General features: G+C 60.2%; 43 protein-coding genes and 2 riboswitches (1 of these 45 cut by a window edge). Of the genes, 22 read left to right on the top strand and 21 right to left on the bottom strand.

Translation table 11 applies throughout. From position 1 onward, the window contains the following. The first annotated feature begins 218 nt into the window (after positions 1–218). Entirely contained in the window at positions 219–590 is a 372-nt protein-coding gene (locus tag ACI514_RS08330) for a DUF6124 family protein (protein ID WP_016987152.1), read from the top strand. A 121-nt stretch (positions 591–711) separates the two neighbouring features. Next, the gene (locus tag ACI514_RS08325; protein ID WP_405123510.1) at positions 712–1,071 is read left to right on the top strand and encodes a DUF6124 family protein; all 360 of its coding nucleotides are present in this window, start codon (positions 712–714) and stop codon (positions 1,069–1,071) included. 47 nt (positions 1,072–1,118) lie between these two features. On the opposite strand, the gene ACI514_RS08320 is transcribed toward ACI514_RS08325, so the two are convergent. Further along, positions 1,119–1,655, bottom strand: a complete 537-nt coding sequence (locus ACI514_RS08320; protein ID WP_016987150.1) for a hypothetical protein — start codon at positions 1,653–1,655, stop codon at positions 1,119–1,121. 136 nt (positions 1,656–1,791) lie between these two features. Between ACI514_RS08320 and ACI514_RS08315 the strand changes: the two genes are divergently transcribed. After that, the gene (locus ACI514_RS08315) at positions 1,792–2,106 is read left to right on the top strand and encodes a phage tail assembly protein (protein ID WP_405123509.1); all 315 of its coding nucleotides are present in this window, start codon (positions 1,792–1,794) and stop codon (positions 2,104–2,106) included. A 59-nt stretch (positions 2,107–2,165) separates the two neighbouring features. Here ACI514_RS08315 and ACI514_RS08310 read toward each other — a convergent pair whose 3' ends face one another. Further along, a complete protein-coding gene (locus tag ACI514_RS08310; protein ID WP_405123508.1) occupies positions 2,166–2,426 on the bottom strand; it encodes a hypothetical protein in 261 nt (86 codons plus the stop codon). Between the two features lie 18 nt (positions 2,427–2,444). Here ACI514_RS08310 and ACI514_RS08305 point away from each other — a divergent pair, with 18 nt between their 5' ends. The 5 genes from ACI514_RS08305 (at position 2,445) to ACI514_RS08285 (ending at position 7,797) form a co-directional block, all read left to right on the top strand. After that, entirely contained in the window at positions 2,445–5,018 is a 2,574-nt protein-coding gene (locus tag ACI514_RS08305; RefSeq protein ID WP_405123507.1) for a phage tail tape measure protein, read from the top strand. Next, positions 5,018–5,896, top strand: a complete 879-nt coding sequence (locus ACI514_RS08300; protein WP_405123506.1) for a phage tail protein — start codon at positions 5,018–5,020, stop codon at positions 5,894–5,896. The genes ACI514_RS08305 and ACI514_RS08300 overlap by 1 nt, the downstream gene beginning before the upstream one ends. Beyond that, positions 5,896–6,102: a tail protein X gene (locus ACI514_RS08295; RefSeq protein WP_150707287.1), complete on the top strand. Its 207-nt coding sequence runs from the start codon at positions 5,896–5,898 to the stop codon at positions 6,100–6,102. The genes ACI514_RS08300 and ACI514_RS08295 overlap by 1 nt, the downstream gene beginning before the upstream one ends. Then, on the top strand, positions 6,090–7,127 hold the full coding sequence (locus tag ACI514_RS08290) for a phage late control D family protein (protein ID WP_405123505.1): 1,038 nt from the start codon (positions 6,090–6,092) through the stop codon (positions 7,125–7,127). The genes ACI514_RS08295 and ACI514_RS08290 overlap by 13 nt, the downstream gene beginning before the upstream one ends. A 136-nt stretch (positions 7,128–7,263) precedes the next feature. Continuing rightward, a complete protein-coding gene (locus ACI514_RS08285) occupies positions 7,264–7,797 on the top strand; it encodes a phage baseplate assembly protein V (RefSeq protein WP_405123504.1) in 534 nt (177 codons plus the stop codon). On the opposite strand, the gene ACI514_RS08280 is transcribed toward ACI514_RS08285, so the two are convergent. Then, a complete protein-coding gene (locus ACI514_RS08280) occupies positions 7,794–8,321 on the bottom strand; it encodes a hypothetical protein (protein WP_405123503.1) in 528 nt (175 codons plus the stop codon). The two genes, ACI514_RS08285 and ACI514_RS08280, sit on opposite strands and share 4 nt — an antisense overlap. After that, positions 8,314–8,664 carry a hypothetical protein gene (locus ACI514_RS08275; RefSeq protein ID WP_405123502.1) on the bottom strand — a complete coding sequence of 117 codons (351 nt, stop codon included), beginning with the start codon at positions 8,662–8,664 and terminating at the stop codon, positions 8,314–8,316. The genes ACI514_RS08280 and ACI514_RS08275 overlap by 8 nt, the downstream gene beginning before the upstream one ends. Positions 8,665–8,759: 95 nt before the next feature. On the opposite strand from ACI514_RS08275, the gene ACI514_RS08270 reads away from it, so the two are divergent. The 6 genes from ACI514_RS08270 to ACI514_RS08245 all read left to right on the top strand — a co-directional run bounded on the left by ACI514_RS08270 (position 8,760) and on the right by ACI514_RS08245 (position 12,759). Next, on the top strand, positions 8,760–9,137 hold the full coding sequence (locus ACI514_RS08270; protein ID WP_038369267.1) for a GPW/gp25 family protein: 378 nt from the start codon (positions 8,760–8,762) through the stop codon (positions 9,135–9,137). Continuing rightward, on the top strand, positions 9,121–10,242 hold the full coding sequence (locus ACI514_RS08265; protein ID WP_405123501.1) for a baseplate J/gp47 family protein: 1,122 nt from the start codon (positions 9,121–9,123) through the stop codon (positions 10,240–10,242). Before ACI514_RS08270 ends, ACI514_RS08265 begins: the two co-directional genes overlap by 17 nt. Beyond that, positions 10,235–10,789 (top strand): phage tail protein I, encoded by a 555-nt coding sequence (locus tag ACI514_RS08260; RefSeq protein ID WP_405123500.1) that lies wholly within the window; start codon positions 10,235–10,237, stop codon positions 10,787–10,789. The genes ACI514_RS08265 and ACI514_RS08260 overlap by 8 nt, the downstream gene beginning before the upstream one ends. Next, positions 10,789–11,643: a glycine-rich domain-containing protein gene (locus tag ACI514_RS08255; RefSeq protein ID WP_405123499.1), complete on the top strand. Its 855-nt coding sequence runs from the start codon at positions 10,789–10,791 to the stop codon at positions 11,641–11,643. Before ACI514_RS08260 ends, ACI514_RS08255 begins: the two co-directional genes overlap by 1 nt. A 103-nt stretch (positions 11,644–11,746) precedes the next feature. Further along, positions 11,747–11,947, top strand: coding sequence for a Com family DNA-binding transcriptional regulator (locus ACI514_RS08250; protein ID WP_405123498.1), 201 nt, complete (start codon positions 11,747–11,749; stop codon positions 11,945–11,947). Further along, complete coding sequence (locus ACI514_RS08245; protein ID WP_405123497.1) at positions 11,908–12,759, top strand: DNA cytosine methyltransferase; 852 nt, start codon at positions 11,908–11,910, stop codon at positions 12,757–12,759. Before ACI514_RS08250 ends, ACI514_RS08245 begins: the two co-directional genes overlap by 40 nt. Before the next feature lie 294 nt (positions 12,760–13,053). On the opposite strand, the gene ACI514_RS08240 is transcribed toward ACI514_RS08245, so the two are convergent. The 5 genes from ACI514_RS08240 to ACI514_RS08220 are packed head-to-tail and all read right to left on the bottom strand — an operon-like array spanning position 13,054 to position 16,498. Then, on the bottom strand, positions 13,054–13,443 hold the full coding sequence (locus ACI514_RS08240; RefSeq protein ID WP_160058248.1) for a RidA family protein: 390 nt from the start codon (positions 13,441–13,443) through the stop codon (positions 13,054–13,056). 31 nt (positions 13,444–13,474) lie between these two features. Continuing rightward, entirely contained in the window at positions 13,475–14,266 is a 792-nt protein-coding gene (locus tag ACI514_RS08235) for an amino acid ABC transporter ATP-binding protein (RefSeq protein ID WP_160058250.1), read from the bottom strand. Then, positions 14,263–14,925: an amino acid ABC transporter permease gene (locus ACI514_RS08230; protein ID WP_095047813.1), complete on the bottom strand. Its 663-nt coding sequence runs from the start codon at positions 14,923–14,925 to the stop codon at positions 14,263–14,265. Before ACI514_RS08230 ends, ACI514_RS08235 begins: the two co-directional genes overlap by 4 nt. 9 nt (positions 14,926–14,934) lie before the next feature. Beyond that, positions 14,935–15,597, bottom strand: coding sequence for an amino acid ABC transporter permease (locus tag ACI514_RS08225; protein ID WP_003225455.1), 663 nt, complete (start codon positions 15,595–15,597; stop codon positions 14,935–14,937). A 52-nt stretch (positions 15,598–15,649) separates the two neighbouring features. After that, positions 15,650–16,498 (bottom strand): transporter substrate-binding domain-containing protein, encoded by an 849-nt coding sequence (locus ACI514_RS08220; protein ID WP_160058252.1) that lies wholly within the window; start codon positions 16,496–16,498, stop codon positions 15,650–15,652. A gap of 337 nt (positions 16,499–16,835) precedes the next feature. On the opposite strand from ACI514_RS08220, the gene ACI514_RS08215 reads away from it, so the two are divergent. Beyond that, positions 16,836–17,273: a co-chaperone YbbN gene (locus ACI514_RS08215; protein ID WP_160058254.1), complete on the top strand. Its 438-nt coding sequence runs from the start codon at positions 16,836–16,838 to the stop codon at positions 17,271–17,273. A gap of 245 nt (positions 17,274–17,518) precedes the next feature. Here the strand turns inward: ACI514_RS08215 and ACI514_RS08210 are convergent, their stop codons facing one another. The 6 genes from ACI514_RS08210 to cobW all read right to left on the bottom strand — a co-directional run bounded on the left by ACI514_RS08210 (position 17,519) and on the right by cobW (position 28,077). Beyond that, positions 17,519–19,078 carry a TerC family protein gene (locus tag ACI514_RS08210; RefSeq protein WP_160058256.1) on the bottom strand — a complete coding sequence of 520 codons (1,560 nt, stop codon included), beginning with the start codon at positions 19,076–19,078 and terminating at the stop codon, positions 17,519–17,521. 346 nt (positions 19,079–19,424) lie between these two features. Then, positions 19,425–21,071: a phospholipase D-like domain-containing protein gene (locus tag ACI514_RS08205; protein ID WP_405123496.1), complete on the bottom strand. Its 1,647-nt coding sequence runs from the start codon at positions 21,069–21,071 to the stop codon at positions 19,425–19,427. A 175-nt stretch (positions 21,072–21,246) separates the two neighbouring features. Continuing rightward, positions 21,247–21,909, bottom strand: coding sequence for a VWA domain-containing protein (locus ACI514_RS08200; RefSeq protein ID WP_238785324.1), 663 nt, complete (start codon positions 21,907–21,909; stop codon positions 21,247–21,249). A 2-nt stretch (positions 21,910–21,911) separates the two neighbouring features. Then, a complete protein-coding gene (locus ACI514_RS08195; protein WP_160058259.1) occupies positions 21,912–22,913 on the bottom strand; it encodes an ATP-binding protein in 1,002 nt (333 codons plus the stop codon). Between the two features lie 238 nt (positions 22,914–23,151). Continuing rightward, positions 23,152–27,000, bottom strand: a complete 3,849-nt coding sequence (cobN, locus tag ACI514_RS08190) for a cobaltochelatase subunit CobN (protein ID WP_405123495.1) — start codon at positions 26,998–27,000, stop codon at positions 23,152–23,154. 3 nt (positions 27,001–27,003) lie between these two features. Continuing rightward, positions 27,004–28,077: a cobalamin biosynthesis protein CobW gene (cobW, locus tag ACI514_RS08185; RefSeq protein WP_034154301.1), complete on the bottom strand. Its 1,074-nt coding sequence runs from the start codon at positions 28,075–28,077 to the stop codon at positions 27,004–27,006. Positions 28,078–28,175: 98 nt separating this feature from the next. Further along, positions 28,176–28,388, bottom strand: a riboswitch (cobalamin riboswitch). 1,005 nt (positions 28,389–29,393) lie between these two features. Beyond that, positions 29,394–29,616: riboswitch (cobalamin riboswitch) on the top strand. A 123-nt stretch (positions 29,617–29,739) separates the two neighbouring features. Here cobW and ACI514_RS08180 point away from each other — a divergent pair. From ACI514_RS08180 to cobM, 4 genes are all read left to right on the top strand, one after another. After that, positions 29,740–29,937, top strand: a complete 198-nt coding sequence (locus ACI514_RS08180) for a CbtB domain-containing protein (RefSeq protein ID WP_160058263.1) — start codon at positions 29,740–29,742, stop codon at positions 29,935–29,937. Positions 29,938–29,948: 11 nt separating this feature from the next. Beyond that, positions 29,949–30,650 carry a CbtA family protein gene (locus ACI514_RS08175; RefSeq protein ID WP_405123494.1) on the top strand — a complete coding sequence of 234 codons (702 nt, stop codon included), beginning with the start codon at positions 29,949–29,951 and terminating at the stop codon, positions 30,648–30,650. Beyond that, the gene (locus ACI514_RS08170; protein WP_405123493.1) at positions 30,647–31,060 is read left to right on the top strand and encodes a cobalamin biosynthesis protein; all 414 of its coding nucleotides are present in this window, start codon (positions 30,647–30,649) and stop codon (positions 31,058–31,060) included. Before ACI514_RS08175 ends, ACI514_RS08170 begins: the two co-directional genes overlap by 4 nt. Positions 31,061–31,141: 81 nt before the next feature. Continuing rightward, positions 31,142–31,888: a precorrin-4 C(11)-methyltransferase gene (gene cobM / locus ACI514_RS08165; RefSeq protein ID WP_405123492.1), complete on the top strand. Its 747-nt coding sequence runs from the start codon at positions 31,142–31,144 to the stop codon at positions 31,886–31,888. Positions 31,889–32,051: 163 nt separating this feature from the next. Here cobM and nfuA read toward each other — a convergent pair whose 3' ends face one another. The 3 genes from nfuA to ACI514_RS08150 all read right to left on the bottom strand — a co-directional run bounded on the left by nfuA (position 32,052) and on the right by ACI514_RS08150 (position 36,208). Then, on the bottom strand, positions 32,052–32,636 hold the full coding sequence (gene nfuA, locus ACI514_RS08160) for a Fe-S biogenesis protein NfuA (protein ID WP_007912592.1): 585 nt from the start codon (positions 32,634–32,636) through the stop codon (positions 32,052–32,054). A 57-nt stretch (positions 32,637–32,693) separates the two neighbouring features. Continuing rightward, a complete protein-coding gene (locus tag ACI514_RS08155) occupies positions 32,694–33,716 on the bottom strand; it encodes an acyltransferase family protein (protein WP_405123491.1) in 1,023 nt (340 codons plus the stop codon). Between the two features lie 185 nt (positions 33,717–33,901). Next, positions 33,902–36,208, bottom strand: coding sequence for a fatty acid cis/trans isomerase (locus tag ACI514_RS08150; protein ID WP_405123490.1), 2,307 nt, complete (start codon positions 36,206–36,208; stop codon positions 33,902–33,904). Between the two features lie 154 nt (positions 36,209–36,362). Here ACI514_RS08150 and metH point away from each other — a divergent pair, with 154 nt between their 5' ends. Beyond that, entirely contained in the window at positions 36,363–40,073 is a 3,711-nt protein-coding gene (gene metH, locus ACI514_RS08145) for a methionine synthase (protein ID WP_405123489.1), read from the top strand. A gap of 53 nt (positions 40,074–40,126) precedes the next feature. On the opposite strand, the gene ACI514_RS08140 is transcribed toward metH, so the two are convergent. Together ACI514_RS08140 and ACI514_RS08135 are read right to left on the bottom strand one after the other, a co-directional pair. Beyond that, complete coding sequence (locus ACI514_RS08140) at positions 40,127–47,512, bottom strand: NEL-type E3 ubiquitin ligase domain-containing protein (protein ID WP_405123488.1); 7,386 nt, start codon at positions 47,510–47,512, stop codon at positions 40,127–40,129. Positions 47,513–47,657: 145 nt separating this feature from the next. Then, positions 47,658–54,896 (bottom strand): NEL-type E3 ubiquitin ligase domain-containing protein, encoded by a 7,239-nt coding sequence (locus tag ACI514_RS08135; RefSeq protein WP_405123487.1) that lies wholly within the window; start codon positions 54,894–54,896, stop codon positions 47,658–47,660. Positions 54,897–55,064: 168 nt separating this feature from the next. On the opposite strand from ACI514_RS08135, the gene ACI514_RS08130 reads away from it, so the two are divergent. Next, positions 55,065–55,283 carry a DUF2970 domain-containing protein gene (locus tag ACI514_RS08130; protein ID WP_016983294.1) on the top strand — a complete coding sequence of 73 codons (219 nt, stop codon included), beginning with the start codon at positions 55,065–55,067 and terminating at the stop codon, positions 55,281–55,283. A gap of 5 nt (positions 55,284–55,288) precedes the next feature. Here the strand turns inward: ACI514_RS08130 and ACI514_RS08125 are convergent, their stop codons facing one another. Next, positions 55,289–56,362, bottom strand: coding sequence for an ABC transporter substrate-binding protein (locus ACI514_RS08125; protein WP_405123486.1), 1,074 nt, complete (start codon positions 56,360–56,362; stop codon positions 55,289–55,291). Between the two features lie 524 nt (positions 56,363–56,886). Here ACI514_RS08125 and ACI514_RS08120 point away from each other — a divergent pair. After that, positions 56,887–57,671 carry the 5' end (the start) of a nitrite/sulfite reductase gene (locus ACI514_RS08120; RefSeq protein WP_034152311.1) on the top strand. It continues 874 nt past the right edge of the window, so only the first 785 of its 1,659 coding nucleotides appear in the window; its start codon is at positions 56,887–56,889; its stop codon lies off the right edge, out of view.

The raw sequence follows: 57,671 nt of genomic DNA, 5'->3' as shown, positions 1-57,671 counted from the left end.
GTCGGGTTTGGTAGCCCGTATTCAAAATTACAGCCGCATTCCGTCGCCTTAATTGCAGCCTCTTTCAGGCTCTACATTATGGTGTCCATGCGTGGGGCTCATTCGTGAGCGCCGGGGTTTGCTGTTTTTGACCGGTCTACCAACCTGCGTATGGCCACCACCCTTCGTTTGGTAGCGAGAGTGATGGCTCCTTAAATATCAAAAAACAGGTGTCATCTATGTTCAAAGTTACGCCAAACCCACCGGAAACCGATTCCGGCCCAATCCCGTACGACCCAGCGCTCGAACCGCAGAAGATAAAAGAGGCGACTAACCGCGCCATCAACTTCTATCTCAACCCCGATGCGCTAAAGACCTCAATTCCTACGCGCAAGACCGGCAGAATCTTCCTCATCGACCCCACCGTGGATGAAGAAACGCTGCTCGTCGAAGCCAGTGAAACGTTAGCGGCGGCCAGTGACATGGCCCGTGATATCGGCGGCGCCGTCGACACCCCTCAGCGCCGATCGATGCTGATCCTGCAACAGGTGATCATGCTCAGTGAGCTCATCGTCAACCGGGTACTGGATGCCCGACGCTTACCGAGCTAGTGGCAAGTCAGCCGGTCAGGGAACGTTCCCCTGACCGGTACGCAAGCCATCAACGATCCAGATGAACAGGCGTCACGCCTGTTCTCAAACCTCAAGCAGCGTTTACACGGAGTTAAAGCTGATGTCCAAGACACCACCCAAGCCGCCCGTCACAGACCCGGCGTCGCCTTATGAATCATTCAATTCCAAAAAGCTAAACGAAGCGGCCGAGCGTGCGCTTGACCATTACCTCGTGCCCGCGCAAATCATGGCCACGCCCTACATCCCCAACAACCTGTTCATGGTCAACCCGCAATCTGATACCGAGTCCTTACTGGTCAATGCCTGCGAATCCCTGGCCTCGGCCACGGTCATGCTCGGGAATTTTGCGGGGACGCTGGAGGGGTCGAACCGCAATGCGCTGTTGGGCATTGCGCAGGTCATTATGTTGGGGGAGCTGGCCGTGAACCAAGCGTTGGATAACGTGGTGCCATCGCAATAGCCACACGCACGCCGTGCAGGGTGGGAGGCCTGCACGGCCACCTTAAGTCAGTGAGCGAGTGTGGCGGTGTCCATGCTGCTCAAAAACTCACGAATGTTGTTTTGCACGGCACGATTGATCGATTCCTTGATTCTCACCAGCCCAGAAAAGGCATAACCCGGCGGGACTTCACCTATCGCCGCGATGTCTTTTTGGTAGAGCACCTTGCCCGTCTTGCGGCTGACCAATTGGTAGCGCGCCATCGACGTGGTGGTCATGGTCACGCCACCCGCGGGCACATCCAGCTCCATGATCTTCACCAGCAAGTTCACCTTGTTGCTGGAATCATCATCAAACAACGTGGCGCGGTTCAGACCTTCTTGCAGTGCGCTTTGCCACAGTTGCGGTACCGCTTCACCATCCGACGGTAGATCACCGGTCTTTTCCGCAGGGCTCGCGTAGGACACCGACGTCGCCCGCAAATCCGCATCCAGCTTGTGCGCACTCGCTTGCACGCCGTCGACGGCAAAATTCAGCGGCGGCGCCGAGACACAGCCGGTCAAAACCAATAGCAGACTTGCAGCAACAAAGGCCTTACGAATCATGCTGAGCATCCATCTCAAAGGGAGTGTGGTGTGGCGAAGTGCCGTAATCCTCTCGTTAAACCTGATTAAAAGCCAGTGCCTGCCTGCGTCGCCATGATTGGGGCTCTAAGCAACCAGCCTTTCAGGAGCAACAACCATGGACGACGCCCACACCTTCACCCTCAAATTCCCCTTCACCAGCGCCAGCGGCGACCGGCTGGCAACGCTGCCCATCAAGCGCCTCAAGCGCAAAGACATCAGCGCCGCGCAAGCGGTGACCAAAGACGAAGGCGCCATGGAGGACCAACTGGTCTCCAAGCTGCTGGGCATTACGCTGGAAGACCTGGGCGAGTTCGACATCGCCGACTCAACCCTCGCCACTGAGGTGTTGCGGGAAATGGCAGCCGGCCGAAACCTTGCTCCAGTCCTGGGACGAGGCGCTGCTGTTAGTCCTGAGATTGCCGCCGTCTGAGATCGAACGGCTCGACATGGTTGATTACTGGCGATGGGTCGACGTCTGTCAGCGCGAAATCAACCGCCGGCTCGAACTCGCCGAGCCATCGCGTAGCTGATCAGCGTCACCGCGCCCACCGCCAGCCCCGCCAGCAAGGCACCGCCCGCCGCAACAGGGGCGGCCGCCAGGGCCAGCAACGGCAACCCCACACAGAACGCCGCGATCGCCGCCCACCACGGCAAATGCATCAGGCACAGCCACGCCAGCCAGATCACACCGGCGCCGATGGCCAGTGCATAGAGGGTTTTAGCGGTGCGCAGTGCGATTTTTTCAAACATGCCGGAAGCGTAGCAACGATGGCCAACGAAGTCCTCATCGGTTTAAAAATTGGTGCCGTCGTTTCCGGCAGCCTCAACGCAGCGTTTGGTTCGGCCAAGTCCACCGTGCGCCAATTGGGCCGTGCCGTCGACGGGCTCGCGCTCAAGCAACAGCACATCGGCCATGAGCTGTCGGCGTCATTGGCCCGTGGCGGCACGGGCATCGAGCGCTTACGTCGCCAATACGACGCGGTCGGCCACACCCTCGACCAGCTCAACGCCAAGCAATTACGCCTCACGGCCAGCATGGCGCGCGGCAAGGCCCTCCGCACCGAACGCGGTGAGTTACGCGGTCAGGCCATGGAGGTCGTCGGCACCGGTGCGGCATTGGGTGCGCCGATCGTTCAATCGATGAAAACCGCCATCAACTTTCAAGACCAGACCCGCGATCTCGCCATCGGCGCCGGCTTCAACCCGGCGCAAGAACAGCGCCTCAGCATGGCCATGCGCGGCGCCGCGATCACCTGGAACCAGACCCAAACCGACGTCGCCCAAGGCACCGCCGTGTTGATCGCCGGCGGCATCGACAACATAAAAGAGCTGACGGCCTACGCCCCGGTCATGGCCAAAACCGCGACCGCCACCCGCGCCAGCATGGACCACCTCGGCGCGGTGGCCATTGCCCTCAGTGACAACCTCAACATCGGCGCCGCCGGCTTTGAACGTTCGATGAACATGCTGGCCTTTGCCGGCAAAAGCGGCCAGTTTGAGCTGGCCGACATGGCCAAGTGGCTGCCGCAATTAACGCCCCAATTCGCCGCCCTCGGCATCACCGGCGAGCGCGCCGTGGCGGAAATCGGCGCGTCGCTGCAGATCGCCCGTCGCGGTGCCGGCAGCAATGACGAGGCCGCCAACAACTTCAAAAACTTCCTCTCCAAACTCACCGCGCCAGACACCCTCAAGGCGTTCGAAAAGGCCGGCATCGACCTAAAGGGCAGCCTCAAAAATCTGGTCGGCCAAGGGCTGTCACCGGCCCAGGCCATGCTCAGTGTCCTGACCCAACACTTGGGCCACAAAGCGCCAGCCGCCGCCGCGCAATACGGCAAGGCGCTGGACATCAAGGACCAGCACGAACAGCAAATCGCCCTGGCTCGGCTGGACGAGGCCTACAAGCTCGGCGAGCTATTCGCCGACCAGCAGGTGTTGTCCTTCATCCGGCCGGCGCTGGCCAACCAGAAAGACTTGGCCGGCATCCAGCAAGGCAGCCAAAACGCCGCGGATCAGGGCGCGCTCGATGACGACTGGATCAAGCGGATGGGCAGCACCAAAGAGCAATTGAAGTCGCTGCGCATCAATCTGGCGGACATCGGCATTTCCGTCGGCAACGCGTTGTTGCCCGCGATCATCGAGGTCACCCGCGCCGTCGTGCCGTTGATGCGTTCGTTCTCGGTCTGGGCGGGAGAGAACCCGGCGCTGATCAAAGGCGTGGTCGGGTTGGTCGGTGGTCTGTTGCTCGGCAAATTGGCGTTCATCGGTCTGGCCTACGGCGTCAATTTGATCATGGCGCCGTTTGTGGCGATGGCCACCACCGTCACGGCGCTGTCGGCGAAATTCACCTTGCTGCGCAGTGCGTGGCAGATGGGCAAATTCACGCCGCTGATCAGCGTATTAAAACGAGTCGGCGCGGGCCTGCTCACGGTGGCGAAATACAGCGGGTTGTTCGTGCGCGGCATGCTCTTCGCGCTGGTCAGCCCACTCAAGTTGGCCGCTAAAGGCGGGTTGTTATTGGGCAAGGTTCTGGGCGGCACGTTGTTGTTCGGGCTAAAGCTGGCAGGCCAAGCCATCCTCTGGCTGGGCAGAGCGTTGATGCTCAACCCGATCGGCCTGCTGATCACCGGCATCGCGCTGGCCGCCTATTTGATCTATCGCCATTGGCAGCCGATCAAAACCTTCTTCACCGGCCTGTGGGCTGAAGTGAAGGCCGGTTTCAGCGGTGGCCTGTCGGGCATCCTCGGGGTACTGGTCAACTTCTCTCCATTGGGTTGGCTGTACCGCGCATTCGCCGGCGTGATGCGATATCTGGGCGTCGAACTGCCCGGCAAATTCACCGAGTTCGGCAGCTTGCTTATCAGCGGTTTGGTCAACGGCATCCGTAACAGCGCCGGCCAGCTGAAAGACAGCGTCATTGGCATTGGCTCAGCCGTCAAAGACTGGTTCACCGACACCCTCGGCATCGAGTCGCCCAGTCGCGTGTTTATCGGCTACGGCGCTAACATCAGCCAAGGCGCCGCCTTGGGCATCAGCAGCCAAGCGGCGTTGGTGCGACAGGCCGCACTGGGCATGGCCGCACAAAGCCGCGTCGACATGGCGCCCCCCAATCTGATGCAAGTCACCCAGGCCAGCAGAATGGGAACCGGCACATCGGCATCCGCCGCCACGCCCACCATGACCTTTCATTTCTCGCCGCAGATCAACGTGCCCGCCGGCGCCGGCATGGACGTTATTCACCAAGGGCTGCAGGCCAGTTACACCGAATGGATGCGCATGATGGAACGCTACCTGCACGACACCCACCGCCGTAGCTACGGCCCCTCAGCGCAGGGCGGTGTCTGATGTTCGCCATCTTGGGCAACATTGAGTTCACCGTCGCCGGCGGCATCAGTGCCCTCGAGCACAGCGGCACCGCTGACTGGGCCGAGCACCCACGCATTCAGGGCAAGCCCCTATTGGAGTGGGTCGGCGAAGGGCTCGACGAATGCCACCTCAGCATCGAATTGCACCCGCTGCTGGGCGACCCGGAACAACGCTTGCGCGCACTGCGCGTGGCCAAAAGTCAGCATCAACCACTGGCCTTTGTCATGGGCAACGGCGACTACCTTGGGCCTTACGTCATCACCCACCTGAGCAACACCGTTCGCCGTGCCACCGCCATCGGCCAATTGATGGCCGCCACCGTGCAACTCAGCCTGCGCGAATACACCGGCGCCTTCGTCCGCAAACCCCATCACCCCGGATTGCTCGATCCCACCGTCGGCGACCCGGCAACGGCCCTCGGCTCACCGGGCGTCATTTCCCGCCAAGCGTTGACGCCCAGCACCGCCCAACGCGTCCTCAGCCACGCCCGAACCGCCGGCAACGTCTTGCGCGCGGGCAAGCAACTTTACGACGCCGCGCAAAGCGGCAACCCCTCGATCATCCTCGGCCAGGTCCCGCACCTGCTCGGCGTCACGGCCCGCGCCCTCGAACCGCTGCAAGGCTTCGTCACCGTCGCCGGCCTGCTGCGTGACGGCGCCGACTTGTCCCGCCTGGGCGAGGACGTCTTGGCCGGCGTCATCGGCGCCCGCGCCAGCCTCAACCCCGTTGATCTGGCCAACATCATCGATCGCCTCAGCGCCTCACACGCCACCCTCGACCAGGCCATCACCGTACTCGACAGCGCCAACGAGCGGCTGGCCGGGCTGGCGGCCGACGTCCTCACCCGGAGAATCTGATGTTCATTCCGCACCACACCACCGAAGGCGAACGCTGGGACCAATTGGCCTGGCGCTATTACGGCGACGCCCATCGCTACGGCCCCATCGCCGACGCCAACCCCAACGTGCCCCTCAATGCCACGCTGCCCTCGGGGCTGACCTTGGCCATTCCGCTACTCGCCGCACGGCCCACCGCACAGGACGTTGCGCCATGGATGCGCTAACCCAGCAACACGCCCCGCAGGCCCGCTTTGTACTCACCTACCAACAGCACAACATCACCCGCGACGTCAGCCAGCACCTGCTGTCACTGACCTACACCGACCACCTGACCGGCCAGGCGGACAGCCTCGAAGTCGAACTCGAAGACACCCAAGGCCACTGGCGCAGCACCTGGTACCCCGGCCACGGCGACACCCTGACCGTCGCCATCGGCTGGGAAGGCACCCCCATGCGCACCCTCGGCCGCCTCGAAATCGACGAAGTCGAACTCAACGGCCCACCCTCGACCATCACCATCCACGCCCTGGCCACCGGCATCAACAGCCCACTGCGCACCCTCGAACACCGCGCCTACGAAGACCTCACCCTGGCCGCCATCGCCCAACAAATCGCCACCCGCCAAGGCCTCACATTAGTCGGCCACATCGAACCCATCCCACTCGACCGCCTGACCCAACAAGACACCGACCTGACCTTCCTGCGCGACCTCGCCAACACCTACGACTACGCCTTCAAAATCACCGGCCAGCAACTCGTCTTTCACGCCATCCAACACATGGCCAACGCCCAGCCCGTCGCCACCCACCACCTCACAGACCTGGCCAACATCCACCTGCGCGACCAAATCAAAACCCTGCCCAAAGCCATCCAGATCCAACACAAAGACCCCGCCAAAAAACAACTCATCACCTACACCCTCATCAACCAACAAACCGTCGCCGTCCCCAGCAGCCACAGCCAAACCACCACCAGCGCCGACACCCAAAAAAACCGCCAACGCACCACCTCCACCGCACAAACCCACGCCAAGGCCAAAGCCCAACTCGCCCAAGCCAACCGCCAACGCACCACCGGCCAATGGACCACAACAGGCCAACCCCACCTCACCAGCGGCAACACCATCACCCTCAACGCCACCGGCCAACTCAACGGCCACTACCTCATCACCTCATCCACCCACCGCATCACCCGCCAAGGCGGCTACACCACCACCCAACACGTCTCAAAAATCCAACCCAACCCCTGACACAACACAGCCCTGTAGGCGCTGCGTCCCTGCGATCAATTGATCTTCGCTTCACGCAAAACCCCGTGGGAGCGAGCTTGCTCGCGAAGAGGCCAGCCCAGACACCCAACCACTCACCAGACCAAACCGAGCCCCCATGCCCACCCAACTCGAATACGGCGAAGTCACCGCCCTGGACCACAAAACCTGCCGCCTACGCGTCCGCCTAGACGACCGCGACGGCCTCCAGACCCACTGGCTCAACATCCCCCAACGCAACACCCAAGGCACCCAACGCCGCCCACTCATGCCCGAAATCGGCGAACAGGTGGCGGTGCTGCTGGATGCGGACGGCGTGGGAGGCGTTTATCTGGGCGGGATCTATTCAACGGCGGAGCCACCACCGGTGGTGGATGAGGACACGGAGTATGTGCGGTATAGCGATGGGACGGTGGTGGCGTACGACCGGGCGGCCGGGGTGATGACGCTGGATTGTGTGAGCACTTTGAATTTGAGATGCGGAGGGGAAATCACAATTGAGGCGGATGAACCGATAGTGGTGAAAACGCCGTCGGCGATACTCGACATTCAGCAGGTCAAGCTTAATGGCGACCTGCTGGTGAAGGGGAATGTCTACGCGACAGGCACCGTAATGGATGTAGGAGGAAACTCAAATCACCATAACCACTAGAACTTTTTCGCTGGGGGAGACTTCTTCTTTTTGTAGTTTTTTGTCAGGGCCATGGAGAGTGCGGTGCCACTGCCAATCCGTTTGAAGTACTTGATGTCACTTTCCATTGTCGCTTCCAAGCTCTTCCATGTGCCAACAGGACCGAGTGCTGAAAGATCGAAATCGTGTTCGACAAGCGCTTGGAGCATTTCCGGGTAACGTTTGTAGTAGAAATCCCAAGCGGTTAAAAACTTCACTCGCACGAGCGGAGACTTGTGAGAGCGCATTTGAAAGTGGACATCCTTCAAAAAACGCACCTGCCAAGGCACACGAGGCGCGTAGTCAACACCGGGCAGCTTGAGGTCGAATGGATAGATACCAGTCGAGAGTTTGTTCAGGCTTTCTAAGTCGCGATTCAGATAAACGAATTCGTACTCATCACTAAAAGGAGCTGTACGAAAAAAACGATTGTATTTGACGCATTCGGTGCTCATGAAAAGTCCCAGGGACGGAATTCCTTTTTCCGAGTTGTAGGCATCAATCAAAGCACCACCGTAAAAGCACTCTACATTTTCGATGTTTGTAATGAGTGAACTCACCTTCCACCAAGACCGCACGGAAATAAATGTCCTGACCCGTCAAGCGGTCATGAAGGTCTTCAGCAAACTCCGTCAGTAGCCATACGCAATCCGCACGCTTGTCATCAGTGTCTGCGTCACTGGTGTTGTAGACCAAAATGGTGTCGGAAAAGACGATCGTGTTGAAATTAGTCTGATGATGAGCATTGAGCGTATTAAGTATTGAGTAGACCCTCGCGACCTTCCGAGGCTCTAAACGAGTCATTTCTGAGAAACCTAGAATGTCTATGTAGAGGAGAAACTGGCTCATTCCGTGACCCTTTTTTAATGGTTTTATTTTAGATACTGCCTCTCTTTAAATTCGATTAAAAGCCCGGCCGGTTAAGTTCGCCGCACCATGGGCCCATGACAACGCCCATCCCCCACACCAGCATCACCGCCGCCCACTGGCAACCCGCACTCGGTACCACCGGCGAGATCGTCGAGGGCCTGCGCGACATCGACCAATCCCTGCGCATCATCCTCACCACCCCAAAAGCCAGCGACCCACACCGCCCGGAATTCGGCAGCAACCTGCACCTGTACCTCGACTGGCCCACCCACCGCGTCACCCCGCACCTGGTGCGCGAAGCCATCGAAGCCATCCGCCGCTGGGAACCGCGCGTGGCCGTCGACCAAGTCCACATCCAGATCAACACCCAACACATCATCGTCCGCGTGCAATGGCGCGTCACCGGCCAGCGCCCCCAGCGCACCGAGGTCCCCTATGCGCGAACTCCCTAAACCCGAATTCATCAAAATCGACCCCGCCGCACTAGAAGCCGAGCTCATCGCCCGCTACGAACAAAAATCCGGCAAAACCCTGTACCCAGCCCAGATCGAACGCCTCTACATCGACCAGATCGCCTACGCCGTCTCCCGGTTGCAGATGAGCATCCAGCACGCCGGCGAACAACTCCTGGTGCGCTTCGCCCGCGGCCCCATCCTCGACTACCTCGGCGAGTTGGTCGCCACTCCGCGCCTGCTGGCAAAAGCCGCCCGGTGCACTTTGCGCTTTAACCTGCCGGCAAAACCAGCCCAGCCGGTGTTGATTCCGATCGGCACACGGGTCAGTACCCAAGATGCCAAACTGACCTTCATCACCGATCGCGACGTGACCATCCCCGCTGACCAAACACATGTGACCGTCACGGCAACGTGCGCGACCGTCGGCGAGCAAGGCAATGGCTGGACCATCGGCCAGATCAACGTGCTGGGCAACTCGCCAGTCGCCGCGTTGACCGTCAGCAACACCACAACAACCGCTGACGGTGCCGCACACGAAAATGACGAGCGCTACCGCGAACGAATCATCTTGGCCCCGGAAGCCTTCAGCAATGCAGGCAGCCGCGCGGCGTACCGCTACCACACACTGGCCGTGCATCAATCCATCATCGACGTCGCCGTTCACGGCCCAGACGAAGGTCAACCGGACGGTCATGTCGCGCTGTATCCCTTGACCCTCGACGGCCTGCCAACAGACTCACTGCTTCAAGACATCACGCGCCAGGTCAGCGGCGAAAAGCTGCGTCCTCTGTGCGACACCGTCAATGCACTGGCCCCTGTCGAAGTCAGCTTCCAAATCAAAGCAAACCTGACGTTCTACACAGCCGTCGACCGCAGCGCGACAATGGCTGCGGCCCAAGCGGCTGCCAACGCTTACGCGCAAGAATGCAGCGCCACACTCGGTCACGATCTGGTCCCAGAGCAACTGACCGCCGCGCTACAAGTCCCCGGCGTTTACCGTGCAGACCTGACAGTGCCGCAGAAAATTCGCGAGTTAAGCGGCAACGAATGGGCCCACTGCACCTCAATCGAATTGACCGATGCCGGGGTGGCCCATGGCTGACCCAATGCTGCCCCCCGCATTGGCCGGCGATGAACGTTTCACACTGCTGTGCGAACTGCTCGACCAGTCATTGGCCAAGCTCGACATCAACACCATGCTGGTCTACCTGATCGACTGGGTGCAGCCCAAATTGCTGCCGCACCTAGCCGACCAATTCTCATTGCTCGACGAAGCCGCCTGGCAACTCGCCGAGTCCGAACAAGCTAAACGCAACCTCATCAAAAACGCCATCGAACTGCACCGATTCAAGGGCACTCCTTGGGCGATTCGAGAAGTCATCCGCCTACTGGGTTTTGGTGAGGTCAGTCTTCAAGAGGGGCCTGCAACACAGCCCGATATTGAACAGAGCAAAAAGCCGATCTGGCCGCTGTACCGAGTCATCCTCAAACGCCCACTCACCAACGACCAAGCGGTGCTCCTGCGCCGCGTCCTCCTATCCGTCGCACCGGCACGTTGTCGCCTGGTCTCGCTCGACTATCAGACCGTCGCCATCCGCTACAACGCAGTCGCTCGTTACGATGGCCAATACAACCACGGAAGCAGCTAATGGCCGACCTACCCGAAGCCAACCAATGGACGCCCGGCGTCTACCAGATCGAAACCTCCGACCCCGTCGTCGGCGGCCCGGACGGCGTCACCAACCTCCCAATAAAACAACTGACCAACCGCACGCTATGGCTCAAAGGAAAAATCGAATCACTGAAAACCATGACCGACAAAGTGATCCAGGCCACCGAGCGAGCCGCCGGCATTGCGCGCATCGCCTCACAAAACGCCGTCAAAGCCGGAACAGAGACCAATACAACCGTGACGCCCAAAACGCTTGCCAGCCTTTACCCGTTCCGTGGGCGCGCCGTTTTTTTCACCCCCGGCACCCACGTCTGGGACGTGCCTTCGGGCGTCACTCAAGCATGGGTCGTCGTCATTGGCGGTGGCGGCGGTGGCGCTCGGTCCAAAACATTACCCGGGCCCTCAGGCGGGTCGGGCGCTGGCGTCGCTAAAAAACTCGTCGACTTACGCGGCATTGCCTCGGTAAACATCACTGTAGGCGCGGGCGGTAAGGGGGCGTCCGATATCGACACCATAGGAGGAGACGGCGGCACGACGCTTTTCGGAACGTTTGTCTACGCGACCGCCGGAAGGGGCGGAATGCTCGATGGTCACGCGCCACATGGGGGCACCGGTTACGGGGGAAATGAAAACGATTGCATCGGCGTCGCGGGTCACCCTGTCGGCAACGCTTCAAACACCGGTTTTCTAGGAGGTGCCGGCGGGGGCGGCGAGTCAGGAGCCTCTTCGGACGATACCCGCAAACCCGTTACGCCCGGACACGGAGGTGGCGGCCGCACCTCCAGCGCAGCACCGGATGGCGCTGACGGACGGGTAACCATTCAATGGTGACAGTCACGCGCGGGCGAACAACCGCTGAACGGTTTCTTATGCACCGATCACGCGCCCCCGACACACCCTACAACGGCTGGCCCACAGCCAAAGGGACATAAACATGCAAGACATCCGCTGTGGCCAATGCCACCGCAAACTCGCCGCCGCGCGAGGCTTCACCGACCTACAAATCAAGTGCCCGCGCTGCCGGACACTCAACCACCTGAAGGCCCCGAGCCTCCTATCCGAATGCCCTGAGCATCTGCCCACACGAGTGCAGACATGCCCCAGCCCACCATTGGAAGCCTGTTCGCAGGCATAGGAGGATTTGATGCAGGATTCGAAAACGCAGGCTACCGCACCGCCTGGCAAGTGGAACTCAACCCCACCAACCGGGCTGTCCTTGCCGACCGATTTCCACACGCCACCCAACACGAAGACGTCCGCCACTGCGGCGCCCACAACCTCCAAACCGTCGACGTCATCACCGCAGGCTTTCCCTGCCAAGACATCAGCATCGCCGGCAGCCGCCCCGGCAACCAAACCACCCGAGGCCTACGCGGCGAACGCAGCGGCCTGTTTTGGCAAGTCATACGCATCCTCCAAGAGACACAACCTCGCTGGGTGGTGCTTGAGAATGTCGTTAACCTGCTCGCTATCAACGATAGCCAAGACTTTGAAACAGTCATCCGGGCCCTTGCGGACAGCGGGTATGTGGGATTCTGGCGAGTGCTTAATGCTCAATATTTCGGAGTCCCCCAACAACGTCGTCGAATATTCCTGGTCGCAGGTCATCAACGAATGCCCCCCATCGAGCTGCTGGCTGACGCCGCGCCAGTGGACGCAATACCTCCAGCGTCTCAATCGCAGCAATGGCCACGCCCCGCGGATACATGGGCTGCCAATACTCTATTGGCAAACAAAGCCGGCTCCCAAATCGCTATGGGCTGTACCACTTTCGTCGCTCACCCGAACGGATGGCATCAGATGGCTGAGCGGCAGCGAACGTCTGAAAATGATGGGCTTTGCCTCGGACTGGATGCGTCCAACCTTGCAGAAGCTTTCGCTGCCGGAAACGCCGTCGTCCCGCAAATCGCCCAATGGGTCGCCGAAAAACTAATAAAAGCCAACTAACCCCACCAGCGGGAACCCAGTTCCCGCTACCATCCTGCAATTCCATTGCACCCAGTGCAAAAGAATCCACCTACAAATACCGCGCGCTAAGGCCCAAGCTTTACGCGCGCGGCATCATGTTGTGTCAGTTGGATTGCTGCCCTCACCCCCCGCCCTCTCCCAGAGAGAAAGAGCCTGACCGTATCGATGTAAATGTAAGCGTCATACGCAAAATCCGCATCGATACAGATCAGTCCCCTCTCCCTTGGGAGAGGGTTAGGGTGAGGGGCTGCGGCCTAAGCAACGCAGCAATTTTCAAGCCTTTTTCTTGTACGCAATGCAGTCGATCTCGACCTTGCAGTCGACCATCATGCTCGCCTGCACACAGGCCCGCGCCGGGGCGTACTCGGGTTTGAAGTACTCGCCGAAAACCTTGTTGAAACTGCTGAAATCCCGCGGATCGTCCAGCCACACGCCGGCACGCACCACATCTTCCAGGCCGTAACCGGCCTCTTCGAGAATCGCGATCAGGTTTTTCATGGTCTGGTGAGTCTGCTCGACGATGCCGCCGACAATGATCTCGCCATCCACCGCCGGCACCTGGCCGGACACATGCAGCCAGCCATCCGCTTCAACGGCGCGGGCGAATGGGCGTGGCTGACCGCCAGCGGCGGTGCTGCCGGTGCCGTAACGCGTAATGCTCATGGGTGTTTCTCCTGATTGAAAAAGTGAAAAATTAAAACCGCGTGCTTTTGAGGAACTCAGCCAGACGCGGCGATTGCGGGCGTTCGAACAGCTCCTTGGGAGCCCCCTGCTCTTCGATTCGCCCCTGATTCATGAAAACGATCTTGTCCGAGACCTCGAAGGCAAAACGCATTTCGTGGGTCACCAGCAACATGGTCATGCCGTCTTCGGCCAGGCCCTTGATCACGTTGAGCACTTCGCCGACCAGTTCCGGGTCGAGGGCTGAAGTGACTTCGTCGAACAGCATCAGACTCGGGTTCATCGCAATGGCCCGGGCGATCGCCACGCGCTGTTGCTGACCGCCGGACAACTGACCGGGAAAGTGATTGCGCCGCTCCAGCAGGCCGACGCGTTCCAGCCATTTTTCCGCGAGGACGACGGCTTCGTCCTTGTGCATTTTCTTCACTTTGAGCAAGCCCAGGGTGACGTTCTGCAAAGCGGTCAAATGCGGGAACAGGTTGAACTGCTGGAACGCCATGCCGGTCATTGCACGATGGCGGGCGATGACTTTTTCCGCATGCCGCACACGCTTGCCGTTGACCTCGTCATAGCCGATGGATTCACCGTCGAGCAGGATCTGCCCGCCCTGGAATTCTTCGAGCATATTCACGCAACGCAGCAGCGTGGTTTTGCCTGAACCGCTGGAGCCGATCAGCGTCACGACGTTGCCGCGCTGCATGCTCAGGTCGACACCCTTGAGCACTTCGACCGCGCCGTACTGTTTGTGCAGGCCACGGATGTCCAGCAACGCCTGATTCTGAGGGGAAACTTGAGCTTGAGTCATGGCAGGGCCACCCGCTTTTCAATGTGCCGGCCGAGTAATTCGATGCCGTAGTTGATGACGAAAAACAGAAAACCGGCGAACAGGTAGAACTCCAGGGTCATGAAGTTCCGGGCGATGATCTGTTGGGTGCTGAGGAGCAATTCGGCGACGCCGATCACCGACAACAAGGTCGAAGCCTTGACGATTTCGGTGGACGAATTGACCCAGGTCGGCAGGATCTGCCGCAATGCCTGAGGCAACAGCACGTAGCCGAGGGATTGGTAGAACGTCAGACCGATGGCTTTGCTCGCTTCCATTTGCCCGCGCGGCAACGCTTGCAGCGCACCGCGAACAATCTCGGCGACGTGAGAGCCGCAAAACAGCGTCAGGCCCAAGGCCCCGGCCTGAAATGCGCTGATCTGCCAACCGAGTGCCGGCGCCATATAGAAGCAGGCCAGCACCAATACAAACACCGGTGTGCCGCGAATCAGATCGACGTAAAAACGGAACGGCGCGCGCATCCAGAACTTGCCGTAGGTCAGCACCAGCCCGGTAACCACGCCGAGCATCGTGCCGAGCAGAATCGCCAGCGCCGACACTTGCACACTGGTCAAAAAACCCTGCCACAGCGGTTCGCGCGCGACCCACAATTCATGTAACCAACTTGGAGATTCGTACATCGCAGCCTCCTATCGGCGGATCGCCAGACGCTGCTCGAGGTAACGCAGCAGCATGGCAATGAGGTAACAGGCCGCGACATACAACGCCGTGGTCACCAGCCAGGTTTCAATCACCCGGTAGCTTTCGACGTTGATCTTGCGCGCGTAATAGGTCAGCTCCGGCACTGCAATTGCGGCGGCCAGCGAGGTGTCCTTGAACAGCGAGATGAAGTTGTTCGACAGTGCTGGCAAGACATTGCGCAGCATCACCGGAACGGTGACGTACGCCTTGACCTGCCACTCGCCGAGACCGATGGCCAACCCGGCTTCGCGCTGGCCCTTGGGGATGCTCAGCAAACCACCACGGAACACTTCGGTCAGGTACGCCCCGGCATACAACGAGAGCGTGATGATGAACGAGGGAATCTTGTCCAGACGAATGCCAAGACTCGGCAAGGCAAAGTAGATCAACAGAATCAACACCAGAATCGGCGTGTTACGCACCACCGTGACGTACACCGAAGCCAGCACCCGCAAGGCGCGATGCTTGGAGAGCAAGGCAAACGCCATCAGCAGGCCGATCACGCAGCCGATGGCGATCGACACCAAGGCCAGCTCAAGCCCCAGACCGAGCCCCGCCAGCAAGGTGTCGAAATCGCGCCACACGGCGGCAAAGTTCAACTGATAGTTCATGGTCAGCAGTACCTTGGGCGGGGCGATGTGAGGTCGCCCCACCCTCACGGGATCATTTGAATTCGACTGGGAAACCGATCGCTGGCGAAGGCAGATCTACACCGAACCATTGTTTGAACGACGCCGCGTAGGTCGGGAATTCAACGCCCGTCATGGCTTCATGCAATGCGGTGTTGACGAAGTTGAGCCAGTCCTGATCGCCGCGTTTCACCGCACACGCGTAGGTCTGCGGGCTCCACGCATAGCTTGGGCTGCGGTAGCGGCCGGGGTTCTGCACCATCAGGTATTTGACCGAAGACTGGTCGGTGGCGGCGGCATCGGCGCGGCCGGAGTTAACAGCCTGATACATCAGGTCGACGCTGTCGTACTGATCGACCTTGGCTTTTGGCAGTGCCTGATGCACCAGCTCTTCGGCATAGACGTTTTGCAGCACCGCCACGGTGACGCTGTCGCCGCCGGCTTGCAGGTCTTCGATTTCCTTGTACTTGCTGTTGTTCGGCAACAGCAGGCCAACGCCTTCGCGGTAGTACGGCAAGGTGAACGCGACTTGCTGCGCGCGGCTGGCGGTAACGGTGATGAACTGGCAGCTCATGTCGACTTTGTCGGTGAGCAGATTGGGAATCCGCGCATCGGACGACTGCACCACGAACTCGACCTTGCTCGGGTCGTTGAACAGACCCTTGGCGACGATTCTGGCGATGTCGATATCAAAGCCCTGCAACTTGCCGTCCGCGCCCTGAAAGTGCCACGGCGCATTGGTGCTGCCGGTGCCGACAATCAATTTGCCACGGGCCAGAACACTGTCGAGCTTGCTGTCGGCGGCCTGGGCCATACCCATGACAGCGGACGAAGCCGCAAGAACAAAAACACATGCTTTGAACAACGAAGGACGGCGATGCATGGCAAGCACTCCAGAATTTTGTTTATTCCGCTATACCGGAACACGGTTTGTTACTACGGAATAGACAGCAGAAAGTGTGCCACAGGATTGTTGGAGAATCTGTAGTGCAATGAAATGTTTTCGAAATCAAAGAGATGCAGAAACAGACAGCGCCGCTGCTTCCAGAGACGCCAAGTAGACTCGCTACCGTAGGCTACACACGCCGGGTATTCGCGCCACATTTCGAGGCGCCCTGCACAAAACAAGGCGCGTTGCACCTGTCAGGTCTGACAGTAGGCGGACGCCTCGCGCTGGATTACCGTCAAGAGATACAGCTACACCTGAAACGGAGATTCTGATGAGCGCGAATATCCCTCTCGCTACTTTGCCGCCCACCTACCGCAAAGCCCTGAAAACCTGGCGCCCGGTAATCCTGTATTTCGCCAACGAACATTGCCCCGCCTGCGAATGGGCCGGGCCGATTTTTCGCCAGACGGCCGAGCCATACCGGCATCGCGCCAATATCTACATGCTCAATACCAGCGAGTCCCCGCGCCATCCGCTGGTCACCGGCACGCCCACCGTGCTGTTTTACAAGAACGGTAGACTGGTGAAAAAACTCAAAGGCATCGGCACCGAAGAAACCCTCGCACGGGATTTCGCCGAGCATATCGGCAAGACCAAAGCGCCCGTTGCGCCTCGCAAACAGCTGCATGACCTGCCTTGGCTGCGTCAGACACTTCGTACTCTGCGCACTGTTGCACGTGCTCGCTTGCGGAAATTCCTCGACCGGTGACCACCAGTATCGGTGAGACCCGGGTCGAGGATTGCGATTCGCTGAATCAGGCGGCGCTCAAGGCGTAAGGGGCGTTGTTTGCGTCAAAGCATATCGGGAAGGATCGCTACACTTTTCATCAGTGAATACTGCGGTGCCTGAACCCAAGCATTCGCGAGCAGGCTCGCCCCCCTTTGAAACGCATTCCATTGTGGGAGCGAGCCTGCTCGCGAAGAGGCCGGGACAGTCAGTAGAGAACTCAAGTATTACGCGGCAGCACGCACCAACAACACCCGAGTCACCCGCCGCTCTTCCACGGCTTTGACCGTCATCTGCCAGCCCTCCAGCTCCAGACGGTCACCGATCACCGGCAATCGATCCAGCAGGCTCATCACCAACCCGGCCATGGTCTGATAGTCCTCGGTCGGCTGCGCACCAAACCCGGTGCGCTGGCGCACGCGCGACAGGTTCAATGCACCACTGACGATAAACCCGCCCTGCTCCTCGACCACGTCCGGGCCTTCGACTTCGCTGGCATCCGGCAACTCACCGGCAATCGATTCGAGGATGTCGGTCATGGTCAACACGCCGACAAAATCACCGAATTCGTTGACCACAAAGGCAATGTGCGTCGAGGCTGCGCGCATCTGCTCCAGTGCGTTGAGGATCGAATAACTGTCGAGCAGGTTGATGGTCTTGCGCGCCAGATGTTCCAGGTTCGGCTCGGTGCCAGCCAGGTATTCCTTGAGCAGTTCCTTCTTGTGCACGAAGCCCAACGGCTCATCCACCGCACCATTACGAATCAACGGCAGACGCGAGTAGGACGAGTGCATCAAGCGGGTACGAAGCGCCTCGCGGTCATCGGCCAGATCAAGCGTGTCGACATCGGCGCGCACGGTCATCAGCCCGCGAATCGGGCGCTCGGCCAGTTGCAGCACGCCGCTGATCATCACCCGTTCGCGACGGTCGAACAGTTCGGCACTTGGCGCGTCACCGTCGTCGAGCAGGTCGGAGATCTCCTCGCCCAACTCTTCCGCCGCCAGTTTGCGCCCGCCCAGCAAGCGCATGACCGCATGAGCCGTGCGCTCGCGTATCGGTCGCAAGCCTTGCATCGAACGCTTGCGTCGGGCCCGGGCGATCTGGTTGAACACCTCGATCAGGATCGAGAAACCAATGGCGGCGTACAGATAACCTTTCGGAATGTGGAAGCCCAGACCTTCGGCGGTCAGGGCAAAACCGATCATCATCAGGAAGCCCAGGCACAACATGATCACCGTCGGGTGCGCGTTGACGAAGCGCGTCAGCGGCTTGCTCGCGACGATCATCAAGCCAATCGAGATGATCACCGCGATCATCATCACTGCCAGTTCATCGACCATGCCCACGGCCGTGATCACCGCATCCAGCGAGAACACCGCGTCGAGTACCACGATCTGCGCAACGATCGGCCAGAACATCGCATAAGCGGCGTTGGTCGTGCGTTCGCCGACATGGCCTTCAAGGCGTTCGTGCAATTCCATGGTCGCCTTGAACAACAGGAACACACCACCGAACAGCATGATCAGGTCACGGCCGGAGAAGCTCTTGTCGAACACCTCGAACAACGGCTGCGTGAGGGTCACCAGCCAGGAAATACTCGCCAACAGGCCAAGGCGCATGATCAGCGCCAGCGACAGGCCGATGATCCGCGCACGGTCACGCTGATGCGGTGGCAGTTTGTCCGCGAGGATTGCGATGAACACCAGGTTGTCGATACCCAACACCAGTTCCAGCACGATCAAAGTCAACAAGCCTAACCAGGCCGTGGGATCCGCTAACCATTCCATAAAACGTCTCTATCTCTCTCGGTTGATTCAGGCTGCCGGACACGGCAAAGCGCAACGCGAAGGCTCTGGAGCCGCGTTAACAACGATAGTCGGATGTCGGAAAACCGGATGCTGCGAGTGCGTCAAGACCGCGCCATGGCGCGAGGGGAAGGTGCGACTGGGAGGCTCCGAGAGGGTGTTCATGCAAATCCTGAATGAAAAATGGCCTTGGAGCGTACAGGCTTTGGGAACATTTCCTACAGCGGCAAATCATTTCAAAATCTGTACAGTCTGGAGAGATGTGTTGATTGTGCTGGCCTCATCGCGAGCAGGCTCACTCCTACGGGGGGCGTATTGCAACTTCGTGTCAACGGCCGGCAAAACGCAAACGCGACAACTGCCGTAAATCCCCTTCGACGTAGTAATCGTTAGTCCAACTGTCATCCACCGCCAATGGATTCACCTGCTTCAACGCCAGTTTTTTTGCGAAATAACGAAAGCGGTAATGCTCGTAAAATCGCAACAGCTCCAGGCCGTAACGATCCGCCAGATCGGTGTCGCCACGAATGATCAGGTAATTTTCGTCGTTGCCGTTGCTCGCTGAGGCACTGAGGTTGTGGCTGCCGCTGATGATCGTCGGCGTGTCGGTGGTGAAGTCGGTGACTACCGCTTTAGTGTGCACCAGCAGATTGCCTTTCTGGCCTTTCATGTTCTCGCGCAGCCAGCCTTCCAGACCGGTGTTGAGCAACGCGGTGGCAGCGAATTCGGCGCTGCGGTCGGCGTGGAACCCGGTGATGCGGCTGGCAGTGTTCTGCAGGCCATAACGCAAAATGTCGTCGTGGGGCTGGCCGAGTAACGCGTTAAGAATCGCGTCCGGCAGCGAGAACGCGGTGACGAACAGCACGTCCTTTTTCGCCGCGCTGATGATCTGCACGAACGCCTGCAGATCAGCCCCGCCGGTGCGCGGCGAGAACCCGGCGAACAAAGGTTGCTGCGGATTCATCGGGTTGTGTTCAGTAATCCAGTCACGGGTAACGCCGATATCATCCGGCTGCGCCCAGATCTGCTCGAACGTCTGCAGATAACTGGCGGCAATCGATGCATCGTCCAGCACATGCACCACGTTGGCCTGACGATAAACTCCGTTGGCGGTGAAATTGGTGCTGCCACATAAAACCGCTTCAGGCTGATGAGTGCCGCTGGCATCAACGCGGCTGAGGACCATGAATTTGTTGTGAAAGATATTGTGGGTCACTCGCCCGCGTTTGCTCGCGAGAGGCAGTGCCGCCAGGCTCGCTTCGTTGATCCTGGTGTCTTCATCATCGGGCCGGGCGTGATACAGCACCCGCACCTTTACGCCACGCATGAACGCCGCGTTCACCGCATCGACGATTGCCTGCAACTGATACTCGTAAATCGCGATATCCAGCGCCCACTGACCATCGACCGCACGCTCGATAAACCCGCGCAATCGTGCGAGCAAGCCGTTTTCCAACCATTGCCGCGGCGCATCGGGCCAGGCTTCGATGGGCATGTTTTTGTTGGCGCTGATCTGCGCGTCGAGATCGGGAAACTTGCGCTGGAACGCCTGACTGGCGGCGACCGCACGGTTGAATATCACGCTTTGATTGCTCGGGTGACCGTCATCGGGGGTGATCGTCAGTTCCAACGACTCTCCCAAGTACACGGCATCCGCGGTGCCGTAGGCCAGATGCACGCGATAGTGAAGGGTCATGCCCGGATTGACCGCATAATCGGCCCAGCGAAATTTCTGCAGCGGGGCTTTATCGCTTGGGGTGGCGTGGAACTGGGGGAAGGTATGCGCCTTGCCAGGGAAGGTGAGGCTGTTGAACAGGAACAACCAGGGTTTGCCGCCCTGCTGCTTTTCGATGGCGAAACCCAACAGGCCTTTGCGCCGGGATTCGGCCAGATCCATGGCCAGCAGCACGCCGTTGGTGCCGGCGTAGGCCTTTACACGGAAATCGTCCTGAGGGTTTTTGACCACAACGCGCATCGCTCACTCCTTGTGATTGGGGCTGGGTGCAGCATAGAGCAGTGATTCGGGTTTTGAGTGTTCGGCTCTAGACCGGGTCGATGCAATCGCGAGCAGGCTCACTCCTACATTTGGAATGCGTTCCCCTGTAGGAGTGAGCCTGCTCGCGATGAGGCCCGACCAGACACAGAAAGTATCAGAGGGAAATCAGTTCATCGATATGTCGATACTGCGCATCCAATGCCGTCGCCAGATCCTTGGCCCGGCCCAACCGGATCGGCCCACGCTCGATATCGATCAACAACCCCGGGCACGCCAGCGCCGGTAATCCCGCCCACTGTTTCAGACGCCCATCGGTCACCACCAGCAAGCGTTGCTGCTCGGCAGGAAAGCGCTTGCGCCGCACCGTCAGCCACTGCCCGGCCTGCTCCAGCGCCGCCAGCAACGGCGTGCCACCGCCTGCACCTAAAGCTTCCAGCCACACCCGCAAGCCGCTGGACGCCTTCAATCCCTGCACCTGCCATTTCGGCACCGAGCCACTGGCCGTCAACAATGCGAGTCGCGCCCGTTGCCGGTAAGCATCATCGAACAATTGCGCGAGCAAACCTTTGGCATCGCTCAAGGCCTGATGGCGGCGGGTCGAGGCGGAGGCATCGACGATCACCAGCCACAATTCATGCGGTGAGCGCGTGCGCAGTTGAAACAGCAGATCTTCGCGCGTTCGAGGCCGCCCGTTGAGTAACGAACCCGGCCAATTCACCGTACCGCTGCGCGCCTTATGGCGCTTGCCTTGGCGTCCGTTGTCCAGCTGTCCGGCGCGGGGTCTGGCATTCGCCCCCGCGTCGGATCGGGGGCGAATGCCTAAGGCTTTTTTGGCCAGCTCGGCACTTCACGGCGAGCGCCGGTGGCAAGAGCAGGCGCCGGCAGGTCGCCCCACTGGCCCTGCCCTTCGCTCGACGAGGCCTGGGTTTCGGCAGGCGACTGGGCAGGTTGCTGCGGACTCGATGGCGCTTGCTCACGCCGACGATGGCGCAGGGCAAACTCGGCCACAGCGTCGATATCCTCTTCGCCAATCTCCTCAGCGCCGCGCCAAGCCGCATGGGCGCGAGCCGCGCGCAACCAGACCAGATCGGCACGCAAACCGTCGACGCCAGCGGCAAAACAACGCTCGGTGATCTGCGCCAGTGCGGCATCGTCCAGCGCAATATTGGCCAAGACAGCGCGAGCATTTTCGCAACGCACACGCAGGGCTTGTTGCTCGGCTTCCCACTGTGCGCAGAACGCTTGCGGATCGCTGTCGAAATCCAGACGCCGACGAATGATTTGCCCGCGCTCGGTCGGTGCGGTGTGGCCACTGAGGGCGACGTTCAGGCCAAAGCGGTCGAGCAGTTGCGGACGCAACTCGCCCTCTTCCGGGTTCATCGTGCCGATCAGCACGAACCTCGCCGAATGCCGATGGGAAATGCCGTCGCGCTCGATCAGATTGGTGCCGCTGGCGGCAACGTCGAGCAGCAGATCAACGAGGTGATCGGGCAGCAGATTGACTTCATCGACGTAGAGTACGCCGCCGTCAGCCTTGGCCAGCACACCTGGTGAGAATTGTGCGCGGCCCTCGCTGAGGGCAGCGTCAAGGTCGAGGGTACCGACCAGACGTTCTTCGGTGGCGCCCAGCGGCAAGGTGACGAATTGACCACTGGCGAGCAGATCAGCCAGGCCACGGGCCAGGGTGGACTTGGCCATGCCGCGCGGGCCTTCGATCAGCACGCCGCCGATTTTTGGGTCGATGGCGGTGAGGCACAGGGCAAGCTTGAGGTCATCGGCGCCGACCACGGCGGAGAGCGGGAAATGTGGGGTGTCGGTCATTTGGGTTTTCTCTGTCGTGGTCGTGGGTGTGCTTGGCGTTGTGGTGTGTCAGTTGGGGTGGCCCTCACCCTAGCCCTCTCCCAGAGGGAGAGGGAACTGATCTGGGTGTTCTTGCAAGTTGCGCCGACCTGAATTATCGAGTTGACTTCGATTCTGAACAGCACACAAATCGGCTCCCTTTCCCCCTCGCCCCCTTGGGGGAGAGGGCTGGGGTGAGGGGGTGACTTTCCTGAGGACGCTACATATCTTCCTCAATATCCAGCAGCAGATTCTCCAGCGCCTCTTTATAAGCCCCCGGTTCCTGCCACATCCCCCGCTGCTGCGCCTCAAGCATCCGCTCGGTCATATCCCGCAGCGCGTGCGGATTATGCTCACGAACAAACTCCCGGGTCGCCGGATCCAGCAGATAAGCATCGGCCAGCAAAGCGTACTGGTGGTCATCGATCAACTGCGTGGTGGCGTCAAACGCAAACAGGTTATCAACCGTCGCCGCCATTTCGAACGCGCCTTTATAGCCGTGGCGCTTAACCCCGTCGATCCATTTCGGATTGGCCGCCCGCGAGCGGATCACCCGGTTCAGCTCTTCTTTGAGCGTGCGAATCTTCGGCAGATCCGGTTGGCTGTGATCGCCGTGATAACTGGCCGTTGCTTCACCGCGCAGGCTTTCCACGGCGGCGAGCATGCCGCCCTGGAACTGGTAATAGTCGTTGGAATCGAGCAGGTCGTGCTCGCGATTGTCCTGATTCTGCAGCACCGCTTGCACTTGACTCAGACGCTGAACGAATTGCTCGCGGGCGGCGGTGCCTTCGTCGGAACCGCCGTAAGCGTAGGCGCCCCAATTCAGATAAACCTCGGCCAGATCGTCGCGGCTCTGCCACAAACGCCCGTCGATAGCGCCCTGCACGCCCGCACCGTAGGCACCGGGCTTGGCCCCGAAGATTCGCCAACCGGCCTGACGCCGCGCCGTTTCTTCATCAAGACCCGATTGCAGCAGAGACTCACGCTCGGCGCGCACTTTTGCCGCCAGCGGATTGAGATCGTCCGGTTCATCCAGTGCCGCTACTGCCTGCACCGCCGCGTCGAACAGACGAATCAGGTTGGCAAACGCATCGCGGAAAAACCCGGAAACTCGCAGCGTGACATCGACGCGCGGGCGGTCGAGCAGACTCAGCGGCAGGATCTCGAAATCGTCGACACGCTGACTGCCGGTAGCCCACACCGGCCGCACGCCCATCAGCGCCATCGCCTGAGCGATATCGTCGCCACCGGTGCGCATGGTTGCCGTGCCCCAGACCGACAAACCGAGCTGGCGCAGGTGATCGCCGTGATCTTGCAGGTGTCGCTCAAGAATCAACGTGGCTGACTGGAAACCGATGCGCCATGCGGTGGTGGTCGGCAGGTTGCGCACGTCCACGGAATAGAAATTGCGGCCAGTCGGTAGCACGTCGAGGCGACCACGGCTGGGCGCACCGCTCGGGCCGGCGGGAACGAATCGGCCGCTGAGGGCGTCGAGCAGGCCGCGCATTTCGGCGGGGCCGCAGGCATCCAGGCGTGGGGCGACGACTTCGCGCAGGTGGTCGATGATTGCGCCGACTTCAGCCCAACGCGGTCCCTGTAGGAGTGAGCCTGCTCGCGATAGCGGTGTGTCAGGCAAATCTGTATCGCATGACACTCCGCTATCGCGAGCAGGCTCACTCCTACAAGGGGATTGCAGCGTCTGGAAAATCAGTTCAGTGGCAAACAGTTCGAGGCGTTCGCGGGTATCGCCAGCGGTGCGCCAGACTTCGTCGCTTTGCGATTGCAGGTGCTCGGGGCGTGGGCCTGCCCATGGATCGGCTAGTGCGCAATCGAGCGGATCGAATCCGAGTTCGAATGCTTTGGCCAGTGCGCGCAGCAGGCTCGATTGCGCGCCCTTCCCGTCTCCGCGTGGAATGCGCAGCAACGCCAGCAACGTATCAATCCGCAAACGCCCCGTCGGTGACTCACCGAAGACGTGCAAGCCATCGCGAATCTGCGATTCCTTCAAATCACACAAATACGTATCGAGACGCGGTAGCCAGATCGCCGCATCAGCATCGCTGTCCAGCCCGGCATCGAGTTGCAGTTCGCGGTCGATCTGCGTTTCGCGCACCAGTTGCAGAATGTCGCGTTGCAACTCGCGGGCACGGCGCGGATCAAGCAGTTGCGCTTCGTAATACTCGTCGGCCAGCAGCTCCAGATTGCGCAGCGGGCCGTAGGTTTCGGCGCGGGTCAGCGGCGGCATCAGGTGGTCGATGATCACCGCTTGCGTGCGCCGCTTGGCCTGGGCGCCCTCGCCCGGGTCGTTGACGATAAACGGATAGATGTTCGGCAGCGGCCCGAGCAACGCATCCGGCCAGCAGTTTTCCGAAAGCCCGACGCCTTTGCCCGGCAGCCATTCAAGGTTGCCGTGCTTGCCGACGTGGATCACGCCGTGCGCGCCGTAGGTATTGCGCAGCCAGAAATAGAACGCCAGATACGCGTGCGGCGGCACCAGATCCGGGTCGTGATAGACCGCACTCGGGTCAACCTGATAACCGCGCGCCGGTTGAATGCCGACGAAGGTCAGGCCGAAGCGCAGACCGGCAATCATCATCCGCCCGTCGCGGCACATTGGATCGTTTTGCGGCGCGCCCCAGCGCTCGATCACTGCGGTTCGATTGGCCTCGGGCAGCGCGTTGAACATCGTCAGGTAAGCGTCCATCGCCAAGCTTTGCTGGCAGGGCCGCAGGTCAATCGTGTCGAGATCGTTGCTGACGCCGCCGAGCAATTGCTGGATCAACTCGGTGCCGCTATTCGGCAGCTCTGCCGTGATCGGATAACCCTCAGCCTGCAACGCGCGAAGAATATTCAGCGCCGCCGCCGGCGTGTCGAGGCCGACGCCGTTGCCGATGCGTCCGTCACGGGTCGGGTAGTTGGCGAGGATCAGCGCGATGCGTTTTTCGCCATTCGGCACCCGCGCCAGATCGATCCAGCGCCGCGCCAGTTCGGCGACAAAATCCATGCGTTCGGGTTGCGCACGATAGCAGACCACATCGGACTGACTGCGCTCACTGCGCCAGGCCAGATCCTTGAAGCTGATCGGCCGGCTGATGATGCGCCCGTCGAGTTCCGGCAAGGCAATGTGCATCGCCAGATCGCGCGGGCCGAGGCCTTGCTCGCTGTCGCGCCAGCCGGGCTCGTTGTCCTGCGCGCAGATCGCCTGGATCACCGGAATATTGCGGCGAAACGGCCGCAGATGCGGCGCTTCGGGGCTGGACTGAGCGAATCCGGTGGTGTTGAGAATCACCCCCGCCTCGACTTCATCCAGCCAATCCTCGACCACCGCCAGGCAGCCGGGTTCTTTCAGACTGGCCACGGCGATCGGCAGCGGATTCAACCCCGCTGCCTGCAAGCGCTGGCAGAACACATCGATGAACGCGGTGTTCGCCGCTTGCAAATGCGAGCGGTAAAACAGCACCGCCGCAACCGGGTTTTCCGGCAGCCATTCGGCTTGCCAGTCACTCAGTGCGGCGCTGGTTTTATTCGGGTGGTAAATCGCCGTGCGCGGCAGGGTCTGCGGTTCTTCCCAGGCGTAATCGCGGGAGAGCCAACGGCTGGCCAGACAGCGGAAGAAATCCAGCGCATTGCCCATGCCGCCCTGACGCAGGAATTGCCAGAGCCGGTCGCGTTCCTCGGCGTTGACGGTGCTCAAGTCGCTGAGTTCCGGATCGGGACGGTCATCGCCCGGTACCAGAATCAACTGCACACCACGCTCGGACAGCTCGACCAGCCGCTCGACACCATAGCGCCAATAGGCAATGCCGCCATGCAGCGAAATCAGAATCACCTTGGCGTGGCGCAGCACTTCATCGACGTACAGATCGACCGAGGCGTGATTCTGCACCTGCATCGGATTGGCCAGACGCAGGCTCGGATAATCTTCCGGCAACTGCTGCGCGGCTTCGGCGAGCAGCGCCAGGCTGGAGTCGCCGCTGCACAGGATCACCAGCTCGGCGGGGGTTTGTCCAAGGTCGGCAATGTTGTCATCCGAGACGAATCCGCCGGGCTGAGTCCTGAGCAGGTGCATGGTTTAAACGCTGAGCGCAGCGCGCAGTTGCGCTTCGAGTTGGGCGGCGTCGAGTTCCTGACCGATCAACACCAGACGCGTGACGCGCGCTTCATCGGCGCCCCACTGACGGTCGAAGTGCTTGTCGAAACGCGTGCCGACGCCTTGAATCAGCAAGCGCATTGGCTTGTTCGGGATGGCGGCGAAACCTTTGACACGGAGGATGCCGTGCTTGACCACCAGTTGCGTCAGGGCGTCGAGCAGCAGGCTTTCATCGGCTTGCGGCAGTTCGATGGAGATCGAATCGAAGGCGTCGTGATCGTGGTCATCGTGGTCGTCATCGCCTTCACCGTGGTGATGATCATGGTGGCTGTGGCGACTGTCGATGTGTTCTTCGGAACCGGCGCCAAGGCCGATCAGCACGTCCAGCGGCAGACGGCCGTTGCTGGCTTCGATGATTTTCACCGCCGGTGGCAGCTCTTCGGCGACTTCAGCGCGCACGCGAGCGAGATCTTCCGGACTGGTCTGGTCGGCCTTGTTGAGAATGACGAGGTCGGCGCTGGCCAGTTGGTCAGCGAACAGTTCGTGCAGCGGCGATTCGTGATCGAGATTCGGATCGAGTTTGCGCTGGGCGTCGACCTGATCCGGGAACGCGGCGAAGGTGCCAGCGGCTACGGCCGGGCTGTCGACCACGGTGATCACCGCGTCAACGGTGCAGGCGCTGCGGATTTCCGGCCACTGGAACGCTTGCACCAGTGGTTTTGGCAGGGCCAGGCCCGAGGTTTCGATGAGGATGTGGTCGAGGTCGCCGCGACGCGCGACCAGTTCGCGCATCACCGGGAAGAATTCTTCCTGAACGGTGCAGCACAGGCAGCCGTTGGCCAGTTCGTAAACGCGGCCGGTGGCTTCTTCTTCGGTGCAGCCGATGGTGCATTGCTTGAGGATTTCACCGTCGATGCCCAACTCGCCAAACTCATTGACGATCACCGCGATACGACGGCCCTGCGCGTTGTCGAGCATGTGCCGCAGCAATGTGGTCTTGCCCGAGCCGAGGAAGCCGGTGACGATGGTGACGGGGAGTTTGGCCAGTGTTTTCATCGGTATGCCCTTTGGCAAGCGGCGGGCATACGGGACGAGAACCGGCAACGCACGTGCGCGCCCGGAGAGTTCGCCACCGGATCACCCCGCCCGGTTGAATTGAGAATCTGTGACGAGGCAGGTCTCCTGGCTGACGGCGTTCAGGCGCTGGGCCTGGCGTTGGCTGCGCCTTCCCGCGGGCTCATCGATTGAGCTGGCAGTGGCGTGGCAGCGAACATCACCGTTCACAGTTGCGGGGGCAGCCGCGGCATTGACCGCGTTCCCTTCTTAGCTTCGGCAACGGCCGAAGAACCTCGAATGCGCAAGGCTACGCATGGCTTGCTTATGGGTCAATGTTTGGATTGGGGGCATATCCGTTGCTGCGGTTTTGGCTGCTGGCGGTTTCGCTCTTACAGCGAGTCCCTTTTTCAAACGCCAAAAAGGAACCAAAAGGCTTTGCCCCGGCGTACGGCACTTCGCTGAGGCTCAGTGTTCCCTCGCTACGGTGTCCATCCGGGGGCATCGCCTACGGTTTGCTTCGCTGCACCTCCTCTCGATGTGTTCGACTTCGTCGAACGGCGCTGCGCGCCTAACCCCGGATGAACACCTTCGCTCGGCCTTCCGAAGGGGTAAAAGATCAAAAACCAAAGCCAAAGCAAGATCACAAGCCAAATCAAAAGCCCCTCACCCTAGCCCTCTCCCAAAGGGAGAGGGGACTGATCGTGGTGTTTGGGAGAGATGCGCCGACTTGAAATACCGAGTCGAACTCAGATTCTGAAACAGATCAAAAGCCCCTCACCCTAGCCCTCTCCCGGAGGGAGAGGGGACTGATTGCGTGGAATGGAAGAGGTACACCGACGTGGAATACCGAGTGGAACGCACATTTTGAAGCACCTACCAATCGGCTCCCTCTCCCTCGGGAGAGGGCTGGGGTGAGGGGCAGCAACAACGCAAATCAAAAGCCGAACGCGCCCCGCTCCTCACCACTCAATAGGCCGAGTGTCAGCTCGCCTGCTCTTGATCTTGATCCACGGGCGACATCGGAAGGCTGAGTGGAGGGATTGATCCGGGCGTGGGAGCGTAGCGACCGTTTGGCGCAGCCAAACACAGCGAGAGGAGGTGCAGCGAAGCAAACCGTAGGCGCTGCGCCCGGATCGATCCCGGAGCGAAGGAACCCCGAGCCCCAGCGAGCGGGCCGCACGCAGGAGCAAGCCTTTTTGGTTACTTTTTCGGCGTCTGGAAAAAGTGACCCGCCGTAAGGGCGGAACCCTAATCAGCAACACCCGCAGCAACGGATATACACCCAAAAATTGACCAAAACCCCACCCCCATGCTCTCCTACACAACTTGTTACGGGTGCCCTTCACAGGGTGAAACGGGAAACCGGTGAATCATGTGCTTTACTCAAGCCCATGTCAGTCCGGTGCTGCCCCCGCAACGGTAAGCGAGCGAAGCGTCAAAACCACTGTGCCCGTGCGGCATGGGAAGGAGACGCTTGCAGGTCGGCCTGACGCCAACCCCTCGTGAGCCCGGAGACCGGCCCGCAACACACAGCCCGCACCTTGTGCGTCGCTGAACATAACAAACCCGCGGTGGGCGGGCGCTGTTCGAACCTCTGCGAGCCCGACCCGCAGGGGTTTTCATGCGCTCGATTCACCCACTGACATTCCAGAGGGAAGCGCCATGTCGATCATCAGCAGCACCGGCAGCAACACGGACAAAATCACCAGCACCACGACTCTGAGCCAACGCCTGACCGCCGCCGTCTTCGCGTCGATCCTCGGCGCCTGCCTGGTTTATTTCGCCGGCTTCTCGCACATCGAAGCGGTGCACAACGCCGCCCACGATACCCGCCACAGCGCCGCGTTCCCGTGCCACTGAGACCTGCCGACATGATCAAGCGAATTGCGCAAACCGCAGGTTTCACCGGACTGCTGGCCGCTCTGCTCCTCACTCTGCTGCAAAGTTTCTGGGTATCGCCACTGATTCTTCAGGCCGAGACGTTCGAGAAAGCCGAACCGGTTGCCGAAGTTCACGAGCACGCCGCCGGCACCGCTGCGCACACCCACGACACTGAAGCCTGGGAGCCGGAAGACGGCTGGCAACGTGTGGTCTCGACCACGGGCGGCAATCTGGTGGTGGCTGTCGGCTTCGCCCTGATGCTCGCAGGTCTCTACACCCTGCGCGCGCCGACCAAAACCTCGCAAGGCCTGCTCTGGGGCCTGGCCGGTTACGCGACATTCGTCCTCGCGCCAACCCTGGGGCTGCCACCTGAATTACCGGGCACCGCCGCAGCCGATCTGGCATCACGACAGATGTGGTGGATTGGCACAGTTGCTTCGACCGCTGTCGGTCTGTCATTGATCGCGTTCAGTCGTCACTGGCTGATGAAGATCCTCGGCGTGGCCATCCTCGCCGTGCCGCACGTGATCGGCGCGCCGCAACCGGAAGTGCATTCGATGCTCGCCCCCGAGGCATTGGAAGCTCAGTTCAAAATCGCTTCGCAGTTGACCAACGTGGCGTTCTGGCTGGCCTTGGGCCTGATCAGCGCCTGGTTGTTCCGCCGCAAAAGCGCTGGCCAATACCACGCATGACCGATGACACCGCAGCGCCGACCTTTGTAGTCGGCCTGGGCTGCCAGCGCGGCTGCCCGGCCAGCACGCTGCGCGCGTTACTCGACCAAGCCTTACAGGCGCACCGCATAGAGCTTGAAACGGTCAAGGCGTTGGCCAGCATCGACCTGAAGCGCGACGAGCCGGGGCTGCAAGAACTTGCTACGCAACTCGCCCTGCCCTTGCTGTACTTCAGCAGCGAAGAACTGGCCAGTTATCAACAACGACTCAGCCACCATTCGCAAATTGCCTACGAACGCACCGGTTGCTACGGCGTGGCGGAAAGTGCAGCGTTGGCACTCGCCGAACAGCTGATTCAGGCCCCGGCAAAACTGCTGATTTCCCGGCAGAAATACGCTCAGGCCACGTTGGCATTGGCCGGCGCGGCGTAAATTCCCGATAATCCCCACCATTGATCATGAGCGTTGTTCATCTGCAACGCGGTCGTGCCCTCTTTTACTCAGGATTTAACGATGACCGTTTACTTCATCGGCGCCGGCCCCGGCGACCCGGAACTGATCACCGTCAAAGGCCAGCGGCTGATCCGCAGTTGCCCGGTGATTATCTACGCAGGTTCCCTGGTGCCCGCGGCGGTGCTCGCCGGCCATCAAGCCGAAACGGTGGTCAACAGCGCTGAATTGCATCTGGAACAGATCATCGAATTGATCAAAACCGCGCATGCCCAAGGTCAGGATGTGGCGCGGGTGCACTCCGGCGACCCGAGTCTGTACGGTGCGATTGGTGAGCAGATTCGTTACCTGCGTGAGCTGAATATTCCGTTCGAGATCATTCCCGGCGTGACCGCGACCGCCGCGTGTGCGGCGTTGCTGGGTGCGGAACTGACCCTGCCGGACGTGTCGCAAAGCGTGATTCTGACCCGTTACGCCGACAAGACCGCCATGCCGGCAGGCGAAGAACTCGGCAGTCTGGCGCAGCACGGCGCGACCATGGCGATTCATCTGGGGGTCAACCATCTGGAGAAGATTCTGGCGGAGCTGATGCCGCATTACGGTGCCGATTGCCCGATCGCGGTGATTCACCGGGCGACGTGGCCGGATCAGGATTGGGTGGTCGGGACGCTGGCGGATATCGCCGGAAAGGTCGAGGCCAAAGGGTTTCGGCGTACGGCGTTAATTTTGGTGGGCCGGGTGTTGGGTAGTGAGGTGTTTAGCGAGTCATCGTTGTATCGCGCTGGGCATGCTCACCTCTATCGCCCATGAAGGCCCCTTCGCCAGCAGGCTCGCTCCCACATTGGGAATGCGATCGAAGGTGGGAGCGAGCCTGCTCGCGAAGGCGTCGGTACATTTCATCCATAAAAAACTCACCCATAAAAAAACGGCGCTCACGGGGCGCCGTTTTTCATGTCCGCAGTGAACACCTTACTTAGTAGTAGGCGTTTTCTTTCTGCGTGTGGTCGGTCACGTCGCGAACACCCTTCAGCTCAGGGATGCGCTCGAGCAAGGTGCGCTCGATGCCTTCCTTCAAGGTCACGTCCGCCTGGCCGCAGCCCTGGCAACCGCCACCGAACTGCAGAACGGCGATGCCGTCTTCAACCACATCGATCAGGCTGACCTGACCGCCGTGGCTGGCCAGCCCCGGGTTGATTTCGGTTTGCAGGTAGTAGTTGATGCGCTCGTTGACCGGGCTGTCGGCGTTGACCATCGGTACTTTGGCGTTTGGCGCCTTGATGGTCAGTTGGCCGCCCATGCGGTCGGTGGCGTAGTCGACAACGGCGTCGTCGAGAAACGCTTCGCTGAAGTGGTCGATATAGGCGGTGAAGCTTTTCAGCCCCAGCGCGGTGTCTTCAGGTTTTTCTTCGCCCGGCTTGCAGTAGGCAATGCAGGTTTCGGCGTACTGGGTGCCAGGCTGGGTGATGAAGACGCGGATGCCGATGCCCGGGGTGTTCTGCTTGGAGAGCAGATCAGCCAGGTAATCGTGGGCGGCGTCGGTAATGGTAATAGCGGTCATGGAAACTCCTCGCAGGCTTGGGCGCAGTTTACGCCAATCGTTGCGCCGGACAAAGTCCTAGTATTTTTGTCGGGAAAGATTTTCGTCCGCCCCGCCGTCGATCCGCGTCTTGAGCCAGCGATAGCTGCGTTTTTCCACCCATTCGTAGCTCAACCAGGAGCCGAAAGCGATGGCCAGCGCGCACACGACAAACATCAAATACGGGTTGATGCCGTAGCGGCGGGCCAGATAACCGCCTGCCGACAACACCAGAACGTGCATCAGATACACCGAATACGAGCAATCGCCGAGCAGTTTGAGGACACGACTACGTTCGACATAACGCTCCAGTGAGATACACGCCATCACCAGCACCGCACTCGGCACCCCCCAGTTGAGCAGCCTCGGCGCCGGTGCCCAATGATAAATCGCCAGCAACGCCGCGACGATGGCCGCCAGCGGCAACCACAGTCCCGCACCGATCCAGCCCCGGCGATAAAGCATGCCGATGCCGATCCCCAGCAGAAACTCATAGACGATGTCCGACCGATAGAACTCGCTGATCCAGCCAAACCCGGTCCATGCCTGACTCACTGCAAACAGCAACGCCGCGACTACCAGCAGGCGCACCTGCAAGCGAAACAGCAGCGCCCAGGCGAACAGCACGTAAAAAAGGATTTCGTAATTAAGCGTCCAGCCGACATTCAGCGTCGGATAAATGCCGTAGCCGCCGGGGTTCTCAGTCGGAATGAACAGCAACGACAACAACACATGACCCCAATCCACGGTTTGGTCCGGCAGCAACGGCTGGGCAAACACCACCAGCAGCGCCATCAGCAGCGTATACAGCCAATACGCCGGGACGATGCGAAACAGCCGATACAACAGAAAGCGCGCGGGCGGCAGCGGTTTGTTTTCGGTCGAGAGGAAAATCACCAGACCGCTGATGACGAAGAAGATATCGACGCCTACCGCGCCCTTGTCGATGAACAGCTGCCCGATTGGCCCGCGTGCTTTGAAGTCAAAGAAAATCTGCATGAAGTGGTGGCAGACCACCGTCCACGCGGCCAGCGCACGCAGGGCTTGCACTGAAATCAACATCGGCCGCTCCCGATCACAATTCCTGAAACCACCGCAGACCCCTTGTAGGAGTGAGCCTGCTCGCGATGGCGGCGGCACATTCAACATCTCCAGTGCCTGATTCTCCGCTATCGCGAGCAGGCTCACTCCTACAAGGGGTTTTGCGGTGTCGCTTGAAGTTGGGACAGCAGCCTCGCTTCAAACGATCAAAGATTCTCGTAGCGGTTCATGTCCAGCACGCCCTCTTCCACCGGATCGGTTTCGTGAATGTACTGACTCAAATCGTGGAAATAGAACCAGAATTGCGGATGACTGCGGCGGATCCCCCAACGTTCGACGATTTTCTCGAAGCGGTTGGCATCCTTGGCGTTTTCCATTGCATCGACAAACGCCGGCACCTGATCGGCCGGGACATTAAAGATGAAGTTCGGATAGCTGCTGAGCACGCCCGGGTAAATGGTCAGCGTATCCAGCCCGGGCTGATAACGCCGTGACTCGCCGAGCAGGAACGCCACGTTACTGTGCGCGCGGTTGCGCAACAGGCTGTACACCTCGCGTTTGCCACCGGCGGTTTCGACACGCAGCATGGTCGCTTCCGGAAGTTGGTCGATGACCTGCAATCCGGCCGCCGGGCGCGATGTCAGGCGACTCAATGCCTGTTCGGCATTTTGCAGCGCCGGGTCGATATTTGGCCGTGAGCAGTAAGCGCCGGCGCAACGATTGATCGGATCCGGCCGCGCATTGAGATCACCGTAACGCGCGAGCAATTGCATGGCGAAATCGTATTTCGGGTCTTTCTCGTCGAGGTTCAGCGCAGTCGGCTTGTCATCGTCAATCGCCTCGTAATCGAGCCACATCTTGAACTGGCCGCCGCTCTGGTACCAATCGTCGAGATAGTCTTCGCGCGAATCAGCGGGCATCAGGCGCAGGAAGTTCTGCTCGGCGCCATTGCGGATCAGGTCGAAATACAACCGGGTTTGCGCCTGATGGGAGACGTTGCCAAACACGTCGAAGTTGACTGCCAACTGGTAATAGGTGCGTTCGAGCAGCGGATAGTCAAACAGCCACATCGTCTGCGGCACCTCGCCAATCAGGCCTTTGGTCACCGAAGCGCTGTCGAAGTGACGGAAAATGCTCAGTAACGCGTTGTCATTGCCGGCCCACAGGGTCGACCAGCTCGGCGCGGGGAGATCGGCGTAGCTGTCGCGGCGCAGAGCCTCATATTCATTGCGCTTGTCGCGGTAGTTGCGCCACAGGCTCAACACGCTGCCGACATCGTCGTTCTGCCCGGGCATGGCCAACAGCGGCGTGGCCTGGCCGCGATAATTCGGGTCGGTGATATAGAGGTCGTGTTCCGGGGCCTGGAACAGCGCCCAGAAGTTGTCGCGAATCACGTCGGTCGCAATCTGCCCACGGCACACCGGGCCGCGAATAAAGGTGCGGACAAAGTACTCGGCGTTGTCGAGCATGAATTGGTAACGCGCCTGCGCCGGAATCGCCTCGAATGTCGCGAAGGGATTCGCGCGGCTCTGCGGGCCGTAACCCGGCAAGGCATTGACCTGCCAGTTGCCGCTGTAAAACAGGCTTTTCACCCGCGCCATCTTCGCCGCGCTCAGCAGATAGGTGATATGGGTTTTGTGCACGATCACCCCTTGCACCGGCCACAAGCGGTAATACACCTGGGTGCCCGGATCGTCGTTGGGACGACGGGTGGCGATCAGGTCGATCGGCTGCCCGCTCGGTGTGCGCGAACGCACCCACTGGAAGTAATGCCCCGGCTCGCCATCCTTGAAATAGATGTGCGCGAGGTACAAGTGCTCGTAAAGCCACCGTCCGACCAGACTCTGCCGGGCGCCGGGAGTATTAAGCAGATTTTCCCACTGGACGATTTGCAGCGCCTCTTTCGCGCTCGGCGCCAGGCCTTGTTCGTCAATCGGGGCACCCGAGGCCAGCCAGCGCTGCAGCGTCTGATATTGCTGATCGGTCAGCCCGGTCACCGCCAGCGGCATGCCTTCTTTCGGATGGGCGCCGGCGTAGCCCTCAAACTCGGCGGGCAGCGAGCACATGTTCTCGCGGTTCAGGCCCAGCACAATCTCTTCCGGGAGTTTGGCGTTGGGCGTCAGCGGCGTCTTGTGCCCGAGCTCGAGCATGCGCGCCATCAGCGCCGCCTGACTGCCCTGCGCATCGAGCACCGAATAGAAGTCTTTCTGCTGCCAGGCGCGTTTACCGAAGGCGTCGTAAAACAGTCGCGTGGTCGGTGCCGCTTGTGTGCGCTCGCCGTCATAGACCGGCATTTTGCTCGCGCCACGGGCCGCACCCTCGCCACTGCCCAGATTCAACTGGCAGGCCGAGTCGTAGCAGGCATGGCAGGCCACGCACTTCTCGGTGAAGATTGGCTGGATGTCGCGGACGTACGAAATCGACTGAGAAATGGCCGGCACAGTCGCTGGCTCTTGCGCCACGGCGCCCCAGCTGAGAAACAGCAACACAAAACCAATGACGCGGTAAGACATGCTGCTGATCCCGATTGTTAAAAAACGCCGCGATTCTACAGTATGACGCCCGTACCAACATGAGCGATATTCATGCAAAAGCCCAACATGCTCTAAAAGCGCACAGGTTTGCTATGATCCCGCTCCTTCGTAATGGTCTTTCCGAGTAGTCCAAATGTCCGATCGCAGCGTCCGCCTTCAAGCTCTCAAGCAAGCTCTCAAAGAGCGCATCCTGATACTCGACGGCGGCATGGGCACGATGATCCAGAGCTACAAGCTCGAAGAACAGGACTATCGCGGCAAACGCTTCGCCGACTGGCCGAGTGACGTCAAGGGCAACAACGACCTGTTGGTGCTCACCCGTCCCGATGTGATCGGCGGCATCGAAAAAGCCTACCTGGATGCCGGCGCCGACATCCTCGAAACCAACACCTTCAACGCCACGCGCATTTCCATGGCCGACTACGGCATGGAAGAACTGGCCTACGAACTAAACGTAGAAGGCGCACGTCTGGCGCGCAAGGTCGCCGACGCCAAGACCGCCGAGAACCCGGGCAAGCCGCGTTTCGTCGCCGGCGTGCTGGGCCCGACCAGCCGCACCTGCTCGCTGTCACCGGACGTCAACAACCCGGGCTATCGCAACGTCACCTTTGATGAGCTGGTGGAAAACTACACCGAAGCCACCAAAGGCCTGATCGAGGGCGGCGCCGACCTGATCCTGATCGAAACCATTTTCGACACCCTCAACGCCAAAGCGGCGATCTTCGCCGTGCAAGGCGTGTTCGAAGAGCTGCACATCGAACTGCCGATCATGATTTCCGGGACCATCACCGACGCCTCCGGCCGTACCCTGTCGGGCCAGACCACCGAAGCGTTCTGGAACTCGGTGGCACACGCCAAGCCAATCTCGGTCGGCCTCAACTGCGCCCTCGGCGCCAGCGAGTTGCGTCCGTACCTGGAAGAGCTGTCGAACAAGGCCAGCACCCACGTTTCCGCGCACCCGAACGCCGGCCTGCCGAACGAATTCGGCGAGTACGACGAACTGCCGTCGGAAACCGCCAAGGTCATCGAAGAATTCGCCCAGAGCGGCTTCCTCAACATCGTCGGCGGCTGCTGCGGCACCACGCCGGGGCACATCGAAGCCATCGCCAAAGCTGTTGCCGGTTACGCGCCGCGTCAGATTCCGGACATTCCCAAGGCTTGCCGCCTCTCGGGTCTGGAACCCTTCACCATCGATCGCAGCTCGCTGTTCGTCAACGTCGGTGAGCGCACCAACATCACCGGCTCGGCGAAATTCGCCCGCCTGATCCGTGAAGACAACTACACCGAAGCGCTGGAAGTCGCCCTGCAGCAGGTCGAAGCCGGCGCGCAGGTGATCGACATCAACATGGACGAAGGCATGCTCGATTCGAAGAAGGCCATGGTGACCTTCCTCAATCTGATCGCCGGTGAACCGGACATCTCGCGCGTACCGATCATGATCGACTCCTCCAAATGGGAAGTGATCGAAGCCGGCCTGAAGTGCATTCAGGGCAAGGGCATCGTCAACTCGATCAGCATGAAAGAAGGCGTCGAGCAGTTCATCCATCACGCCAAACTGTGTAAGCGCTACGGTGCTGCAGTGGTGGTGATGGCGTTCGACGAAGCCGGTCAGGCCGACACCGAAGCGCGCAAGAAAGAAATCTGCAAACGCTCCTACGACATTCTGGTCAACGAAGTCGGCTTCCCGCCGGAAGACATCATCTTCGACCCGAACATCTTCGCCGTCGCCACCGGTATCGAAGAACACAACAACTACGCGGTCGACTTCATCAACGCCTGCGCCTACATCCGCGACGAACTGCCGTATGCGCTGACTTCGGGCGGCGTGTCCAACGTGTCGTTCTCGTTCCGGGGCAACAACCCGGTGCGCGAGGCGATTCACTCGGTGTTCTTGCTGTACGCGATCCGTGCGGGCCTGACCATGGGCATCGTCAACGCCGGTCAACTGGAGATCTACGACCAGATCCCGCAAGAACTGCGCGACGCCGTCGAAGACGTGGTACTCAACCGCACGCCAAACGGCACCGACGCCCTCCTCGCCATTGCCGACAAGTACAAGGGCGACGGCAGCGTCAAGGAAGCCGAGACCGAAGAGTGGCGTAGCTGGGAGGTCAACAAGCGTCTGGAACATGCGCTGGTCAAAGGCATCACCACGCACATCGTTGAAGACACCGAAGAATCCCGTCAGTCGTTTGCGCGCCCGATCGAAGTGATCGAAGGCCCGCTGATGTCCGGCATGAACATCGTTGGCGACCTGTTCGGTGCCGGCAAAATGTTCCTGCCGCAGGTGGTGAAATCCGCCCGCGTAATGAAGCAGGCCGTGGCGCACTTGATCCCGTTCATCGAACTGGAAAAAGGCGACAAGCCGGAAGCCAAGGGCAAGATCCTCATGGCGACGGTGAAGGGCGACGTGCACGACATCGGCAAGAACATTGTCGGCGTGGTACTCGGTTGCAACGGCTATGACATCGTCGACCTCGGCGTAATGGTGCCGGCGGAGAAGATTCTGCAGGTCGCCAAAGAACAGAAGTGCGACATCATCGGCCTCTCCGGCCTGATCACGCCGTCGCTGGACGAAATGGTTCACGTTGCCCGTGAGATGCAGCGTCAGGATTTCCATCTGCCGCTGATGATCGGTGGCGCGACCACTTCCAAAGCGCACACCGCGGTGAAGATCGAACCGAAGTACAGCAACGATGCCGTGGTTTACGTGACCGACGCTTCCCGCGCGGTCGGCGTGGCGACGCAGTTGCTGTCGAAAGAATTGAAGGCCGGTTTCGTCGAGAAAACCCGTCTGGAATACGTCGATGTACGCGAACGCACCTCGAACCGCAGTGCCCGTACCGAGCGCTTGAGCTACGCCGCGGCCATCGCCAAGAAGCCGCAGTTCGATTGGGCAACTTATGAGCCGGTCAAACCGACCTTCACCGGCAGCAAGGTGCTGGACAACATCGACCTCAAAGTCCTCGCTGAATACATCGACTGGACGCCGTTCTTTATCTCTTGGGACCTGGCCGGCAAATTCCCGCGCATCCTTGAAGACGAAGTGGTCGGTGAGGCCGCCACCGCGCTGTACAAGGACGCGCAGGAAATGCTCGCCAAGCTGATCGACGAGAAGCTGATCAGCGCCCGTGCGGTGTTCGGTTTCTGGCCGGCCAATCAGGTGCATGACGACGACATCGAACTGTACGGCGATGACGGCAAGCCATTGGCCAAGCTGCATCACCTGCGCCAGCAGATCATCAAGACCGACGGCAAGCCGAACTTCTCGCTGGCCGACTTCGTGGCGCCGAAAGACAGCGAAGTGACCGACTACGTCGGCGGTTTCATCACCACCGCCGGCATCGGCGCCGAGGAAGTGGCCAAGGCTTACCAAGACGCTGGCGACGACTACAACTCGATCATGGTCAAAGCCCTGGCCGACCGTTTGGCCGAAGCCTGCGCCGAATGGCTGCACCAGCAAGTGCGTAAAGAGCACTGGGGTTACGCCAAGGACGAAGTGCTCGATAACGACGCGCTGATCAAAGAGCAATACAGCGGCATCCGCCCTGCTCCGGGTTACCCGGCCTGCCCGGATCACACCGAGAAAGCCGCGCTGTTCGCCTTGCTCGATCCGCAAGCCGAAGAAATGCGCGCCGGCCGCAGCGGCGTGTTCCTCACCGAACACTACGCGATGTTCCCGGCGGCTGCGGTCAGCGGCTGGTACTTCGCCCACCCGCAAGCGCAGTACTTTGCCGTGGGCAAGGTCGACAAGGATCAGGTCGCCAGCTACACCTCGCGCAAAGGCCAGGAATTGAGCGTGACCGAGCGCTGGCTGGCGCCGAATCTGGGTTACGACAACTGAGTCTGGCCAAGGGCCTGGGAACCTTCTGCTCCCAGGCCCGCCCCATCACTGCGTCACGGCCGCCACGAGGGCCCCGGTTGCGGTGACGAAGGGCCCGGCTGCGGCCCCTCTTCATGCGCTCCTGCCAATTTCTGCATTTCCTGGCGGGTCAGCGCCTGCAGCGTCGCGGAACGCGCATCGGCCAGTTCGATCCTTAACGCTTGCATCGCATCGAGATACGTCTGGAGCGATTCTGCACTGTCGTTTCTGTCGGGATGTGCATCCTCAACCTCTTCCATGCGCCTTGCGGCGTTCTGTTCAAGCGCCTGGAACTCGGCGGGATATTGTTCTTGCAGATAGACACCCCAGTAATCACGCGCACTAAGATCCTCCACGAATATGTTCGACGCCTCATCCGCCAGTACAGAGGCGCGTGCGTTGATCAATCGCCGCCCCCGGATGGGCGTGCCGTACAGCATATGCTCCGGTTGTGCCGGTAATTCCAGCCCGTCCGGCCAACCGCGGATCATGCCGATGCGATACTGCAGTCGCACTTCCGCTCTGTCCTGGTTAACGGCAACGGCTTCAGCCAGCCTGTCGACCCTGTCAAGTCGAAACAGGCGTCGGGTCATATCCAACAGGGCTCTGCCTCGCAGATCCGCACGATGACGAGGTATATCGCGTAAAGCGGTGTACACATAAACCCGTGTTTCCAGTTCGCTGAAAGAAAGAATGCGGCCATCAGGACAGGTGCCATGGGTCTCGGCGTTGGCAAATAACAGCTCGCGCAATTCGGTATTTTCACTCGCTGCCTGAATGACTTGCCATACCCGGTGAGTCAGATCGCCACCCGCCAGCCTGAACTCGGCGGTATCGTGCAGCGTCGAGAGCAAATGAAAGAACGACTCATGATTGGCTTCTTGCGCCAATTGCTGCCACATCTTTTGCCGAGCGGAGCGCGCATCGACGGGTGTGTAAGTCAGCCAGGTTTCCATGGCCGGCGCAGCCACGTCGTGTTGCGGGTTGGCAATAACCTCAAGTGCCTCGACACCCGCATGCACATCTGCACCCGGCACAACCGCTGCGCCGCCACCGCCCCCCCCGCCATCACTGTCATCGCTGTCATCGCTGTCATCGCTGTCATCGCTCCCGGACCCCGATTCATAGTCAAAATCGGACTCGCTGTCGGCATGTAACTGGCGCTGCACGATTTCATGATCCAGAGTGGCTCGCGACAGTCCCATCACAGGGCGGCCATCGTTGGCCACGCTGTAATCCCTGAGCTGTTCCAGACTATTGAGAAGCAGTGGATTTTCGGACAGGTCAGTGCCGGCAACCAGTGGTTGATGCGCGCCCCCCAACAACCAGCCAGGTATGTTCATGATGCGGTTGAGCGTCAGGTTCAACGTTTGCAGATGTTCCAGCTCCATTATTCCGTCTGGCCAATGCTGCAGACCATTGTTGGCGAGATTGAGGGTTTCCAGTCGGCTGAACGCGCTGGCGTTGAAGTCGTCCAGACGGTTGTGACTGAGGTCCAGCCATCGCAGGCGATCCCCTCCGACCTGGGAATAAAGGCTTTGCGCATCCCCAAAGCGATTGCCGCTCAACTCCAGCCGCGACAACTGGCTCAGGTTGCCGACGCCCCCCGGCAGCACCTCCAGCGCATTGCCATTGAGCGTCAGCGTGGTCACCTCAGGGAAAGCGCGGCAAAACCCGCTGAAACTTTGCAACGTGAATCGGGTACCGGTCAGATTGAGCGTGCGGACATGGGAAAGCACTGTCGACAGTGGCGGTAAATCGCCTGTGTGCACCCCGGTAAGATTCAGTGTCTGCCCTGCGCCATCGGCATGACCGGTCACGCCATCCTGCCAGCATTCACGGATTTTCAGCGCAGCCATTTCTCGACTGTACGCCGAGACCAGACTGCCGTAGACATTGGCCTCACGGGCAAAGATCCAGCCATTCAATTCGCGGGTCATTGATACGGCGGTTTCTTGCCATTCGCGCAACCGGGCATCGATCCCTGCATCAGTCAGCCCCTCCAGACGTAATCGGGCCACGCATTGCTGCGCCTCTTCCGGGGAAATGATCGGGTTCAGATCCTGCACCCGCTGTGCAAAACCTGTGGGACCTTCAACCACGGTGGTCTCGAGAAGCGGCGGCAACAGGCGTTCAACGAGAGAAAACGCTGTCTCGGCCGGCATCTCGCCCGGAGGCATCAGCAGCGGTACAGGTTGCAAGTCAAATTGCCCCAAGGCACCGATGGGCAGACCTCTGGCGCTTTCGATACGCCCTTGCGCCGCCGTCAAGGCCGCCGCCCCTTCAACACTGAAAGGATTGTTGGTCATCAGGCTGGTGCGCAGCAGCATGTCTGCGTGGCCGAGCACGGATTTCGGCAGTGCAGCGATGTTGTTGTAGCGCAGGTCCAGCCATTTCAATTGTGGAAGGTTTTCAGCGCCCCTTGGCCACGCACCGAGTGCATTCGAGCTGAGGTTCAATGTCTTGAGGCGGGTCAGGCCCGACACATCCAGTTCGGTCAGCCGATTGAGGCGCATGCTCAGATGTTCAAGGTTTACCAGACCATTGATCCGGCTCTGCAGCGCAGGGGTGGATTCGATCTGGTTAAAGGAGAGGTCCAGTCGCGTCAGTTGCGCCAGGTCGCCCGGCCTGAACGGCACCTCAGTCAAAACGCTCGAAGTGATTTCCAGGTTACGCACGCCACTGAAGGCCATGAGAAAATCGCGAACCTGCTCGACCGGCGCAACCATACGGTCAAGGCGCACGGTCCGCACGTGGGAAAATGTGCCGGCCGGTAACCGGGGTAGCTCGCTGACGGTGATTTCGTTCTGCGTCCAGGTCGAGTCATACAGCTCGAATACGCCGGCATCGTCGCGGTTCACGGGAAGTTCCCGCTCCAGTGGGCCAGGCGGTTGCACATTGGAGTCCAGGCTATAGCGCTTGCGTATGGCAGCACGCCAGTTTTTTTCGAGTGCGCGCAGCACCCGGACATTGGGTTGCGTCTGCCAGCGCGGCAATAGCATGGTCGTTCTCAGTCCATCGGACGCCGTGGGGTGATAAAACTGCCGGAAGATCCCGGCGTGCTCTGCACGTAAAGCCTCGACGGCGTTGAGTCTGGTTTCGGGGGTGTTCCACAGGTTCATGATGCGCGCAGGCAACGGATTGATATGCCCGGCCTCCCCCGTGAGAAACTCCAGCTCGCCGGCACAGTAGCGGCGAACCATCAAGTCGAGATCAACCAGATGTCCGAATTCCCCCATGTACTTTTTGACGTACTCATAAGCGGGCTTGAACGCCTCATGGGAAAACCTCGACCAGTCCAGCGATAGCCCCGCCCAGAGTCGTTCATGTCCGGTGTAGAGCGAGTCAGGAATGGAACTGATGGCGGTGCGCGACAGGTCCAGACGCTGCAGTGCAGGAAGCCCTTGCACATAGGCAGGCCACTGCACCAGGCTCAAGCCTTCGATCTTGATTTTTTCCAGGTGTGTGAGTGGTGCCAGGTCAAGCACCGGGGCGGGAGTGAACAATCCCGCGTAGTTGAGGTGAAGCTCTTCAAGCCCGGTCAATGCTCGCAATCTGGCTGGAAAAGAGATCGCCAATGCAGGCGCCGCTGTTCTGAACTTCAGACTTTTCAGCGAGGCCATTCTGGTCACCGCCTCGGGCAAGGTGGTCAATGCCATTTGTTGCAGCGCATAGATGCCATAGTGATTGCTCCGCTGCCCCAGCGACAATTTCTCGACATTGGGCAGCAGAGCCAGAAACGCTTCGGCATTGCCGTCGGTCATACCGTTGCCACCAATGGTCAGTTCGCGCACATGGGTAAAATCCGCCGCAAGTGCCGGCAAAGGATCGTAGGTGATGAACGCGAGCTGGTCTGCCCCGGGCATCTCGGCGGCTAACGGTGCCTTGCGCCAGCACGCCTTCAGCGCTTGCGCAGCCCGCAACCGGTGGCCCTGCTCGCCGCGCGCAGCCGTCGAATGCTCCACCCATTGATCAAGTGTCGTCTCAAGGTTGTTCCATTCAAGCAGGCGGTCCTGCAACATCTGAGCGATCTGGCTCTCGTTATCGCCCGCCCGCACTCGTCCCAGAATGAAGTCGTCAGCCTGCCTTTCGGTGAGATCGGGATAGATATCGCGCGCCCGTGCACTCAGCGCCGGATTGAGCCTGGGCCCCCTTCCGCTGGCGGCGTAACCGGTCAAGGTTTCGCTGACCCGCACAGGTGCCTTGAACCACTTGCCCTGCGGCTCCAGAAAGGCCAGCGTGGTGCTGTAATGCTGATCGGCGTATTCGATGATCTTTTTTTGCAGTTCGGGCCACTGACTGACCTCCGGCATGCCCAGGCTACGGCGCGCATCATCGGGCAAGGCGTGCATGATCGATGCGTAAAAGTTGCCTGCGCTTCGAGGCAGGCTATTGAGTTCTTCACCGCGATCATTGAATGCCTGGAATTGCGGGCCCTTTTTGATCAGGTATTTTTTTTCGCGGGCCGTCTCGCTGCCAATGCTGTCGAGCAACGTGCCACTGTCCTTGCCTTCGCGGACTTCCAGCCGCACGTTGTCTGGCCAGCCCGGCAGACGTTCCAGGGTGCGCAGCGCCAGGTGGCGGCTGTCCGCCGAGGCGATGTTTTCGCTGCGCAAGCCGGCATAGGCCGTGACTTGCCGACTTCGCCGCGCGTACCAACGAGCGTCCTCCAGCATCCGCAACGGGACTCGATGGGGAGAGCCCAGCCGCGCAAGATCATCGGTGTGACTGTGTGCAAGGATCTCTTGCGCAGCCGCGTCGCTGAGCCCCGGACAGGCGTTCTGCAAGAGCGTGACCCTGGCGTCGACGGGTTCGGTGCCCTTGTAAATACTGTCGTGAATCGCTGGTTGACGGGTTTGCGCGTGAGCGGCCATTTGCTTGCCAAATTCTGCCGGCCTCGCGTCATGCACGCGCGCGCCTTCCCCGCCTAGCAGTCGAGTGATTTCGGACTCGTCGAGCTGCGCCAGAATTCGCGCTGGCATATCCCCGCTCAGGATCTCGGGCCGGGTGACCTGGATCGGTGCCTTGACGCTCACACCCCGAACCCGGCGTTCGGATCCGTACTTGACGGATTTACCGGACATCTGCGGCCCTTCGAAGACCTCCAGCACCCGGTTCGCCGGCCAGCGCGGCATTTCAGTCACCAGCGGTAACGCATAAAAGTACATTTCGTCGATCGGTTGCGTCCCCTGCAACTGCTCCATGACGCGCGCCGTATCCGCATCAGCCTTGAACAGTTGCATGGCCTGAGTCAGCTCTGGCGGCGGCGCGGCTTTATCCAGATGCATCTTGCGCAACGCATTGTCACTGACGCCGCTGATATCGCCAGCCTTGATCAGTTCGGCGTCGGAAAATACGTCGGTGACATGCCCCATGCGCCGTAACAGGGTGAGGCGATCCCACGCCAGAGGCCGTTCCAGTGAATGACGCCAGGCCCCCCGGCCATTGCTTTCGAGCACAGGCTGATAGGCGCTGGCGTCAGTGGGATGCCTGATGCGCCACTTGCTGATCGATTCGTCATAAAACTGCTCGTAAACCTTACCGTCCTGACGAATAAAGGTTTTGCCATCGATCACGTACTGTCCCTGCGTGTTCGGGCCAGGACTGGCCTCCAGCGTCACCGTGGATTCGTACGCGCCGAGATCGGGCTTCCACAGTCGCGTCTGGCCATTGGGCAGCTTCACCGGGCTGAGTTGTTCGATGACCGGAACCGCACTGGCGGCTGAGAATTTGCGCACACCCACGCCCACCCCCGCCATCACCACGATCTGGGCCAGGTTCTCGGCGACGTCGATCAGATGATCCTTGGCCGCCCTGCGATCGCCTTCACTCCACTCGATCGCGCCCTCCAGGGTCTCGTACAACAATTGCCCGGCCATCACCACCATCATGACTTCGCCCAACACCGGCACAAACATCGACACCATGTTCAATCCCAGCATGCCGATTTGCATCAAGTGCGCCAGCTTGGCCTCACGCGCTTTCACATCGACGTCAGCCGTCGGCACGGCGTGACTTCGGGCGTCGGCCAGGACCTTCTTGCAGTTCTGTTTATACAGGTACTCCCAAAGATCCTCGTTGGGCGCCCAGATACCCCGCCCCTCGCGACTTACCGTCGACGCGGCGATGTACGGATCAGGCTCAGGCACAAGCTTGACATTGCGCTCCGGCGGCAGCTCCCGGATTCGCGAAAACACCGAACCGGGGGTGATCGATTCAATAAATGCCAGCCATGGATTGCGCTTCAGGCGCCAGGCATCGTTCGGAGAGTCGTCGGCCTTCTTCGTGAACTGACTGAAATAGTATGGGCGCTGGTCATAGGGCAGGAACTGACTGAGGAAGCGCTGGTAGGACGTCGGCTGCGCACTCGAAGCCTGTGCAGCATCGCGCGCTGTGAGCAAGCGCTTGAACTCGTCGCGCATTTGCGCACTGCTGTAGCGCTTTAGCGGATGCTCCGGATCGTGGGGGATGTACACGATCACCTCATCGCTGTAGCGGTATTTTTCACAAATATCGAAAACCACACAGCCGGTCATTCTTTTTTTCATCACCCCCAGATCGGCAAACCAGACCGGTTTTTCGCCAATCCACGGATGCATCTGGCCATCGATCACTGACACAATCATGGCGTGATCCGCCGGTTCGATGTCCTTCTGCAACAGTGCCTGTTCGGCCGCGGCGCGCAGGGTCGCCTTCTGGCTGCTGATGAATCGCTCGCGCAGTTCGGCTTCAGCCGCCGCGTCCGTCGGATGAAAGAAGCCCTGCAGATAGGTCTGGTATTGCTTGCCGATATCCAGGCGGCGGCACAAGCCCAGAAACTGGCTGACGGTCAAGCCGGGGCTCACGGACTCGTAGGTGTCCGGCGTGGTCGTCGCGACAACGAAACCGGAGGTGCTGTGAAACGCGTCTGCCGCGCATTCGTAGGCTTCAAAGTTATGCAGCGCGGCGTCCAGCAGCGAAAGTTTGAAGAGCTCGAACGATGCCAGTTCAATCTTCAGAACACCCATTTCTACCGGACGTTTAAGGCACAAGAGTGTCTTTTCGACATCCACTTGCACCTGGTACTGGTCTTTCAAGGCCTTGATCAGCAGGGGTTTGGCGAACGCTTCAACCGGCTGGAACGTCGACATGCGCTTGTCCAGGCGGTTCTGCGCATCGACACTGGCCTTGAAGCTGTCACTCAACGCCGTTCGCTGAGCGGGCGTGGCGTCTTGATACCAGGACGGCAGCACCGTCGAGACGTTCTTGAGCGCATCGCGTCGTTGCGTCGTTGCGTCGGTCAACCATTGTGGTGCGTTTTTTTCGAGGAAGACGCCGTGAAGGCTGCGCGTCGCAGCCAGCTTCACGGGCCGGTTTTCGTTTGCGGGCGGAGTCGGCGAAACAGGCTGCGCCGATACCGGGTCGGGTGGGATAGCGATCATGATCACTCCTTGGTTGATGGAGTGAAAAGCAGACCACTCAGGAGCATCCCGACTGCGGTATCCCTGTATCGCCCGACCCGCAGTTGGTAACCGCGTATGTAAGTTGCAGCGGGGCCGGGTACGCTGCCCCGCAGCCAAAACGCGGTTACGGGCGCCGGGAAGGCCCGGGCATGGGTGGAAGAATGCCCGGACGTTCCGACTCATCGGCCAGGCTGCGCAGATCGTTGATCTCTCGACGAGTCAACTCGACCACCTTCTGCACGCGCTGGGTATCAATCGCCTTGCTCACTTCAATCAGCTCCAGATTGTATTGATCGGTATCGATTTCCCCGGCTGACCGAAGATCCTCAAGTTCGCTCAAACGTTGATGGCGTTGCTCGGTGACGGCGGTGCTGATCGCGTTCATGTCTTGCGGGTGACGCGTTTGCAGATATTCGTTCCAGTAATCGCGCGACGCCATGCTCACCAGCAGTGCGTCGGTTTGCTCCGCCTCCAGAATCGACGCCCGGGCTTGCACCAGCATGTCATCACTGATCGGCGTGCCGTAAAGCATGTACGCCGGTTGGCCGGGCAGATCCAGACCATCGCCCCAGCCACTGGTCAGACCGATCCGGTAACGCAAGCGTATTTCCGCGCGATCATGGCCCTGCCCTGCGGCTTCGGCGAGAATCTCTACCCGTTCCAGACGAAACAACTGTCGGGACAACCTCAACAGCGCCCGTCCCCTGACCAACACTCGATTCGGTGGAATATCGCGCAGGGCCTGATACACCGCTACATGCACTTCGAGTTCACTGAACGTCAGAATGCGTCCATCAGTGCAGGTGCCGTGGGTTTCAGCGTTCTGGAACAGCAACTCCCGCAGTTCGGTGTTTTCGCTCGCGGCATCCATGACACCCCAAACCCTGCGCGTCAGATCGGCCTGCGCCAGTCGGTAATCGCGGGTATCGCGCAACAGTCGAATCAACTGGAAAAACCGTTCATGGTCCGGCTCGTGCGCCAATTGCGTCCAGCGCACTCTTCGCGCTTCGGCCAATGCCGGTGAAGCCCCTTCGAGCCAGGGATTCAGTGCCCTCGGCGAGACATCATTGGCCGGATCCAAAATGCTTTCGGCAGGCAGCACGGCTGCATGGGGGTCAAACCCAGTGGCATGGCCACCTTCACCGCCTGCGGCGCCTTCGTTTACTTCCCCGGCATGTTCGGCGACAGGGTTGACGTCGGCGCCAAAAAGCTGAGCGCGAATCATCTCGTCAATGTTTGCGCGTGAAATGCCTATAACGTGAGAGGCCGCATGCACGCGGCTGTAGTACCTGAGCCGCTGCAGTGCGGAGAGTGTCAGGTCATGGTTTGCGGACAAATCAGTGCCTGCAACCAGCCGCGCGTGATTGCCATCGAAAAGAGACTCGGGAAGTCGCGTGATGTTGTTGCTGCGCAAGTCGAGTCGGCGCAGGTATCGGCTCTGCAAAACGCCGGCGGGCCAATCGTTCAATGCGTTGTAGCGCAGGTCCAGGGTTTCGAGGGTGCCGAAATCTGGCGGGTTGAAGGACTGCAGCGTGTTGTAGCCCAGATCGAGTCTGCGCAGACGATTGCGGCCGAGCAAAGGGTAAACACTCGTGGCGCTGGAGAGGTTGCAGTGCTGCATTTCCAGTTGTTGCAATTCAGGCAGGTGCAGCACCGCGCCTGGAACGCTGGTCAGGTCATTGCCACTGATGATCAATGTACTGAGGTCGGGAAATGCCCGCAGAAAATCGTTCGAGCCTTGTGCGGTCATTCGCACACCGCGCAGATTCAATGTCGTCACCCTTGCCAGCGGCGCATTCAGGGGCGGCAGATCGCCGGTCTGCAACCCTTGCAACCTGAGCTCCAGGCCTTCGCCAGCGGGGCCTCGCGTCTGCCCCTCAAGCCAGGCTTCACAGATACGCAATGCTGCGAGCGAGCGACTTTGCGCCGATATGTGCGTCCTGACAATGCGTACTTCCCGGGTATACAGCCAGTCATTCAACGGGCGAATCAGTGCCTCACTGGTTTGATGCCATTGGCTTATTTGCGCGTCTATCTGCGCATCGCTTTGCCCCGCTGCACGCAGCCTGCGCAATGCCAGCCGGGCGCGCTCAGGGGTCATGCTGGGGGTCAGTCGCTGCAAGTGCGCCAGTCTCCCCGCCTCGTCCGGGATCAAGGCGCCCCGCTCAGGCAGGGGTAGCAACAGGTGCGCCAGGGACGTCCCCGTTTCCGTCGGCGGAAACTGCGCGGGCACAGGCTCTGCGGCGAATCGCGCCAGTGTGCCTTGCCCCAGCCCTTTGGCTGCTTCGATGCGGCGCAATGCCGTGTTCAGCGCGGTCTCACCTTCAGCGCTGAAAGCGTTGCCTGTCAGATTGACTTTCAACAGCGCATCGGGATCAGACAGTACCTGGGCCGAGAGCGAGGCGATTTGATTGTCACGCAAGTCGAGCCAGGACAACTGCGGCAGGCTTTCGGCCCCTGTGGGCCAGGATTGCAGCTGCGTCGATCTGAGGTTCAGCGCCTGCAGCCCGGTCATCGCGCTGACATCCAGATGGTGCAACGGGTTCTGCCCCAGATTGAGCTTCTCGATGCGCTGCAACGCATTGAATTGCGCTTGCACTGGCGGTGTGACGACGAGCTGATTACTGGACACGTCGAGTTCGGTCAACGCCGGCAGCTCCTCGGCGGCGAACGGCAATTCGGAGAACGCATTGCCACTGATATCGAGGACTTCGGCACCGCTGAAAGCCCTGATAAATCCGCGGGCCTGTGCGACGGGAATATCCAGCAAGCTCAGACGCAACGTGTGAACGTGGGGGAAACTGCCCGCCGGCAATGGCGGCAGCGTAAGGATTTTCTCGACCGATGCCGATCCTCCGAGGTCGGGTCCCGACTCAGGCAGGGCAAACGTGGAAAGGTCTGCCGCCACGCCGTAACGCTGACGAAGCGCGCCATTCCAGTTGTTCTTGAGGGCCCTCAAGATGCCGGCGCTGCGTCCCGTCGCCCATTGCCACCGGAGCGCGGGGTTGCGCGGTCCACCCTGCTGGGACGGGGCGTAGAACTGGGCAAAGATTTCATCGTGTTCGGCCCTGACCTGATCAATCGCCATCAGTCTCGCTTCGGGCGTTGTCCAGACCTCATTGAATCGCTGCGGCAGCGGATCGCTGAAGTTCGGCATCAGCGCCATGAAGTCCAGTTCTGCGTGGCAATACTCGCTCACCATTTGATTCAGATCGACCAGATGACCGAAGGCGCCTGAGGCGTTTTTGATGTATTCGAAGGTGCGCATGAACGCCGCCCGGTTCAGTTTCGACCAGTCCAGCGACAGCCCGGCCCAGAGCCGTTCGTGTCCGCTGTAGAGGGAATCGGGCAATGTGTCTATCGAGGTGTGTGTCAAATCCAGACGTTCAAGCTGTCCAAGTCGCTCGACGAATTCCGGCCATTGCCGCATAGCGTAGGGAGCGTTGATTCGCAGCGTGCGCAAACCACTCAATCCCGACAGGTCCAGCGTATGCAGGGTGGTCGAGTCGAATCCCGAATAGTCGATGCGCAGCGCCTGCAGAGACGTCAGCGCACCGAGCCTGCGCGCAAAACTCTCCGCCAGAGCAGGCGCATGGGTCGAGAACCGCAGATGGGTCAGCCCGGACAACCGGCTGACCGACTCGGGCAATGAGGTCAGTGGTTGAGGCCTGACGGACAGTTGGCCGTAGCTGTGCCCCCGATCTCCCAGGGTCAGCCAGGTGACATTGGGGAACAGTTCCAGGAGCGCATCAGCATCGGCGTCGGTGATGCCGTTGCCCATCACCGAAAGCTCGCGCACATGGGGAAAACGGCTGGTGATCACCGGTAAAGGCGTCTCACAAACCAGCGACAGCCGCGTCGCCTCGGCGTAGTGCTCCGCCAGCGGGCCATTGCGCCAAGCCTCCCTGAGCGCTTGGGAAAGTTGCCCGCGATGCTGTCCTTCCTGGCTGTTTGTCGGGCTGTCCTGCCATCGCTCCAGTGTGGCGTTGAGCACCTCCCAGTCCTGCCGACGCTTGCCCAGTTCGGTGAAAATCTGTCTGTCGGTCTGACCCCGCTGCTGACGCAGAAATGCCTCGGCCTGTTGCGGGTTTGGGTACAGCTCCGTGACGCTCGCTACGATGGAAGCATGCAGGTTCGTGCCACGCCCGCTCGCGTAGTAGCCCTTCAGCGTCGCGCTGATTCGTACCGGAGGCTTGTACCATTTGGGTTGCGGCGCCAACAGTTGTGCGGCCTCACGACGATGAATATGGGCGTATTCGATGATTTTCGCTTGTAGTTCACGGCTGCGACTGACGTCGGGCAAACCGATCGCCGAACGTGCGTCATCCGGCAGCGCATGCATGAGCGAGCGGTAGAAGTTGTCGCCCGGGCCGGAGGTAAAATTGAGCATTTCCCCGCGCTCATTGAATGCCCGATAAAAAGCCCCGTTCTTGACCAGGTAGCTTTTTTCGGGCGCGGTGTGTTCACCGATGCTGTCGAGCAGTGCGCCGCGGATGCTGCCTTCGCGAACTTCCAGACGCAGCGTAGACGGCCAGCCCGGCAGTTGCTGCAAGGCGTGCAAGGCCAGTCGTCGACTGTCCGCCGTGGCCAGGTTGGCACTGCGCAACCCGGCGAAGGCGCGTGTCTGGCGTCCCTGACGGGCATGCCAGCGAGCCTCTTCGAGCATCTTCAAGGGCGAACGCCGCGTATGATCGAGACGGGCCAGCTCAGCCGCTGTGGCATGATCCAGCACATCCTGCGCAGCCGCATCGCTGAGGCCGGGACACTCGCCCTGCAGAATGCGCACGCGCGCATTGGCCGGGTCAGTGCCCGCGTAGAGGCTGGCAAAGATCTCTGGCTGGCGCGTATCGGCAAACTCGGCCAGTTGCTGCCGGAATGCGTCAGTCCTCGCTGAAGCCGTTCGCGCGGCGTCCCTGCCGAGCAAATAGTTGATTTCGATTTCGTCCAGTGCCGCCAGAATCCGCGCCGGCATTTCCCCGTTCAACACCTGGGCCCGATTGAGCTGGATGACCGGTCTGGTGAGAGTGCCAGGCAGCTGTTTCCCGGCGCCATACTGGATGGACGGCCCCGACAGCTCGACACCTTCGAACACTTCCAGCACCCGCCCACGCGGCCAGCGTGGCATCTCGGTGACCAACGCAAGCGCGAACAGGTAGCGCTCATCAATTCGCGCCGTCCCCCGCAGTTGCTCGATTACCTGCCCTGCCGCCGCGTCCGCCTTGAACAGACGCAAGGCGTCGCGCCATTCGGGCGGTGGTGGCAAATGGTCCATGTGCATCTTGCGCAAGGTGCTGTCACTGAGGTCGCTGATCTCGGCCAGCATCAGCAACGTCTCATCCGAGAGGCCGTCGGTTGTATGGCCCATGCGCCGCAGGAGCGTCAGGGTGTCCCAGGACATGGGGCGTTCCAGCGTGTGGCGCCAGGCACCCTGACCGTTGTGTTCAAGCACAGGCTGGTAAGCATCGGGGTCAGTGGGATGCCGAAGGCGCCATTGCGACGTCGCTGGATCAAGAATCTGCTCGTAAACCTTGCCCCCGAGGCGGATGCAGGTTTTGCCATCGACCTGGTGCTGCCCCAGAGCATTCGGTCCGGTCGACTCGCTCAGCGTGACAGCCTGCTCATAGCCGCGCAGATCGGCATTCCACAAGCGTGTTTCGCCGTTGGGCAATGTCACTGGGTGCAGATTTTCGATCACCGGCTCCGGCTTGACGGCAGCAAGGCGGTTGAACACCGCGCCCGCACCGACCATCGCGCCGATCAGCGCAAGGTTTTCTGCCACATCCACCAGATGCGCCCTCGCCGCGTGCTTGTCCCCTTCGCTCCACTCCTTCACGCCCTCGAAGGTCTCGTATAACAGTTGCCCGGCCATGATCACCATCATGACCTCGCCCAGCACCGGAACGAACATCGACACCATATTCAGCGCCAGCAGCCCGACTTGCAGCAGGGCCGCCAGTTTGGCATCGCGGGTCTTGATGTTGACGTCGGCAGTCGGCACCGCATGGCTGCGGGCATCCGCCAGCACCCGGTCACGATGCTGTTCATAAAGATAGACCCACAGGTCGGTGTTGTCGGCCCAGGGGTCATTGCCCTCGTGAAGCATCAGCGAGGCGCCGAGGTAAGGGTCAGGGTCCGGCTGCATTTTCGTGCGCTTGGGTGGCAGTTCCCGAATCTCGATAAACGGAAAAGCCGGGGTGATGACCTCGATGATCCGGCGCCACGGCGACCACAGCACATCCGCAGGTGCGTCGTCTGCTTCCTTGACGAACTGGCTGAAGTAATAGGGCCGTTTGTCATAAGGCATGAACTGGCTGAAAAACCGTTGGTAAGGCGTCGGCTCGGCGCTCTGTGCCTGTCGTGCATCGCGGGCGGTAAACAGGCGCTTGAACGTGTCGTTGACTTGCTTGCCGGTGTAGCGCTTGAGCGGATGTTCAGGATCATTGGGCACATAGAGAATCACCGCCTCGAACGAACGACGCTTTTCAGCAATCGTGAAGACGACGCAGCCGACCAGTCTTTCCCGCATCAGCCCCAAGTCACGAAACCAGACCGGTTTCCCTCCCACTCTGGGGCGTTTTTCACCCTTGATGACCGAGAGGATCATTGCGTGATCTTCCGGCTCGATATCCTTGGCCAGCAATGCTCGTTCGGCGGCGGCCCTCAGGGCGGCTTTCTGGCTGGCAATGAAATGCTCGCGCAAGGTCGTTTCAGTCGCCGTGTCCTCCGGGTGGAAAAACGACTTGAGATATGCCTGGTATTTCGCCCCGATGTCGAGATCTCTGCACAGGCTCAGAAAGCCTCTGACCGACACGTTAACGGGCACTGACGTGTAAGTGCCGGGGGTTGCGGTTTCCACGATAAACCCGGAACTGCGGTGAAAGGCACCGTACTCGCATTCCCGACTTTCGAAGTTGTGCAGCGCAGCCTGCAGCATCGGCAACTTCAAGACTTCGAAAGAACCGATTTCCACCGCAAGAACCCCCATGGACAAAGGGCGCTTCAGGCATATAAAGGTCTTGTCGACGTCGACATCGACCTGATGCCGGCTTTTCAACGCCTCAATCAGTAAAGGCCGGGCAAAGGCGTCGATGTCTTTGAACGTGGACATGGTTTTGTCCAGTTGAATCTGCGCCGTGACACTGTCCTTGAAACGGGCATCGAGATGCTGCCGTTGTTGCACCGACGCACTCGTGTACCAGCCCGGTCTGGTCGTCCCGGCGCGTTTGATCGCGGCTTTTCTCGGGCCGCTGGCATCGATCAGCCATTGCGGCACAGAGGCTTCAAGGAACTGCGCATGAAGACTGTCCGTGGCCAGAGGTTTGCTCGGCGCATCGACCTGGGAAGTAAGGGAATTGGGGGACATAGATCGCTCCTGTAAATGGAGCGACAGGACACCATCTCAGTCCCTCGGTACTGCGATACATAGTTATAGCGGCCACGGAACAGTTGTAACGACTCATCTGGTCGAGAAAAGTCAGGCACTGCCGGCCGCGTTGACTATGCTTTAAGGCACGATTTCGAAGGGGGATTTATGGACGATCCAGTCGACAACAAACCACCGACCTTCTGGCAGATGCTGCACAGCGTGATGGCAGCGGCGTTCGGAGTGCAGAGCGGCAAGAACCGGGCAAGGGACTTCACCCATGGCAAGCCCAGCCATTTCGTGATGCTGGGCATTCTGTTCACCGCGGTGTTTGCATTGACGCTGTTTGCCATCGTCAAACTGGTGCTGCATTTCGCCGGTGTCTGACGCGGTCAGCGCATCAGCGTTTGCAAGGTAAACGGATAGCGATAGGACTCCGGCTGCCCCTTGGCCGAGAGCTTGCGGAAATTCACCCCGTAGTCCGGCGACGCGCCCATGGCCAGCATTTGCCGGGCATGCGCTTTGTCGATCAATTGCAACAAGGGAATCTGCCGGTCACGGCCGCCGTAGCGATTCAAATCGACGCCCTGCTCAACGTCATGCAACTCGACCAGCGCCCAACCGCCCAGGGTGAAGTGTCCGCCGACCAATGCGCTCAGGCGCCCGTCAACCAACGCCTGCAAGGCCGCCGGTGAGGTATTGATCGCACTGAACAAGGCATCTTTGCCGGGGACTTTGCCCGTTTCGGCGTACGCGCGCATCGCGCCGAAGGCCATTTCATCATTGGCCGACCACACCAGCGACACCTTCGGGTAGCGGGCGAACAGCTGTTTGGCCTGTTCATAAGCGCGTTCCTGCATCCAGCCGCTGTACACCAGTTGCCGCAGGCGGATCTGTGGATGTTCGGCCAGCGCCCGCTGCATGCCGCGTTCGCGCAACTGCGCCGAGGGCGTGACCTTCAGGCCGGAGAACGCCAACACTTCAATCGGCTCAGCGTTTGTCGACGACGGATGCAGACGGATCAGTTCCTTCATCATCAAGTAACCGCCCTCCTCGTCGTTCGGCACCAGGCTGCCGATGCGGTCGGCACGCTCACCGACCAACGCCTGCTGGTCCGGGGTCAGCGCGGCGTTGACCATAAACAGTTTTACGCCACTGTTCTCGGCCAGACGCAGGATTTGCGGCGCGACGTATTGCTCGTTGACGAAAATCAGATACTCGGGACGATTCGGCCTCTGCAACGCAAGGCGCGCCTGAGCCAGGGTCAGTTCGGGCTGGCGCTGGGAATAGAGAATCTGCAGATCGATACCCAGATCCTCGGCGGCCGCCTGCATGAATTGCGAATAACTGACCCAGAAGGCTTCCTGCGTCGAACCCGGGTTTAAAAACAGCACAGACTCCGCCCGCGCGCTGGTCTGAAACAGCGCGCCGAACAACAGAAGACTGAGGTGGAAAAACTTGAACATGAAACATCCGGGCCCAAGGAAAAATGGCCGCGCATTATAGCCATCCATCCCCGGCTATTGATGCCTGATCCCACTTTTTGTCCGACAATTCGTCGGGCACGGGCTCGGACGGGTCGTTTACTGATGGCTGACCCAGAATACCGCTGTCCCTACTACGAGAATGATCAGGAACAGAATGGCCCACGCATCGACACTGCTGTCGCTTTTTCTTGCCTTGGTCGGGTTGCTCATTGCATCGCCTCTTGTCGGTTTTATCGGTGATTGCAGAAAGACTCGACCACAGTTAAGACGATGATTGTCGGCACGACAAATGTGGGTTAGTTGACAGCCATTCTCGTTAGGCGATTTGGTTCTTTACATATACTCAAACATCACTTTTGCGCATAACTGCAAACGGGTATATTGCCCCGGCTCCTCTAGGGAGTGCGCGGCCGTGCGCGCAGAATTGCAGAGGCAAAATCGGACTCCAGCACGCGAAAACGCAGCGTTTTCCGAGTAGCCCAAAGCCTGAGAACAGGACTTATATGTACGTATATGACGAGTACGATCAGCGGATCATCGAGGACCGCGTCAAGCAGTTCCGTGATCAGACCCGACGCTATCTGGCAGGTGAGCTGAGCGAAGAAGAATTCCGCCCCCTGCGCCTGCAAAATGGCCTGTACATCCAGCGCTTCGCGCCGATGTTGCGGGTGGCGGTGCCTTACGGCCAGCTGACTTCGCGTCAGACGCGGATGATGGCCAAGATTGCCCGCGACTACGACAAGGGCTACGCCCACATCAGTACGCGGCAGAACGTGCAGTTCAACTGGCCGGCGGTGGAAGACATCCCGGACATTCTGGCTGAACTGGCCACCGTGCAGATGCACGCGATCCAGACCAGCGGTAACTGCCTGCGCAACGTCACCACCGACCAGTTCGCCGGTGTCGCGGCCGACGAAGTGATCGATCCGCGCCCATGGTGCGAGATCGTCCGTCAGTGGACCACGTTCCACCCGGAATTCGCTTACCTGCCACGCAAGTTCAAAATCGCCGTCAACGGTTCGACCGCTGACCGCGCCGCCATTGAAGTCCACGACATCGGCCTTGAGCCGGTGCACAACGCCGCTGGCGAACTGGGTTTCCGTGTCTTGGTCGGCGGTGGCCTTGGCCGTACCCCGGTAGTCGGCGCGTTCATCAACGAGTTCCTGCCATGGCAGGACCTGTTGAGCTACCTCGACGCCATCCTGCGCGTATACAACCGCTACGGCCGTCGCGACAACAAATACAAGGCGCGGATCAAGATCCTCGTCAAAGCCCTCACGCCGGAAGT

This window comes from Pseudomonas sp. M20 (genome assembly GCF_045037865.1).
In the GTDB taxonomy this organism is placed as follows: domain Bacteria; phylum Pseudomonadota; class Gammaproteobacteria; order Pseudomonadales; family Pseudomonadaceae; genus Aquipseudomonas.
This window is presented reverse-complemented; position numbering and strand designations above follow the sequence as displayed.

Bases quoted from the DNA above. Each gene is read 5' to 3' on its own strand.
- ACI514_RS08330 (WP_016987152.1), top strand. From the start codon at position 219: ATGTTCAAAGTTACGCCAAACCCACCGGAAACCGATTCCGGCCCAATC.
- ACI514_RS08325 (WP_405123510.1), top strand. From the start codon at position 712: ATGTCCAAGACACCACCCAAGCCGCCCGTCACAGACCCGGCGTCGCCT.
- ACI514_RS08320 (WP_016987150.1), bottom strand. From the start codon at position 1,655: ATGATTCGTAAGGCCTTTGTTGCTGCAAGTCTGCTATTGGTTTTGACC.
- ACI514_RS08315 (WP_405123509.1), top strand. From the start codon at position 1,792: ATGGACGACGCCCACACCTTCACCCTCAAATTCCCCTTCACCAGCGCC.
- ACI514_RS08310 (WP_405123508.1), bottom strand. From the start codon at position 2,426: ATGTTTGAAAAAATCGCACTGCGCACCGCTAAAACCCTCTATGCACTG.
- ACI514_RS08305 (WP_405123507.1), top strand. From the start codon at position 2,445: ATGGCCAACGAAGTCCTCATCGGTTTAAAAATTGGTGCCGTCGTTTCC.
- ACI514_RS08300 (WP_405123506.1), top strand. From the start codon at position 5,018: ATGTTCGCCATCTTGGGCAACATTGAGTTCACCGTCGCCGGCGGCATC.
- ACI514_RS08295 (WP_150707287.1), top strand. From the start codon at position 5,896: ATGTTCATTCCGCACCACACCACCGAAGGCGAACGCTGGGACCAATTG.
- ACI514_RS08290 (WP_405123505.1), top strand. From the start codon at position 6,090: ATGGATGCGCTAACCCAGCAACACGCCCCGCAGGCCCGCTTTGTACTC.
- ACI514_RS08285 (WP_405123504.1), top strand. From the start codon at position 7,264: ATGCCCACCCAACTCGAATACGGCGAAGTCACCGCCCTGGACCACAAA.
- ACI514_RS08275 (WP_405123502.1), bottom strand. From the start codon at position 8,664: ATGAGCCAGTTTCTCCTCTACATAGACATTCTAGGTTTCTCAGAAATG.
- ACI514_RS08270 (WP_038369267.1), top strand. From the start codon at position 8,760: ATGACAACGCCCATCCCCCACACCAGCATCACCGCCGCCCACTGGCAA.
- ACI514_RS08265 (WP_405123501.1), top strand. From the start codon at position 9,121: ATGCGCGAACTCCCTAAACCCGAATTCATCAAAATCGACCCCGCCGCA.
- ACI514_RS08260 (WP_405123500.1), top strand. From the start codon at position 10,235: ATGGCTGACCCAATGCTGCCCCCCGCATTGGCCGGCGATGAACGTTTC.
- ACI514_RS08255 (WP_405123499.1), top strand. From the start codon at position 10,789: ATGGCCGACCTACCCGAAGCCAACCAATGGACGCCCGGCGTCTACCAG.
- ACI514_RS08250 (WP_405123498.1), top strand. From the start codon at position 11,747: ATGCAAGACATCCGCTGTGGCCAATGCCACCGCAAACTCGCCGCCGCG.
- ACI514_RS08245 (WP_405123497.1), top strand. From the start codon at position 11,908: ATGCCCCAGCCCACCATTGGAAGCCTGTTCGCAGGCATAGGAGGATTT.
- ACI514_RS08240 (WP_160058248.1), bottom strand. From the start codon at position 13,443: ATGAGCATTACGCGTTACGGCACCGGCAGCACCGCCGCTGGCGGTCAG.
- ACI514_RS08235 (WP_160058250.1), bottom strand. From the start codon at position 14,266: ATGACTCAAGCTCAAGTTTCCCCTCAGAATCAGGCGTTGCTGGACATC.
- ACI514_RS08230 (WP_095047813.1), bottom strand. From the start codon at position 14,925: ATGTACGAATCTCCAAGTTGGTTACATGAATTGTGGGTCGCGCGCGAA.
- ACI514_RS08225 (WP_003225455.1), bottom strand. From the start codon at position 15,597: ATGAACTATCAGTTGAACTTTGCCGCCGTGTGGCGCGATTTCGACACC.
- ACI514_RS08220 (WP_160058252.1), bottom strand. From the start codon at position 16,498: ATGCATCGCCGTCCTTCGTTGTTCAAAGCATGTGTTTTTGTTCTTGCG.
- ACI514_RS08215 (WP_160058254.1), top strand. From the start codon at position 16,836: ATGAGCGCGAATATCCCTCTCGCTACTTTGCCGCCCACCTACCGCAAA.
- ACI514_RS08210 (WP_160058256.1), bottom strand. From the start codon at position 19,078: ATGGAATGGTTAGCGGATCCCACGGCCTGGTTAGGCTTGTTGACTTTG.
- ACI514_RS08205 (WP_405123496.1), bottom strand. From the start codon at position 21,071: ATGCGCGTTGTGGTCAAAAACCCTCAGGACGATTTCCGTGTAAAGGCC.
- ACI514_RS08195 (WP_160058259.1), bottom strand. From the start codon at position 22,913: ATGACCGACACCCCACATTTCCCGCTCTCCGCCGTGGTCGGCGCCGAT.
- cobN (WP_405123495.1), bottom strand. From the start codon at position 27,000: ATGCACCTGCTCAGGACTCAGCCCGGCGGATTCGTCTCGGATGACAAC.
- cobW (WP_034154301.1), bottom strand. From the start codon at position 28,077: ATGAAAACACTGGCCAAACTCCCCGTCACCATCGTCACCGGCTTCCTC.
- ACI514_RS08180 (WP_160058263.1), top strand. From the start codon at position 29,740: ATGTCGATCATCAGCAGCACCGGCAGCAACACGGACAAAATCACCAGC.
- ACI514_RS08175 (WP_405123494.1), top strand. From the start codon at position 29,949: ATGATCAAGCGAATTGCGCAAACCGCAGGTTTCACCGGACTGCTGGCC.
- ACI514_RS08170 (WP_405123493.1), top strand. From the start codon at position 30,647: ATGACCGATGACACCGCAGCGCCGACCTTTGTAGTCGGCCTGGGCTGC.
- cobM (WP_405123492.1), top strand. From the start codon at position 31,142: ATGACCGTTTACTTCATCGGCGCCGGCCCCGGCGACCCGGAACTGATC.
- nfuA (WP_007912592.1), bottom strand. From the start codon at position 32,636: ATGACCGCTATTACCATTACCGACGCCGCCCACGATTACCTGGCTGAT.
- ACI514_RS08155 (WP_405123491.1), bottom strand. From the start codon at position 33,716: ATGTTGATTTCAGTGCAAGCCCTGCGTGCGCTGGCCGCGTGGACGGTG.
- ACI514_RS08150 (WP_405123490.1), bottom strand. From the start codon at position 36,208: ATGTCTTACCGCGTCATTGGTTTTGTGTTGCTGTTTCTCAGCTGGGGC.
- metH (WP_405123489.1), top strand. From the start codon at position 36,363: ATGTCCGATCGCAGCGTCCGCCTTCAAGCTCTCAAGCAAGCTCTCAAA.
- ACI514_RS08140 (WP_405123488.1), bottom strand. From the start codon at position 47,512: ATGATCGCTATCCCACCCGACCCGGTATCGGCGCAGCCTGTTTCGCCG.
- ACI514_RS08135 (WP_405123487.1), bottom strand. From the start codon at position 54,896: ATGTCCCCCAATTCCCTTACTTCCCAGGTCGATGCGCCGAGCAAACCT.
- ACI514_RS08130 (WP_016983294.1), top strand. From the start codon at position 55,065: ATGGACGATCCAGTCGACAACAAACCACCGACCTTCTGGCAGATGCTG.
- ACI514_RS08125 (WP_405123486.1), bottom strand. From the start codon at position 56,362: ATGTTCAAGTTTTTCCACCTCAGTCTTCTGTTGTTCGGCGCGCTGTTT.